The following is a 57,216-nucleotide window of genomic DNA, read 5'->3' on the forward strand; positions in this document are numbered from 1 at the left end:
AAGGAGATCCGCCCCGTCACCATCGCCACGTACCAAGTCCTGACGACGAAGCGGAAGGGCATCTACCCGCACCTGGAGCTCTTCGACTCCCGCGACTGGGGCCTGGTCCTCTACGACGAGGTGCATCTGCTGCCCGCGCCCGTCTTCAAGTTCACGGCCGACCTGCAGGCCAGGCGACGGCTCGGCCTCACCGCGACGCTCGTCCGCGAGGACGGCCGCGAGTCCGATGTGTTCTCGCTCATCGGTCCGAAGCGGTTCGACGCGCCGTGGAAGGAGATCGAGGCGCAGGGCTATATCGCGCCGGCCGACTGCGTCGAGGTGCGGGTCAATCTGACGGACTCCGAGCGGCTCGCGTACGCCACCGCCGAGGCCGAGGAGAAGTACCGGTTCTGCGCCACCACCGCCACCAAGCGGAAGGTGACCGAGGCGCTCGTACGCAAGCACAAGGGCGAGCAGACCCTGGTCATCGGCCAGTACATCGACCAACTCGACGAGCTGGGCGCCCACTTGGACGCCCCGGTCATCAAGGGCGAGACGACCAACGCCCAGCGCGAGAAGCTGTTCGGCGCGTTCCGTGAGGGCGAGATCTCCGTGCTCGTCGTCTCGAAGGTCGCGAACTTCTCCATCGACCTTCCCGAGGCGACCGTCGCGATCCAGGTGTCCGGCACGTTCGGCTCCCGCCAGGAGGAGGCGCAGCGGCTCGGCCGGGTGCTGCGCCCGAAGGCCGACGGGCATGAGGCGCGGTTCTACTCGGTGGTCGCCCGCGACACGATCGACCAGGACTTCGCCGCCCACCGGCAGCGGTTCCTCGCGGAGCAGGGCTACGCGTACCGGATCGCGGACGCGGACGAGATCCTGAGTTCGTAGGGCTGCGTCACCGGGAGCGCCCCGTTACTCACTGGGAGCGTCCCGTCGGCCCGCTTGCCGTCGCCCGCCCGGCGGGCCGAGGGGCGGACCCCTCGGCCCCCCGCGCGACCGGGGTGCCCCGCTGTCCCGGAACCGGAGCGGCGGGGCGGCCCGTGCGCCACGCCACCCATGCCAGGAGCGCGAGGCCGAACAGCGGATACGGCGCCGAGAGGGGCTGCTGCCACCACGGGTAGCGGAGGTCGAGGTCGCCCTCGTGGGGCAGGATCCACTGGGTGCGCGCGGTGAAGAGCACGGCCACGAACGCGGCGAGGCGCAGGCGGCGTTCGGCGACGAGGACCGCGAGCAGCGGTACGCACCACACCCAGTGGTGGGACCAGCTGATCGGGGAGACGAGGAGCGCGGTGACCGCGGTGGCGAGGAAGCCCCAGGCCTCGGAGCCCTGGCGGTGGGCGCGGTAGGCGAGCCAGAGGCCCGCGACGGCGACCAGGGCGGTGGGCACCGCCCACAGCAGGCCCGGCTCCTCCATGCGGAGCACGCGCGCGACGAGCCCTTGCAGTGACTGGTTGTCGACGATCCACGCCTTGCCGACGCGGCCCGTCTCGAACATCCGCCGGGTCCAGAAGTCGACGCTGGCGCCGGGCAGGACGAGCGCGCCGAGCAGCACCGTGCCCGTGAAGGACGCGAGCGCGGTGACGGCGGCCCGGATACGTCCGGTGATCAGCAGGTAGACGATGAAGATGCCGGGCGTGAGCTTGATGCCCGCGGCGATGCCCAGGGCGAAGCCCTTGCCCACGGCTCCCTCGGGCCGTGTCATGTCCCACAGGACGAGGCAGGCGAGGGCGAGGTTGATCTGCCCGAACAGGACGGTCTGGAAGACGGGTTCGAGCCAGATGCCGAACGCGGTCGCGGCCAGCGGCAGCCAGGGGCGGGCGCGGATCCGGGCCAGGCGCAGTGAGAGGTGCACGAGAAGCGCCAGGAGCGCCGCGTTGCCCACGACGAAGAGGATCTTCAGAAGCGTTATGGGCAGCCAGGCCGTCGGCACGAAGAGGATCGCGGCGAACGGCGGGTAGGTGGCCGGCAGATTCCACTCGGTGACCGTGAAGCCGTACAGGTCCGTGCCGTTGGCGACGGCGGCGCCCTCGGCGCGGTAGACGAGGGTGTCGGCCATGGGGATGCGCATGACCACGCACAGGGTGGCCAACGCGGCCAGGGAGAGCGTGAGTAGAGCTCCGGCGGCGATGACTCGGGGTGAGCGGAAGGTCACAGTCCGGTGAATCACGGGAAGCGACCTTACCTGTCCGTTACGGCGCCTTTACGTCCGGGCGATCAACGGCACCGTACGACTGGGTGGCGGAAGGGTTCAAGCGGATTGCTGTGGCGCGGCGTTGTGCGACTCAATGACGCCGCTTCACGCCCGCCTCCTCGGCGTACTCCCCGAGGACGACCACGCTGAGCGCGGCGCCCGCGAAGACCTTGGCGGCGCGCAGGGCGTCGCCGACACGGTGGCTGTGCCGGGTGCCGGTCGCGGCGGTGGCGCCACGGGCCGGGTGCGGCCTGACAGGGGCTGGGGTGAAGGTTGCGCTGCTCATGACTCCATTGTGGAATTCGGGCATTTCCCGCACATCGGCCCGTGGGCTGAGTCACAGCCCGTCCCGCCTCCACCTTTGGACAGACCCCATCCCCTACGGGTAGGGGGTGATGACCTCGGTGATCACCCGGGCGATCACCCCGGCGATCACCCCTCGCAGGCCTCACAGGTACGGCCCCCGTAAATGGTTGGCGGCGCCCTCCCCGCCTGATCTAAACTCCTCCGTCTTCCCCGCCTCCCTCGCGGAGTGCCCGCCCGTCTCCCACCACCGCCCTCAGCTGAGGCCCTTCGGGCCGCCCCCTGGTCTTGCCCGGACGGAAACCGGGCGGCTGTCCTTGACCTACGCACGCATCCGCCGGAGGAACCCCCGTGACCGCCGTGTCCGACGCCGACGACCCCCTCGCGCGCGAGCGCGCCCATCTGGCCGCCTCCCGGTCCGCCCTGCGGGCCATGCGGGCCGACGTCGAGGCGCTCGACCTGCGCGATGTGACCGCGAACTGGGTCAACTCCGAGGTCCTGCAACACCAGATCGACGACCGCATCAAGGCCCTCGCCGACCTCGCGCACACCCCGCTGTTCTTCGGCCGCCTCGACTATCTGCACGCGGTCGGCGCCGAAGAAGCAGAGGGGGCCGAGATCAAGAAGGGGAGCGAAGCGACTTCCTTGGAAGGGCGGCGGCGGGAGACGGGTGGGCAGTTCTACATCGGGCGGCGGCATGTGCACGACGCCGACGGCGACCCGATGGTGATCGACTGGCGTGCCCCGGTCTCCCAGCCGTTCTACCGCGCGTCCAAGACCGCACCGATGGATGTCGCGCTGCGCCGCCGGTTCGGTTACACCGGCGGCGAGTTGACGGCGTACGAGGACGAGCATCTCTCCGACCCGGCGGAGGCGGCGCGCACCAGCAAGCTGCTGCAGCAGGAGATCGAGCGGCCGCGCGTCGGGCCGATGCGGGACATCGTCGCCACGATCCAGCCCGAGCAGGACGAGATCGTACGCAGCGGCCTCGGCGGCACGGTGTGCGTACAGGGCGGCCCCGGCACCGGAAAGACAGCGGTCGGTCTGCACCGGGTCGCCTATCTCCTCTACGCGCACCGCGAGCGGCTCGCCCGCACCGGCACCCTCGTCATCGGGCCGAACAAGTCCTTCCTGCACTACATCGAGCAAGTCCTGCCCGCGCTCGGCGAGTTGGAGGTCAAGCAGGCGACGGTCGACGACCTCGTGGCCCATGTGGAGGTACGGGGCACGGACGCCGCCGAGACCGCCGTCGTCAAGGGCGACGCCCGGATGGCCGAGGTCCTCGCCCGCGCCGTCCGCTCCCATGTCACGCTGCCCACCGAGGCCCTGATGGTGGTACGCGGCTCACGGCGCTGGCGCATTCCCTCCTACGAACTGGAGGAAATCGTGCAGGAGTTGCTCGACCGCGACATCCGCTACGGCGCGGCCCGCGACGCCCTGCCGCAGCGCATCGCGCACGCCGTGCTCGTCCGCATGGAGCAGGCGGGCGAGGCGCCGGACGACCGGGTGCAGGACGCGGTGGCCCGCAACGCCGCGGTCAAGGCGGCCGTGAAGTCCATCTGGCCGCCCGTCGATCCGGCGAAACTGGTCCTCCGGCTCCTCTCCGACGCGGACTTCCTCGCCGCCCACGCGGAGGGAATCCTCACCGAGGAGGAGCAGAAGGCCGTGCTGTGGACGAAGCCCGCGCGCTCGGTGAAGTCGGCCAAGTGGTCTGCCGCGGACGCGGTGTTGATCGATGAGGCGGGCGATCTCGTCGCGCGTACGCACTCCCTCGGTCATGTCGTCCTTGACGAGGCCCAGGACCTCTCGCCCATGCAGTACCGCGCGGTGGGGCGCCGCTGCACCACCGGCTCCGCGACCGTACTCGGCGACCTGGCACAGGGCACCACGCCCTGGGCGACGCGCAGTTGGGCCGAGGCGCTCGGCCATCTCGGCAAGACGGACGCCGTGGTCGAGGAGCTGACGGCGGGCTTCCGTGTGCCGCGCGAGGTCATCGCGTACGCCTCGCGGCTGCTGCCCGATATCGCGCCCGGTCTGGCGGAGGTGGAGTCGGTGCGTGAGTCGCCGGGTTCGCTGTCGGTGCGGCGGGTCTCCGATCTCGACGCGGAGGTGGTCGCGGCGTGTGGTGAGGCCCTGGCCCATGAGGGGTCGATCGGGCTGATCGCGGCGGATGCGCGGGTGCCGGCGCTGGGCGCTGCGCTGGCGTCGGCCGGGCTGCGGTGCCTGTCTCCCGGCGAGGAGACGACGCCCGACACCCGGCTGACGCTGGTGCCCGCGTCGCTGGCCAAGGGTCTTGAGTACGACTACGTGGTCCTGGACGAACCGTCCGCGGTCGTCTCCGGCGAGCCGGACCTGCGGACGGGCCTGCGCCGGTTGTACGTGGCGCTCACGCGCGCGGTCTCGGGCTTGACGGTGATCCACCGGGCGGATCTGCCCGGCCAGTTGGGATAGTTCGCCGGACGGGCTGAAAATTCAGCCCGTCCGGCGATCGAGGACATCTTTGAGGCCGTCCGCAGGACTTTCGGGAAGGGGCGGGCTGGGGAGGAAGCCCGCCGCAGGCGCGACGGGCTGCGGGGCGCGACGGGCTTGCGGGGCGCGACGGGCCTGCGGGGCGCGACGGACCTGCGGGGCGCGACGGGCCTGCGGGGCGTGACGGACCCTCACCCGCATCGCGCCTACGCGTCCAGCGCCGCCCGCCACTCCGCGACCGCGGCCGCGGACACCGGCGCGTCCCAGCCGGAGGGCCGCGCCGCCCCGCCGATGTGGAACGCGGAGATGCCCGCCGCCCTCAGCTGAGCCACATGCCCGAGGCCGAGGCCGCCGCCCACCAGGATCTGCTGCTCATACCCCGGCTCCCCGGCCCGCGCGGCCTCCGCGAGCAGCACCGGCATCCCGCCGGAGACGCCCTCCGCCGACCCCGCGGTCAGATAGGTGTCGAGCCCCGGCAGATCCGCCAGCTGCTTGCGCAGGGAGTCCCGGTCCGCGGCCCGGTCGATGGCGCGGTGGAAGGTCCAGCGGGCGCCGTCGATGGCGGCGACGAGCCGCTCGACCGCCGCCAGGTCCGCCGCCCCCGTCTCGTCGAGAAAGCCGAGCACGAACTCGTCCGCGCCCGCGGCCCGCAGCGCCCGTGCGTCCCGTACGAGCGCCGCGACCGTCTGCTCGTCGCCGGCCGCGAAGCCGTCCGACGCCCGCAGCATCACGCGCAGGGAGATGTCGACGGCGGCGCGGATCTCGGCGAAGGCGGTGAGGCTCGGCGTGAGCCCGTCCGCGGCCATGTCGGTGACCAGCTCGAGGCGGTCCGCACCTCCGGCCTGGGCGGCGACGGCGTCCTCGGCGTCGAGGGCGATCACCTCCAGGACTGCACGCTTGCTCATGGGACCCCTTATTCCTCGATGGCGATGACGGCTATAGGCGACTACAGGTCTAGTCCAATCTCAAGACTACGCGCCGATCGCCACCACCGGGACCCGATCGGAAGCCGATCAGTGGGCGTGGCCGCTTTCCGACCCGCCGGAGTGGGACGAACCGGAGGAGTCACCCTTGCCGGGCTCGGGCGCCGCCGCCCCCTCGGTCCGCACCGTGAAGTCCGCCGTCCGCACCTTCCCGTCGTGCTTGAAGTCGAGGAAGAGGCGGTACGCGCCCTTGCTGGGTGCCGTCGCCGTGAAGGAGACCTCGGGTCCTGGGCCGCCCTCGTTGGGGTGCACGTGCAGGTAGGCGAGGTCCCCCGACCGCAGGGCGACCAGGTGGCCGTAAGCCTCCAGGTAGGGCTCGAGGTCGGTGACCGGTTTGCCGTTCTTGCTGACGCGCAGCTTCAGTTCGCCGGCCTTGCCCGGGGTGAGGCCGCCGTCCAGCGTCACCTCGTACCCGCCCTCGACCTTCGCCGTGGTCGTGGAGCCGGGCAGCTTCTCCGGGTCGTACTGGCCGGAGACCGCCAGGTCGGCGCCGAGCGTGAGCCCCTCGCCGCCCTTCGGTGTGAAGTCGGCGAACACCCGGTAGCCGCCGGCCTTCGGCAGTTCCACGGGGGTCGACCAGGTGCCGTCGGCGGCCCGCGAGGGGTGCAGATGCCGGAAGGTGTCGAGGTCGCGCGAGGCGATGATCAGGTGCAGGTCCTTGCCGTGCTCGCGGTCGTACGCGGTGACCTTGCGGCCGATGCCGTCCTCGACGGTGAAGCTCAGCTTCCCCTTCTCCCCCGCGGCCAGGCGCGGGGTCTCCAGGTCGAGGGTGTAGCCGCTCTGCGAGACCTGAAGCCCGCCCGGCAGTTCCGCACCGCCCCCGCCCTCCGGCTTCTTCTCGTTCCCGCCGCTGCCGCCGCCGTGGCCGCCGTGGCCGCCGCCCGCCTCCTGCTCCCCCTTCTGCACGACGGGGTCCGCGGTGCTGCCGACGGCGTACGCGGTGCCGAAGGTGGCGGCCACTGCGGCGGCGAAGGCGGTGATCTTGAGTCCGGTGTTCATGGCTGCTGCTCTCCTCGGTTCGTTGCCCCTTGCCCTTGGGCCGTGCCCATGACGATACCCCTGGGGGGTATGAAGTCAAGCCCAGGGAACCTCTTGCGTCTCCATACGTGTGGGGGGTATACATGAACCCATCACGCAGATACCCCCCTGGGGTACCAGCCGAAAGCCGAGGAGCAGCAGCCATGACCACCACATCGCCCGGCACCACCGCCGAAGCGGAGGTCGAACTCGCCATCGGCGGCATGACCTGCGCCTCGTGCGCCGCCCGCATCGAGAAGAAGCTCAACCGCATGGACGGCGTCGAGGCGACCGTCAACTACGCCACCGAGAAGGCCAAGGTCACCTACACCGGCGAGATCGCGGTCGAGGACCTGATCGCCACCGTCGAGGCCACCGGGTACACGGCGCAGGAGCCGAAGCCCGTACACACCGAGCCCGCCGCCCCCGGCGAGGAGCCCGCCGACGCCGAAGACGATGAACTGCGGCCGCTGCGGCAGCGGTTGACCGCCGCCATAGTCCTCGCCGTCCCGGTGATCGCGATGGCCATGGTCCCGGCCCTGCAGTTCGAGTACTGGCAGTGGCTGTCCCTGACGCTCGCGGCGCCGGTCGTCACGTATGCCGCCTGGCCCTTCCACAAGGCCGCGTGGACCAACGCGAAGCACGGCGCGGCCACGATGGACACACTGATCTCGGTCGGCACGTCGGCGGCGTTCCTGTGGTCCGTGTGGGCGCTGTTCTTCGGCACGGCGGGCACGCCCGGTATGACCCACCCCTTCGAGCTGACGATCGCCCGCACCGACGGCGCCGGGAACATCTATCTGGAGGCGGCGGCCGGAGTCACCGCGTTCATCCTGGCGGGCCGCTACTTCGAGGCCCGTTCCAAGCGCAAGGCGGGCGCGGCGCTCAAGGCGCTGCTCGAACTGGGCGCCAAGGAAGTCACCGTCCTGCGCGACGGCACCGAAGTCCTCATCCCCACCGCCGAGTTGGCGGCCGGTGACCGCTTCCTCGTGCGCCCCGGCGAGAAGATCGCCACGGACGGCAAGGTCGTCGAGGGCTCATCGGCCGTGGACGCCTCCATGCTCACCGGCGAGTCCGTGCCGGTCGAGGTCGGCGTCGGCGACTCCGTCACGGGCGCGACCCTGAACGCCGGCGGCCGCCTCGTGGTCGAGGCGACACGGGTCGGCGCGGACACCCAGCTCGCCCGGATGGCCAAGCTGGTGGAGGACGCGCAGAACGGCAAGGCCGCGGCCCAGCGGCTCGCCGACAAGATCTCCGCCGTCTTCGTGCCGGTCGTCATCGCCCTCGCCGTCGCCACGCTCGGCTTCTGGCTCGGCAACGGCTCGGGCCTGACCGCGGCCTTCACCGCGGCCGTGGCCGTCCTGATCATCGCCTGCCCCTGCGCCCTCGGCCTGGCCACCCCGACCGCGCTCATGGTCGGCACCGGGCGCGGCGCCCAGCTAGGCATCCTGATCAAGGGCCCCGAGGTCCTGGAGACCACGCGGCGTGTCGACACCATCGTCCTGGACAAGACCGGCACGGTCACGACGGGCCAGATGACCCTGCTCGCCACGCACACCGCTCCCGGCACCACCGAGACCGAAGTCCTGCGCCTGGCCGGCGCGTTGGAGCACGCGTCCGAGCACCCCATCGCCCAGGCCGTCGCGGCCGGTGCCGCCCGTCAGGCCGGTGACCTGCCCGCTCCCGAGGACTTCGCGAACATCGCGGGCCTCGGCGTCCAGGGCATCGTCGAGGGCCACGCCGTCCTCGTCGGCCGCGAGAAGCTGCTCGCGGAGTGGGAGATCCACCTGCCGGTGGAGCTAGAGCGCGCCAAGTCCGCGGCGGAGGCGGCCGGGCGTACGGCCATCGCGGTCGCCTGGGACGGCGAGGCCCGCGCGGTCCTCGAAGTCGCCGACGCGATCAAGGAGACCAGCCCCGAGGCGATCGAGCGGCTGCGGGCGCTCGGCCTCACGCCCATCCTGCTCACCGGGGACAACGCGGCGGTCGCCGCCTCCGTGGCCGCCGAGGTCGGTATCGAGCAGGTCATCTCCGAGGTCCTGCCGCAGGACAAGGTGGATGTCGTCAAGAAGCTCCAGGCCGAGGGCAAGTCGGTCGCCATGGTCGGCGACGGCGTGAACGACGCCGCCGCCCTCGCCCAGGCCGACCTGGGTCTGGCCATGGGCACGGGCACGGACGCGGCCATCGAGGCCGGCGATCTGACGCTCGTACGGGGCGACTTGAGGGCCGCGTCGGACGCGATCCGGCTTTCCCGCAAGACCCTGGGCACGATCAAGTCGAATCTGTTCTGGGCCTTCGCCTACAACGTCGGCGCACTGCCGCTGGCCGCGGCGGGACTGCTCAACCCGATGATCGCGGGCGCGGCGATGGCGTTCTCGTCGGTCTTCGTCGTCGGCAACAGCCTGCGCCTGCGGGGCTTCAAGGCCGCGGCGTAAGGGGGCCGGCGGCGAACTCGCACCACACGTACTTTCCGGGGGTTCTGAACCCCACGCCCCACTTGTCGGCGAGGGCGGACACGAGCAGCAGACCGTGTCCGCCCTCGCCGCGCGCGATCCGCGGAATGCTCGGCGTCCCTTCGCCACTGTCGTGCACCTCTACGCGGAGCACGGTGCCGTCGTACTCGAACCTCAGCAGATAGCCCCTGCCGGGCGGGGCGCCGTGCAGCAGCGCGTTCGTCGTCAACTCGCTCACGCACACCAGCACTTCGTCCACCCGGTCCCGGATACCCCAGTCCGCGAGCACGTCCCTCGCGAACGCCCGCGCCCGGGGAACCGAGCGGCGCTCACGGCGGTAGAGCTTTTCCCTGTTCATGGGGCGAGAGTCACGGAACGTGACTAGCCTGGCACAGTGAGGCGACCCCGACGGATTCTCTGTCGGGGTTTGCGCAGGATCCAGTACGAGCGGGGGCGGGGACATGGCCGCCATGAGCCCTGGCAAGCGTCCGAGGAAAAATCCGTCCGCCATGCGCATGGTAGGTGAACTGGTCGCGGTGCTACGGCGCGCGGCCGGACTCACCCAGGCCGCGCTGGCCGAGCGTCTGGTGGTGACCGAGTCCACGATCGCGGCGATCGAGCAGGGACGGCGACCCCTGTTGCCGGATCTGGCGGCGACGCTGGACGAACTCCTGGACAGCAAGGGGGTGTTGGCTGTCGCGGTCAGCAATATGCCGGAGATCGATCAGTTTCCGTTGTGGGCTGAGCAGTACATCGAGCAGGAACGAAAGGCCATCAGCCTGTCCTTGTACGCGAACCAGGTCCTGCCAGGCCTGCTGCAGACCGAGGAGTACGCGCGGGCGGTGTTCCGGGAGCGTGTGCCGTCGTACGACGTGGACGAAACCGAGGCCAAGACGGCGGCGCGGATCGAGCGGCGGGACATCCTGCACCGGAGAGTCCCGCCCACGGTCAGCTTCGTCATCTGGGAACCGGCTCTGCACCTGAACATCGGCAGCCGTCTGATGCGGGAGGAGCAGATGCGGCATCTGCGCGAGTACGCCGAACTCCCTTGTATCTCCCTGCAGATCCTGCCGGCGGATAGTCCGCATCACGCAGGGCTCAACGGGCCATTCGTCTTGCTAGAGACCGCCGATCACCAGCACTTGGCCTATACCGAGACCCAGCGCGGCAGCCAGTGGGTCGCTGATCGTGACGAGGTGTCCATCCTGGAACACAAATATGCGATGCTGCGAGCACAGGCCCTTACCCCGCACTTCTCCTTGGGCCTGCTGGACAGTCTGCTAGGAGAGCAATGAGCAGCACCGCACTTCACTGGTTCAAGTCGAGTTACAGCGGCGACGAGGGCGGCGAGTGCCTCGAAGTCGCCTACGACTGGCGGAAGTCCAGCTACAGCAGCGACGAGGGCGGCGAGTGCCTCGAAGTCGCCTACGACTGGCGGAAGTCCAGCTACAGCGGCAGCGAAGGCGGCGACTGCCTCGAGGTCGCCGCCCACCCCACCGCCATCCACATCCGCGACTCCAAGAACCCCACGGGTCCCGCCCTCAGCGTCACCCCCGCCGCCTGGGCCGCCTTCACCGGTATGGCGACCGGCGCCGCTCGCTGACGGTACGGCGGGGGCATGGGGGAACCGAGGTACCGGGCGCTGCTCATCGGTGCTGCCGACTACGGCACTCCGGGGATCAGCCCTCTGCCGTTCATTCCGCAGGATCTGGAGCGGATGAGTGCCGCTCTGATCGAGCGCGGCTTCCACGAGGCTGCCGTCGCGCAGTTCCAGCTGGTCACGCCGAACGAAGTGAACGGCGAGGTGACCCGGTTCCTCGGTGAGGCCGAGCGCGGGGACCGGCTGCTCGTCGTGCTGAGCGGCCACGGCGTGCACTCCCGGGGCAAGGACTATCTCGTACCGGAGGACATCCGCGCCGAGCTGCTCACGTTCGCCCGTGGCTGTATCGAGATCGACTGGCGCGAGGAGATCGAGGAGAGCCGCGCCGAGCAGGTCGTGTTCCTCATCGACGCCTGCCGCGAGGGCATCGACCGCGACACCAAGGGCACGGCGGCCTGGTCGAACCGCAAGGCCACCGGTGCGCGGGGCCGCAGAGTGGCGTACGTCTACGCCTGCTCGGCCGCCGAAGTCGCCCGGTTCGTACGCGAGGACGACGCCGTACGGGACGGGCACGCCGTGGGGACGGAACCCCGCGAGACCTTCAGCCTCTTCTCCCGCGCGGTCACGGATCTGCTCGGCGCAGGCGCAGGCGCAGGGAACGGCGGGCCCGTGTCCGGGATGAGGGACTTCCGGACCGCCGTGCAGGGCCGTATCGACGCCCTGCACGCGGCGTACGGAAAACCCGGCAGGGCCCAGCGCATCCGCGTACTCAGCGAGACTCCCGAGGAAGAGTTCGTGGTGCTGCCCCCGGCCGTGCCGGGCCCGGCCGACGCGAGCTCCAACGAACGCACCTGGCACGAGACCGTCATGACGCATCCCGCGTGGCGGCTCACCGCGCCGGAGTTCGCCCCGGCGGTGGAGCGGCTGCGGGAGGTCTGCGGCGACCTCGTGAGCCGGTACGCGCGAACGTGTGACGGCGCTCCCGCCGTACTGGCCGAAGATCCTTGGTACGACGAGGAGTTGGGGCCCCGGACCGCCGCCCGGGTCGGGTTCCTGCTGCGGCGGCTCGTGCCCGGCACCGTGCTCTCGCCGACGGAGGCCGCGCTGCTCGCCGTACTGCCGTACGCGGGCCAGGCGCACTGGGTGCGGCTCGCGGAGGAGTGGCAGCCGAGGGAGCCGGAACTCGACGCGTTCCTGGAGCGGTTCCCGCGCCTCGGCCGCCGGATCCGCAATCTGAGCTGGCAGTCCGAGGCGCTGCGGCAGATCCGCTGGTGGGCGTACCACCGCTGGCTGGCACGGCAGCCCAAGGCGTTCGGCACGGATGACAACGGCGCAGGCGAAGGCGACTGGACGCGGAGCGAGCTGAGCGCGCCCCAGCTGCTTCGCTACCTCAAGGAGCAGCGGTTCTCCCCGGTCTCGGCGCCGGGCACCGCCCGTGGCACGGATCTGGTGGACGCCCGGGATGTGGCTCCCAGTACGGCCGATGAGCACACCGTGCGCGAGCGGCTCGTCGCCGCGCTCCTGAAGGCGGCGCACGCCCTGGCGATCGATCCGGCCGATCTGCCGGAGGTGCTCGCCGAGCACCTCGGCATCTCCGACGCCGTACGGCTCGACGAGCTGCTCACCACGGTGCGCCAGTCCCAGTGGCTGGCCTCGGGCGCCGGACGCACGCTGCGCGCCGTGTGCCAGCACCCGGCCGTACACCTGGCGTTGGCGCAGCACACGGAGGAGGTGGACGGTCTGCTGCGGGAGCTGAACCGGCTCTCGGCGACGGCCGACAGCTCCCTCGCCCCGTTGGCCGACCTGCCCGCGTACGCGCACGCCCAGGACGTACAGCCCGCCTCGGACACTCCGTACAGCCTGCCCACCGGTATCCGGTTCCGTCTCGACGAGGACCGGGTCCGTGAGCTGCTCATGGGTGAACAGCTCTACAAGGACCGGTCGTTGGCGATCCGTGAGCTGTACCAGAACGCGCTGGACGCCTGCCGCTACCGGGAGGCGCGGGTCGAATACCTGGCACGTACGGGCGACCGCGGCGAACGCGACGGCGGCCAGGAGTCCTCCTGGCAGGGCGAGATCACCTTCACGGAGGGGCGGGACGAGGACGGCCGGGCGTATCTGGAGTGCACGGACAACGGCATCGGCATGGGCGTCACGGAGCTGACCCACTCCTTCTCGCAGGGCGGCGCGCGGTTCGTGGACCTGCCGGAGTTCGTCGAGGAGCGCGGGCAGTGGGACGCCCTGGACCCGCCGGTGACGCTCGCCCCGGTCAGCCGCTTCGGCATCGGTGTGCTCTCGTACTTCATGATCGCCGACGAGATCACGGTCTGGACCTGCCGTCTGGACCGCGACGGCCGCCCGGGGCGTCTGCTGAAGGTGACCATCGCCGGCCCCGGGACCCTGTTCCGGGTCGAGGACCTGGGGCAGGGCGAGGAGGCGGGCACGCGGGTACGGCTGCACGCGGCGGCGGACCAGAAGCTGCCGTCCTGCGGTGAGACGCTCGGCAAGCAGCTGATGGTGGCGCCCTACCTGGTGACGGTGCGCGGGACCGGGCGGGAGCGGATCTGGAGGCCGGGCGAACTGCTCATGTACGGGGGCCGTGTTCCGGCACAGCCGTCGCCCGCCAACGAGGTCTGGTGGCTCTCCGACGCCGGCAGGGTGCTGGTGGACGGCCTTTCGACGGACCGGAACTACTCCAGGGCCCGGGTGGACCTGCAGGGGCGCACGGTCAACCTGCACGGCGCCCACGCACAGCTGTCCGTCGACCGCAGGGAGATCATCGAGTACGACCGGGCCGCGGTGCACGACCGCTGCGTCGCGGCCATCGACGACCTGATGGGGCGCCCCGACCTCCTCACACCCGAGTGGCTCCTGCATCTGTACGGCGACGACGGCGAGCTCGCCGACGCGATCCTCTCCCGGGCCATCGAGGGCCGCCTTTCCTGGGACACCCAGCACGGCACGATCGAGGCGGGCCGTACCGGCCTCTTTCCCCCTGATCTGCTCCTGCTGCCCACGACGACGGGCAGCTACGGCACCGGCACGGAGTCCGCGGAGGTCGTGGCGCCGCTGCTGGTGCGCTGTCTGCCCGAGCCGCTCGTCCGGTGGCGGCTACGGGCGCTGCTCGGCCTCGGCACCGAGGCACCGCCCGTCGGGCGGCCCATCGACCTGAAGCTCTTCAGCGTCGACCCGGGCGCCGACGTCAGTTCGTGGACGGTCCAGGCGGAGGATGCCCGGGGCCGCCTCGCACGCGCCCGCACGGTCACCGAGCCGGACGAGTGGGGTCCGCCGCTGCCGGGCGACGAAACGGAGGAGTCCTACGAACTCAACGCCCTGTGGCATCTGTTCCCCTGGCGGCACGCCCACCGGCCGCTGCTCCCCGAAGAGGTCCTCGACACGGCCCACGCCATGACGCTGCCCGTGCGCCAGGTGGCCGAGCGGCTGCGGGCGCTCGGCTACCAGGTGCCCCCGCTGGGCGCTCTGGACCTGGCCGTTCCGGAGGACTTCCCCCTCCTGGCACTGCCCGCGACCTCGCATTACATCGACAACGCCTCGAAATGGCTGCCGTGCGGCGGGTATGTGCACCTGGCTCATCTGCTCGGCTGTCAGGACCCGGTGAAGAGCGCGGAGCGCCTGACCGAGCTCGGCTACCGCCTCCCCGCGGACATCGGGGAACGGGCCAAGGACTGGCCCGAGTTCAACGACGCCCGGCTGGCCCTCGCCCGCCAGCTGATGAACCACGCCGTGACGGTGCCCGCCACCCCAGCCGCGGCGGCGAACATCAGGCTCTACCAGTTGTGGCAAGCGGCAAAGCCTCTGCAGACGAAACCGGACGACCTCTCCCGGGCCCTGACCCGCTGGGGGTTCACCGTCTCGGGCGACCTTCCGGAGGACGCCAGCGGCGAGCCGGAGGTCCGGGTGCCCACCTGGCGCGACGCGTTCCGCGCGGAGCACTACGACCAGCGGCACCCCGAGATCCTGCCCGTGCCCACCTACCCCGGCCGGAGCGACTCCCGGTTCCGGGCGGGCGACCTCACTCCGATCGGCAACGCCTCGGTCACGCATGCCGTGCTGACCCCGGCGGCCCTGCGTACCGCCGCGGAGATCGCCGACCTGCCGGAACGCAGCATCCGGGCCGCCATCAAGGCCGAGCGCGTGGCGGTCCCCGACACCATCGACCCGGGCCTCGACGAGCTGCTCGCCCGCAGCTTCCCCGCCACGGCCACGACCGGCGACCGCATCACCCCCGGCACCCCGATCCGCCTCGCGGAACTCGCTTCGGCGGCGCTCACGCTGCGGCGCACGTTCCGTGAAGTGGCGGCACGGGCAACGGAGTTGGGCTTCGAGCACGAGGCGAGGGACTGGTTCACCGACGCGGCGGACGGGGGCGAGGGCGAGGGCGGGGCCGCCTAGAGTTGGCGCATGACAGAAGCACACGACGCCACTCAGCCGACCCTGCCCAGCCTGCCGTTCTGGGTCAGCGTCGAGGGCGAGGACGCCGAAGAGGGCGACACGATGGGCCTGTTCAGCCGCGACGGCGACGCGGTCCTGCGCCAGGTCCCCCTCGGCCCCCTCCGCAAGAACCTCGCCGACACCGTCGACGCACTCCAGCAGATCTTCGCCGACGCCGAGGCCCGCGGCGGCACACTCCCCCTGGCCGAGGCCCAGCTGAACTTCCAGGTCAGCGCGACCGGCGGCATCCAGCTGATCGGAAGCGGCCAGGTCCAGGGGACACGGGGGCTGACGCTGGTGTTCAAGAAGCCGTCCTGATCAAGAACGGTCAGAGCGACCACTCCGGCACAACCTGGCGTACCGTGAAAATCGGAGCAGGCACCGCAGAGGAGACAGCATGAGCGCGCAACCTGTGGGGCCGCACGCGCCGGACGTCACCTACGAGCAGCTCCGCGACCACCCCCGCATGGGCGTCCCCCTCTACGCGATCATCGACCCCAGGGACGGGACGATCACGGTCCACTCCGGGCCGGACGCGAGCAGCGGCGAGCCCCGCTACGGCAACACCCCGCGCACCTACGAATTCGGCGACACCGTCCAGCTGGGCAAGTGGACGATCGACACGTCCAAGTTCCCCCGGTACGGCTCCTGAGCCAGGCCGATCCCGCGGTTCGGCCGGACCTCAGCCGAACAGGTTCAGCTCCCTCTCCCCCACCCCCGCCAGCTCGTAGCGGGCGCCGATGACCGGGCGGCCCGAGCAGAGGCGCAGCAGGGTCGGGGCGTCGCCGATGTAGCGGGCCGGGGGGTGATCGCCGGACGGGGAGCCCAGGGTGAGGGGTTCGTCGAGGCCGTCCAGGTCCGCGTGCAGGGGGACCCCGTCGAAGTGGCGGGAGCGGGAGACCGGTCCCATGAGGGCCAGGGCGTGCGGGAGGCCGGCGCCCGCGTAGGCGCCCTCCAGGCCCCAGGCCTCGCGTACGTCACCCGCGTGGATCCACTCCCCGAGTGCCACACCGTCCAGCTCCCCGCCGAACCCGGCGATGGCGGGCCCCGCCTCCGCCATACCGCGCTCCAGCTCGTCCACGATCTGCTGGTTGCTCCAGGCCGCGCGCTCGGCGATATCCCGGTCATTGGCCTCCGGCGAGAACACGTCCTTCTCGAAGCGGCCCTCGATGACCCGTATCAGGGCCGCGCCGCAGTGCGCCAGGACATGGCGGACCGTCCAGCCGGGGCAGCACGTGTACACCTCGAAGTCACGGTCGGGACGGGAGCGAAGGAGCGGGATCAGCGCGTCCCGTTCCGTGCGGAGCAGGAGTCCGGGCAGCTCGGGGTCGTGCTTCGTCTCGGTCATGAGGCCGCACGATACGACCCCCTTGCCCGACCTCACTAGGCTCGGTCCATGACCGACCGTGACATCCGGCGTGACGACGATCTGCGCGAGCGGTGGAGGGCCGCCCTCCTCGCCGTGCGGGGGGACGACGGCCCCGACGCCCTGCCGTACGCCGAGAACCTCCTCGGCCGCTGGAGTGAGCCGCAGCGGCGCTATCACACCGCCGACCACCTCACCGCGGTCCTCGACCGGGTCGACGAGCTGGCGGAACACGCCGAGGACGCCGATCTCGTACGGCTCGCCGTCTGGTTCCACGACGCCGTCTACCTGCCCGAGCGGTCGGAGAACGAGGAGCGGTCCGCGCGGCTCGCCGAACGGGCCCTGGCCGAGGCCGGGCTGGGGCGGGAAGAGACCGCGGAAGTGGCCCGTCTCGTGCGGCTCACCGTCACGCACGACCCCGACGACGGCGACCGCAACGGCGAGGTGCTGTGCGACGCCGATCTCGCGATCCTCGCCTCGGGGCCCGACGCGTACGCCGCGTACGCCGCCGCCGTACGCGAGGAGTACGCCTTCGTACCGGACGAGGCGTTCCGCGACGGACGGGCCGGTGTGCTGCGTCAACTTCTCGCCCTGCCCCGGCTGTTCCGTACCCCGCACGGGGCACGGCAGTGGGAGGACCCGGCCCGGCACAACCTCACGACCGAGCTGACCCTCCTCACCCCGTGAACCCGTGAACCCGTGACCTGGTGACCTGGCGTCCTGGAGACCGCGGGATCAACGGCCTCCCCTCGCCATACAGTTGGACCCACACGGCACGCACAGCGGGAGGCGCAGTGGTGGTGCGGCACAAGGCGCTGCTCGTCGGTGCCGCGGCGTACGAGGCCCCGGGGGTCAGCCCGCTGCCGTTCGTACCCAAGGACCTGGAGCGGATGCGGACCGCGCTGCTCGCCCGCGGCTTCCAGCAGGCGCGGGTCGTGGAGGCGCCCTGGGTGACGCCGAACGTCATCAACGGCGAGGTCGTGTCGTTCCTCGCCGCCGCCGGCCCCGGCGACCGCCTCCTCATCGTGCTCAGCGGGCACGGCGTGCACTTCGAGGGCAGGGACTACCTCGTGCCCGAGGACGTCCGCGGCGCCGTCGAGCCGTTCGCCGCCGAGTGCGTCGAGATCGGCTGGCAGAAGGAGCTGGAAGGGACCCGCGCCGAGCAGGTGGTGTTCCTCATCGACGCCTGCCGTGAGGGCATCGAGCGGGACACCAAGGGCGTCGAGGCGTGGGGCCGGCGGAAGGTCGCCGCGGCGCTGCGCCGCAAGGTCGTGTACGTGTACGGGTGTTCACGCGCCCAGGTGGCACGGTTCGTGCGGGCCACGGACCGGGTGCGCGAGGGGCACACTCCCGGCATCGAGCCCGGCGAGTCCTTCAGCCTGTTCTCGCGGGCCGTCACCGACGCCCTCGCCGAACCCGGCAGCACCCTCGCCGACGTCCTCGCGTTCGTACAGCGCCGGATCGACGAACTGCACATCGCCTACGGCAAGCCGGGCCGCGCGCAGTCCGTCCTCACCGTCGCCGAAGAGCCGGGCGGCGCGGCCGGCGAGAGCGGCCGGCTCGCCCTGTTCCCGCCGTCCGCCGACGAGGAGTCCCGCGGCACCCGGCGCCAGACCTGGGCGGACGCCGTGACCGGGCACTACGCCTGGCAGCTCGTCGACCAGTCCGGGTTCCCCGCCGCCGACGAGGTGCGCCAGGACTGCGGCCGGCTCGCCGCCCACCTCGCCACCCTCTACACCGAGGCCGCGCGCACCGTCGACGGCGACCCCTGGCACGACGCCGAACTCGCCGAACGCACCACGGAACGCGCCGACTTCCTGCTGCGCCGCATCGGCGACCAGACGGCGCTGTCCCCGACCGAGGCCGCCCTGATCGCCGTCCTGCCGTTCGCCTCCCAGACCCACTGGACCCGGCAGACGGCCAAGGAAACGGGCACGGAGACGGTCCAACAGGCCTCCCGGCACAGCCTCTTGTCCGGTGAGCGTTTCCAGGAGGTCCTGCAGCGCTTCCCCCGCCTGGAACGGCGGCTGCGCGGCCTCACGGACACCGCGTCCGCCGACGCCATCCGCTGGTGGAGCCTGCACCAGTGGCTGCGGCAGGACCCGGCGGCGTACGTCTGCGATCTGCCCGAACCGGCGGCGGCCGCCACGGGGTTCGCGCCGGGCCTGCCGCCAGGGCCGCCGGGGCCGCCACCGGGACCTCCGCCAGGACTGCGCTGGCTGCGCGAAGAACTCGCCCCCGAGCGGCTGACCCGCTACTTCAAAGAGCAGCGGATCGCCCCGGGCGCCGTGCCCGGCAGCTCGCGCGGCACCGATCTGCAGGACGAACGCCAGGTCGCTTCCAGTACGAAGGACGAGCACGCCGTACGCGAACGCCTGGTCTCCGCCCTGCTCAAAGCAGCCCACGCCCTGGCCGTCGAACCGGCAGCGCTGCCGGAGACCGTGGTGGAGCACCTCGGCATCTCCGACAGCGTCTCCCTGCCGGCCCTGCACCTCACGCTGCGCCGGTCCCGCTGGATCCCGTCCGGCGCGGGCCGCTCACTCGACGCCCTGTGCCAGCATCCGGCGGTCGAGCTGGCCCTCAAGCGCCATGCCGAACTCGTCGACGTACTCCTGCGCGACATCAACAACCACGCCTCGCGTACGGGCAGTTCACTGGCCGTGCTGCGGACCCTGCCGCCCTACGCCAACGGGCACGACGTCCGACCCAGCGGCTCGGCGCCCGCCAACCTGTCCACCGGCATCCGCTTCCGCCTCGACGACGACCGGGTGCAGGAACTCCTCATGGGCGAACAGCTCTATGGAGACCGGGCGCTGGCCATCCGCGAGCTGTACCAGAACGCCCTGGACGCCTGCCGCTACCGCGCCGCCCGCACCGCCTACCTGCTCCGCACCGGCCGCAACCTGGCGCCCTGGGTGGGCCGGATCTCCTTCACCCAGGGCACCGACGACACGGGCCGGGCCTTCCTGGAGTGCGCGGACAACGGCATCGGCATGGGCGTCATGGAGCTGAGCCGGGCCTTCTCACGCGGCGGCTCCCGCTTCGTGGACCTGCCCGAGTACATCGAGGAGGGCGCCCTGTGGTCCGCGCTCGACCCGCCGGTGGTGCTCGACCCGGTGAGCCGGTTCGGCCTCGGCGTCCTGAGCTACTTCATGCTCGCCGACGAACTCACCGTCCACACCTGCCGGTTGGACCGCGAAGGCCGGCCGGGACACCGGCTCAAGGTGACCATCGCGGGCCCCGGCAACCTGTTCCGCGTCGAAGACCTCGGCCCCGGCGCCGAGGCCGGTACGACGGTGCGCCTGCACGCGCCCTCGGGCCTCTCGATGCCCTCCTGCGTCCGCGAACTGGCGGACTATCTGTGGGCCTCGCCGTTCACGGTCGAGGCGGCGGACGAAGCGGTGAGGCAGGTGTGGGAGGCCGGGGAGCTGGCTGTGCGGCCACCGGACCCGCCGACCCCGCCGGCATGGGTCGCACCTCCCCCGACGTCCCGGGACCCCATCGCCCGTCCGACGCCATACGTCTGGTACGCCCACGAAGAGTCCATGACCCCCGGCTACGGCTACGGGCCGAGGCGGCCGGAACTGCCCAGGACGGTGGCGGGCACGGACGGACAGCGCGTGTGGTGGACGAGCGGCAACGGCGCCGTCCTCGTCGACGGCATCGCCGTGGACCAGCGGCTCTTCGGCCGCGCCGTCGACCTGCGCGGGCCCGACCGGGCGAGCCTGTCCGTCGACCGCAAGCGCATCCAGTACACCGACGACCACGCCATCCACGAGCTGAGCCGCGCGGCCGTCCCCGATCTCATCGCCCACCCGGAACTCCTCACCCCCGGCTGGCTGGAGACGCTCCTGGTCGACGACCCCGCGCTCGGCGACGAGATCGCCGTCCAGGCCGCGGGCACCGACTTCAAATGGCGGCCGCCCGGCTGGAGCTTCAGCGCCCGGCACATCGGATTCTTCCCGCCCGACCTGCTGCTCCTCCCCTCGGTCACCGGGAGCTTCCCCAAGGCGCAGGGCCGCCACCGGGAGAGCGCACGGCTGCTGCTTCTCGACGTGCCGGAGCCGGTACTGCGCTGGCGCCTGCGCGTCCTGCACGGACTGCCACCGGCCGAACCGCTCTCCTCGGCCCGCCCCTCCGACATCGCGCTGCTCTCCGCGTCCGGCACGACGCCGACGGGCCAGTGGGCGAGCCAGCTCAGGGAGGCGGCGGAGCGGCACCCCGCCGTCGGCCCGCCCGAGGACGACGTCCCCGAGCCACCGCCACCGCCCCCCTACGGCGCGTACAACAGCTACGGCTATCCCCCGGCCTCCGAGGTGCAGGCACTCGGCTCCTACTTCGCCTGGCTGCCCGCGGACCGCCAGGTCACCATCGATCAACTCCTCGACCGGTCCTGGCACTTGCAGCGGCCGGTCGCCGAGATCGCCGACCGGCTACGGGCCCTCGGCTACCCCGTGGCCGAGCTGGGTCCGCTGGCCGATGCGACGCCCCACGACCTGTTGCTGCTGCGGATCGTCACTCCCACCAGGGCCGGTATGGGCGTGCCTCCGCCCTTCCCGCCGAATCCCGAACGCCGCACCTTCCCGCGCCCGCCCCTGCCCAACGGGGCCTGGCTCACCCCGGGATCGGTGGTGCACCAGGCCCAGCTGCTCGCCCAGGTCCACCCCCAGTCGCAGCCCGAGGCGGCGGCCGCACGCCTTGCCACGCTCGGGTTCCGGCCTCCGGAGCGTGCCCTCGACTGGCCCGAACGCACCGAGCTCGACATGAAGCTGGCCGCGGAACTGATGTGGCACCCGGACGCGACGGTGCACCACGTCGACGACGCGACGGCCATCACGCGCGGGCAGCTGCTCTGCGCTGCGGGACACCTCCAGCTGTCCCCGGCGGAGACGGCCCGACGCCTTGAGGAGGAACTCGGCTTCACCGTGTGGGACCCGGAGCCGCCGCAGGAAGTGCCCGGGCCGCTCGTCACGCTGCTCCAGTTGCCCTGGCTGTTCCTGCCCCGCACTCGTACGCTCCCGGCGGCCCGGTCGGACCCCATGCCCCCGTACGGCAGCGGCCCCATGGAAGCGGTGCAGGTCCCGTGGAGCACCGAAGAGGCCGCCGGCCTGGCCGAACTCGGCTATGTCCTTGAGGGCACGCCCGGTGCCGAGCCCCTGTCCGCGGTGGAGCCGATCTGGCTGCACCCCGCCCAGGTGATCTCCCCGTCCCTGCTCCGTATCGCCGCCGCGCACGCGGGCCGCACGGTCGAGGAGTTCCACGCGGCCCTCGGCACCTCACCCGACGGGGTCGGCCTCCAGCTCCCCCACCTCGACGACCACCCCCTCGACGAACTCCTCATCGCACGTCTCTCCACACCACTCCCCGGCGACCATCCCGACCCCCGGCCAGGCACCGGCCACCACATCCGCCTCGCGGAACTGGCCTCAGCGGCCCTCGCGCTATCCCGCCCGTTCCGCGAGGTAACAGCAGCAGCAAGCCGACTCGGCTTCCGACACGAGGCGGAGGACTGGTTCTGAGGGGGGCGGGGAGGGAGGGGTCTGCGGGGGCGGGTCTGAAGAGGGCGGGTCTGCGGGGCCGCGGCTGAGAGGGCGGGTCTGCGAGGCCGCGGCTGAGAGGGCGGGGCGCGGGGCCGCGGCTGAGAGGGCGGGGCGCGGGGCCGCGGCTGAGAGGGCGGGTCGCGGGGCCGCGGCTGAGGCTCCGGGCCTTTGAGGCCGAGCCCGAGGCGCCGGGCCTGAGAGGACGGGGCCGAGAGACCAAGGCTGAGGAGACGGGCCTGAGAGGACGGGCTGCGGACCGGGTCTGCGGTGTGGGAATTCTTTTGGGGGTGGTGGGAATTCGCCTCCCCTGGAGGGTGTTCGCACCTGATATGCCCGTCCCCGCCACACGCTCCCGTATGCCCATAGCCGTCCACACCCTGGGTCTGGCGGTCTTCGCCCTCGGCACCAGTGAGTTCATGCTCTCCGGGCTCCTGCCGGAGATCGCCGACGACATGAATGTCTCCATCCCGCGCGCGGGCCTGCTGATCTCGGCCTTCGCGATCGGCATGGTGGTGGGCGCACCGCTGCTCGCCGCGGCCACCCTGCGGCTGCCCCGGCGCACCACCCTGATCTCGCTGATCAGCGTCTTCGGCATGGGCCAGATCGCGGGCGCCCTCGCACCGACGTACGAGATCCTCTTCGCCTCGCGCGTGGTGAGCGCGTTCGCCTGTGCCGGGTTCTGGGCGGTCGGCGCGTCCGTAGCCGTCGCCATGGTGGACAAGGGGGCCAGGGCGCGGGCCATGGCGGTGATGATCGGCGGACTGTCGATCGCGAACGTCCTGGGCGTACCCGCGGGCGCGTTCCTCGGCGAGCACTTCGGCTGGCGGTCGGCGTTCTGGGCGGTGGCCGCGGCCTCCGCGGTCGCGCTCGTCGGGGTGGCCACGCTGATCCCCCGGATCCCGGTGCCCACCGAGAGGCCTCAGCTCCGCCAGGAACTGCGGATCTACCGGGACGGACAGGTCTGGGTGCAGATCGCGCTGATCACGCTGGCCGGCGGCGGGGTGTTCTGTGCGTTCAGCTATCTCGCGCCGCTGCTCACGGACGTGGCGGGCCTCGACTCGGCCTGGGTGCCTTCGGTGCTCGGCCTGTTCGGCCTCGGCGCGCTCGTGGGGACGATGGTCGGCGGCCGGATCGCGGACGCCCATCTCTTCGGAGTCATCTTCAGCGGCATCGTCGCGTCCACGGTGTTCCTGACCGTCCTCGGCCTGTTCGCCTCCGTGGCCGCCGTGGCGGTGGCCCTCGCCTTCCTGATCGGCGTCTCGGCGTTCTACACGGCGCCCGCCCTGAACGCCCGGATGTTCAACGTCGCGGGCGCCGCCCCGACCCTCGCGGGCGCCACGGCGACAGCGGCCTTCAACCTCGGCAACACCAGCGGCCCCTGGCTGGGCGGCGTGGTCATCGACGCGGACTTCGGCTACAAGTCCCCCGCGTGGGCGGGCGCGGCCATGACCCTGACGGCCCTGGCCGCGGCGTTCCTGGCGCTGCGGATGCAGAAGGGCCGTTCAGTAACCGTCACGACGAGCGCCCCGAAGGAGCGCGGGGAACTGCGCGCCCAGCCACAACACACCCGCGGGTAAGAAGACGCCGGACCCCGCAGGGGGCGCCGAACCGCCCACGGAGAACTCAGCCCGCCGCGACAGCGGCTTCGTACACCTTCCGCGTCGCGTCGGTGAACAGCACAGCCGTCGACACGTCGTCCGTCTCACCACCGCTGAGTACCGCGATCACCCGCCCCGGCCGCCCCGGCCCCCCGAAGTCCGTGAGGAACGGGCTTCCGCTCGTGCCGGTCCAGAACCCGCCGCACGTGAAGGTGAGCATGAACGGCTCCTCCTCGTCGCGCTCGGTCCGGGTCCGGCAGGAGATCTGCCGGTTGCCGGGGTTGTGCTCGGAGTCGGGGTAGCCGTACACCACGACGTCACGGTCGAAGCCCGAGTCCCACTGGGGCACGGAAGCGCCGACGACGTCCTGGACATCGCGCCCGCGGTCGTCGGGTTCGAGCGTGAGGAACGCGAAGTCGGCCCGGTCGTCGGCCTGGTGCTTCCAGCGGTCGTCGAGGTGGGCGCCCTTGACCCGCCACATTCCGTACGGTGCGTCGCCCTCGCCCGAGCCGCGGAAGCCGGGCGCGAACGCCAGGTCCTGCTCGGTGAGGTCCTCGACCCGGCCGTCCTCGTCGACGTTCATGACGCAGTGCCCCGCGGTCGCGATGACATTGCGCCCGGGGCTGTCCACCACGCTGGCCGTGCACCAGTGCGCGCCGTCGGCGACGAGCACCCCCACCGAGGGCAGCCCGTCGGTGGCGGTGGCCTCGGTCTGCGGCCCGAAGAACCGGGAGCAACCCGTCACGAGGGCGAGGGCACAGAGCGCGGAGCCCAGGGTCAGCCAGCGGGAGCGGTCTCTCATCGGCTCGGCGTATCTCCTCGTCAGGAGCTGGTCGGGGCGGACGGGACGGACGACGGCACGGACCGTACGGTCAGGGCGCGCAGCGCCCACTCCAGCGGGCCGCGCCGCAGCGGCGTCCGCCGCCACACGTACTGCCAGGCGATACAGCCGAGCACGGCCGCGGCGCTGAACCACAGCAGGACGTCCCAGCCGGTCGCGCCGTACGCGAAGAGCGCCAGGGCGAGGGCGTGCAGCACGTAGACCGACAGGGCCATCGTGCCCACGGCGGCGAACGGCCGCAGCACACGCGCGGCGAGCGGGGCACGGGCGAAGGCCACGGCGAGTCCGATGAGGGCCGCGCCGACTCCCGCGTTGCCCAGGGTTTCCAGGGGTGTCTGGCTGTACGGGCCGGCCACGGCGAGCCAGGTCCACGAGGAGCTGGGGATGGCGCCGAACTGGGAGTCGAGCACGGCCTTGACGGGGTCGGCGTGATCCAGGGCCCAGGCGTGCTCGCGGGCGACGGCCGCGTGCAGCTCGGCGCGGCCGCCCCACTTCTCGACGATCAGCCAGGAGAGGCCGTAGCCGGCGACCGCGGCGGCCGTGCCCCAGGCCGCGAGCAGCCGCCCCGCGCTCGGCCTGCGCAGATCGGCGAGCCGCCCGAGTACCAGGCCGACCAGGACGTACGGGAAGTAGGTGAGCAGCGGATAGGCGCCGGACAGGAACAGCTTGTCCAGGAACTCCCCGAGCCCCCACCAGCTGGTGAGGTCGCCGGGCTGCGGGGTGCCGCCGCGGCCGCCGGTGCGGTAGCCGTGGACGGAGCCGATGACGTACGAGAGCAGCGGTCCGAGGACGACACTCGCCGTGGCGACGGCGGCGAGAGTCCGGGTGCGCAGGCGCAGGAAGGGTTCGGCGGCCAGGAAGTACGCCGCGTAGAAGACCAGGATGACCAGGATCCCGGGGGTCAGCGCGGCCAGGACCAGGCCGAGCGCGGCGAGGATCGCGCAGCGGACCAGGGTGGGGCGCAGCTGTGGCTGCGGCTGTCTCGCCCTGGCCAGGGCGAGTGAGAAACCGGCGATCAGGGTGAACACCGCGGGGGCCCGGCCGTCGGCGGCGATCAGCAGCCAGCCGGGGCCGCCGGGCTCCGGGGGCGGTCCCACGTGCACGGCGAACATCCCGAGCACGGCGATTCCGCGCGCCGCGTCGAGTCCGGTGAGCCGGTCGTTCCCTGCCATGTAGAGCTAGAGGGAAATTCACCGGCAAAGGTTGCTATTCGGTCACGGTGTCCGGCCCGGGCGGCCAGAGGTGTGACCGTCAGCTCACGCCGGGCGCCGAACTCACGCCGGCCGGCCCTTGGGCCTCCGCAACCCCGACTCCGTGAGCAGCCTGACCACCTCGCGCGAGGACACCTCGACCGCACCGGCCCGCACCGCGTCCGCGTACCGGTGCGACGGCACGTCGTAGTGATCGCGCTCGAAGGCGCGGCGCGGACAGCCGACCCGCTCGGCGAAGGCGTGCAGCTCGTCGAAGGAGACATCGCTCACCAGGTGGGACCAGAGGCGCCCGTGCCCGGCCCAGGTCGGCGGGTCGATATAGACGGTCACCGGGGGACCGTGCCCAGGGACCCCACCGCCGCGACGACCACGCCCGCCTTGCCGCACACCCAGTGCGGGTCGGCGCCCAACTCCGGCTCCACGTCCAGGGCATGGGGGTCGCCGGAGCCGCAGGCGGGGCACAGCGGCCAGCGGCCGTACCGCTCCAGGAGCGCGTCCTGTACGTCCTGGGCGACCAGGCCCGCGACGAACTCGACACCTTCCGGCCACTGCTCGACCCACCAGCGGCGGTGCACGACCGAGTCCTCGACGAGCGAGACGACATCGGCTTCGGCGACCGCCCCGGCGACGAGGTCGGCGAGCACGAGCGCGCGCGCCGCGTGCAGTGCCTGTTCCAGGGGGCTCGTGGGGTCCGGGGCATCCATGGGTCCATTGTGCGCCCGGTCCGCGCGCGGGACGAAAGTCCCGGATCCGCCGGTGACCTATGGGCTCTTGACGACATAAGGAAGGGGAAAATATCTTTCAGAATGTGAGCAACCAAGTGAAGGAAATTTTCAGCGGCGATGCCCCGCCGGCCCCCGCGGCCCTCGCCGCGAAGGTCCGCACCCTCGCCCCTTCCATGACCCGCTCGATGCAGCGGGTCGCCGAAGCCGTGGCCGGTGACCCGGCCGGCTGCGCGGCCCTGACGGTCACCGGACTCGCCGAGCTCACCGGCACCAGCGAAGCCACCGTCGTACGCACCGCCCGTCTCCTCGGCTACCCCGGGTACCGGGATCTGCGTCTCGCGCTCGCCGGCCTCGCCGCCCAGCAGCAGTCGGGCCGCGCCCCGGCCGTCACCGCGGACATCGCGGTCGACGACCCGATCGCCGATGTCGTCGCCAAGCTCGCCTACGACGAGCAGCAGACCCTCGCCGACACCGCCGCGGGCCTCGACACCACCCAGCTCGGCGCCGCCGTGTCCGCCCTGGCCGGCGCCCGCCGGATCGATATCTACGGCGTCGGCGCCTCCGCCCTCGTCGGCCAGGACCTGGCGCAGAAGCTGCTGCGTATCGGCCTGATGGTGCACGCGATGGGCGACCCGCACCTGGCCGTCACCAACGCCGTGCAGCTGCGCGCCAAGGACGTGGCCATCGCGATCACCCACTCCGGCTCCACCGGCGACGTCATAGAGCCGCTGCGGGTGGCCTTCGAGCGCGGTGCGACCACCATCGCGATCACCGGCCGCCCGGACGGCCCGGTCTCGCAGTACGCCGACCACATACTGACCACCTCGACCGCCCGCGAGAGCGAGCTGCGCCCGGCCGCCATGTCCTCGCGCACCTCCCAACTCCTCGTCGTGGACTGCCTGTTCGTGGGAGTCGCACAGCGGACCTACGAGACCGCGGCGCCCGCACTCGCCGCGTCCTACGAGGCGCTCGCCCACCGCCACAGCCCCCGCAGCACCCGGTAGCAGCACCCGGTAGCAGTCCCCGGAAACAGCTCCCGTACAGCCCGCAGCACGCGGGAGCAGCCCTCGTACAACCCCGATACGCACCACCCGACAAGCGCGGCGCCGCCACGTCCGCACCCGCCCCGCACACGAAAGAGCCGTCACCCTCATGTCCTCCAGCGACTCCGCCACCTACGACAACTACGGCGCGCTGCGCGCCCAGCTGGCCACCCTCACCACGGAGGCGTTCCGGCCCGAGCTCGCGGAGATCGACCGGCTCTCCACCCTGGAGATCGCGCGGACGATGAACGGCGAGGACGCCACCGTCCCGACCGCCGTCGCCGCGCAGCTGCCGCAGATCGCCGCCGCCATCGACGCCACCGCGGAGCGCATGGCCCGCGGCGGCCGGCTCATCTACGCGGGCGCCGGCACCGCGGGCCGGCTGGGCGTCCTGGACGCCAGCGAGTGCCCGCCCACCTTCAACACCGACCCGAGCGAGGTCGTCGGCCTGATCGCGGGCGGCCCGTCCGCCATGGTCACCGCCGTCGAGGGCGCCGAGGACTCCAAGGACCTGGCCCGCGAGGACCTGGTGAACCTGGGCCTGACCGCCGATGACACGGTGGTCGGCATCTCCGCCTCAGGCCGCACCCCGTACGCCATCGGCGCGGTCGAACACGCCCGCTCCGGAGGCGCGTTGACGATCGGTCTGTCCTGCAACGCGGACTCGGCCCTCGCGGCCGCCGCCGAGCACGGCATCGAGGTCGTCGTCGGCCCCGAACTGCTCACCGGGTCCACCCGGCTGAAGGCGGGCACGGCCCAGAAGCTGGTCCTCAACATGCTCTCGACCATCACGATGATCCGGCTCGGCAAGACCTACGGAAATCTGATGGTGGACGTACGCGCCTCCAACGAGAAGCTGCGGGCCCGCTCCCGGCGCATCGTCGCCCTGGCCACCGACGCCCCGGACGACACCATCGAGACCGCCCTGACCGCCGCGGACGGCGAGGTGAAGACGGCGATCCTGATGATCCTCGCGGGCGTCGACGCCACCACCGCCGACGATCTCCTCACCGGCTCGCACGGCCATCTCCGCGCCGCCCTGACCGCCGCCCCCGAGCGCACCACCCCCTGACCCGCGGGCCGTCACGGCACCCCGGCCGTCACGGCACCCCCCCCACCCCCAGCACAGCAAGGCCCGCACCATGAGCACCGAGACTCCTGCTTCTCGGGGGGCGACCCCCGAACCCCCGAAGAACCGCGCCACTGCCGCCGCGATCCTGCCCCTCGTAGGCGGCGCGTCCAACATCACTTCCGTCGCCCACTGCATGACCAGGCTCCGGCTCGGCGTGCGGGACCGCTCCCTCGTCCAGGACGAGGCCCTCAAGGCGCTGCCCGCCGTGATGGGCGTCGTCGAGGACGAGACGTACCAGATCGTGCTGGGCCCCGGCACGGTCGCCCGGGTCACCCCGGAGTTTGAGCAGCTCGTGGAAGAAGGGCGCGCGGCCGCGCCGGAACCCGCCGCGGACCACGGGACCGCCCCCGAGCACGCGCTGACGGCCGATGAACTGGCGGCGCAGGGCGCGGCGATCAAGGCGGCCCGGAAGGCGAAGAACCAGACGCCGTTCAAGCTCTTCCTGCGCAAGATCGCCAATATCTTCGTGCCGCTGATCCCGGCCCTGATCGGCTGCGGCATCATCGCGGGCCTCAACGGCCTCCTTGTGAACCTCGGCTGGCTGCCCTCGGTGACCCCGGCGCTCGCCGCCATCGCCTCCGGCTTCATGGCCCTGATCGCGGTGTTCGTCGGCTTCAACACGGCCAAGGAGTTCGGCGGTACGCCGATCCTGGGCGGCGCGGTCGCGGCGATCATCGTGTACGCGGGCGTGGCGAACATCGAGGTGTTCGGGCAGAAGCTCTCCCCGGGCCAGGGCGGCGTCCTCGGCGCGCTCGGCGCCGCGGTCCTCGCCTCGTACATCGAGAAGTGGTGCCGCAAGTGGGTCCCGGAGTCCCTGGACGTCCTGGTCACCCCGACCCTGACGGTACTGATCTCCGGCCTGGTCACGATCTTCGGCCTGATGTTCGTGGCGGGCGAAGTCTCCACCGCCATCGGTGACTTCGCGAACTGGCTGCTCGCCAGCGGCGGCGCCGGCGCGGGCTTCGTACTCGGCGGGCTCTTCCTGCCCCTGGTGATGCTCGGCCTGCACCAGGCCCTGATCCCGATCCACACCACCCTGATCGAGCAGCAGGGCTACACGGTGCTGCTGCCGATCCTGGCGATGGCGGGCGCGGGCCAGGTCGGCGCGGCCATCGCGGTCTTCTTCCGCCTGCGCCGCAACGTCTCCATCCGCCGCACCATCAAGTCGGCGCTGCCCGCGGGCTTTCTGGGCGTCGGCGAGCCGCTGATCTACGGTGTCTCGCTGCCCCTCGGCCGCCCGTTCATCACGGCCTGTGTGGGCGGCGCGTTCGGCGGCGGCTTCGTCGGGCTCTTCAACATGCTGGGCGACTCGGTCGGTTCGACGGCCATCGGCCCGTCCGGCTGGGCGCTCTTCCCGCTCCTCGACGGCAACAAGGGCCTCGGCGCCACCATCGCGATCTACGCGGGCGGCCTCCTCGTGGGCTATCTGGTCGGCTTCTTCGCGACGTACTTCTTCGGTTTCAGCAAGCAGATGCTGACCGAGTTCAACGTGGACACGGAGGCGGATTCCGTACCGGTCGCCGCCGGGTCCCCGGCCCAGGACCGGGCCAAGGAACCGGCGACGGTGAGCTGAAGTCCCCTGCCCCGCACGGCACTCGCGGAACAACCAGAAACGGACACCCACCCGCCGTCCTGAACCCACCGGACGTGTCAGCGGATTGAAGGGGGCGCCTTCCGGCGCCCCCTTCTTGTCTCCAGGATGACCCCCACCGACGGCAACACCGGACCACCACCTGTCCGGCACCTGCCCGGCACAACTGGAGGAGACCGTTCATGCCCGAGTCAGAGCCCAATGAACAGCAGATCTCCGCAGCCCTGAAGGCAGACAAGCCCATCGTCATCGCCCCCTTCCCGGGCGAGACCCCCTCGCAGATCCCGCCGTCGCCGCACGACGTATGGGACCTGCCGGGCGGCACCGCCTGGGTCTACTACGGCGAGGGGAACCACGCCCTGACCCGCCCGGTGATCCTCGCCGACGGCTTCAACACGGGGCCCAGCGACATCAACCTGTCCTGGGAGTACCTCGACTGGCGCGACTACGCCTTCCTCAGCCAGCTCCGCGCCCGCGGCCGTGACGTCATCATTCTCGGCTTCCGGGAGCGCAGCGCCTCGATCCTGGAGAACGCCGAGGCGGCCCAGGCGGCCATCATGCGGGCCTGCGCCGAGCGCGTGGGCGACCACCGGCTCGCCGTCGGCGGCTTCAGCATGGGCGGCCTCGTCACGCGCTACGCCCTGGCGCGTCTGGAGACACAGCGCATGGACCACCAGACGGGCCTGTACTTCTCCTACGACAGCCCGCACCGCGGCGCCTGGATCCCGATCGCCCTGCAGGCCTTCGCGCACTACATCCGCGCCCTCGACCCCCGCTTCTCCGCCCAGATCAACAGCCCCGCGTCCCGTCAGCTGCTCTGCCAGCACATCACGGAGTGGGGCGACCAGCACGAGGTCAGCAAGGAACGCACCGAATTCCTCGCGGAGCTGGCCCGCGTCGGCGACTGGCCCCGTATCCCCCGGATCATCGGCGTCGCGAACGGCATGGGCGACGGTCAGAGCAACGGCATCGACGCGGGCACCGTCGCCGTCCAGGGCAAGGGCCTGTCCGTCACCGGCACCAAGCTCCTCGCACAGCCCGAAGGGGCCGGACAGCAACTGGCCGCCCAGCTCCGGGTGATCACCCTGCAGAAGCCGGAGATCCACACCACCGGCCTGCCCGCGATGGACAGCGCCCCCGGCGGCACCCTCGAAGGCTTCGGCATCCTCGCCGACAGCCTCAACAAGTACCTCCTGCTCGGCCTCGGCACCGAGGCCCCGGTCCGCCGCCACTGCTTCGTCCCGACGGTCAGCGCGGTCGCCATCCGTGACGTCGACACCCACGAGAACCTCTACGCGGACATCAACTCCCTGAGCCCGGAGGAGTCCGAACTCGACGAGTTCATGGTCGCGACGACGGGCAACGAGGAACACACGAAGATGACCGAGGAACTCTGCACCTGGATCATGGACCGGCTGCCGTAGCCCGGCTCGTAGCCCCGGCTCGTAGCCCCACCGCACGGCCCCGCCCCGCACCGCACACGTGAGGGCGGCCCCGCTCCCCCGGAGGCCGCCCTCATCCGCGTACGCGACTTACACCCGTACGTCCTCGCGCGGCGCCACCGGCCGGGGAGCGTCCCAGCACTGCACGCCGCGCAGGCCCGGCATCCGGTCCTTCGTGAAGACCGGGTCGAGGCCGGCCCGGCGCTGCTGGAGGTAGTCGTCGAGGAGGCGGAAGGCGATCGCGGACAGGGGCAGGATCGCGACCAGGTTCACCAGGGCCATGAAGCCCATGAACACATCGGCCAGGTTCCACACGATGCTCACGGAGCCGAGCGCGCCGAGGAAGACGGTGACGAGGACCAGGGCGCGGTAGCCGGGCAGCACCCAGCGCTTGCGCGTCATGAACTGGATGTTGGACTCGCCGTAGTAGTAGTTACCGACCATGGAACTGAAGGCCAGCATGAAGACCACGACCGTCAGGACATGACCCGCCCAGCCGCCGAGCGAGGCGGTCAGGGTGTCCTGGGTGAGGTCGGCGCCCTGCCGGCCGGCCAGCGTCGGGTTGGCCGTCAGGATGATGAAGGCCGTCATCGAGCAGACCAGCAGCGTGTCGAAGAAGACCCCGAGCGACTGCACCAGGCCCTGCTTCACGGGGTGCGAGACCTCGGCCGCCGCACCGGCGTTGGGCGCGGAGCCCAGACCGGCCTCGTTGGAGAACATGCCGCGCCTGATGCCCTGCTGGATGGCCGCGCCGATACCGCCCGCGGCCAGCTCACGGAAGCCGAAGGCACCGCCGACGATATCGGCGAGCACCCGGGGGACATCCCCGATGTTGAGCAGCACGACGGCCGCCCCGAGCAGCAGATAGATCACGGCCATGACCGGTACGAGCACGGTCGTCACGGAGCTGATCCGCTTCACTCCGCCGAACACCGCGAGCCCGAGCAGCGCCGCGAGCAGCAGCCCGACGGCCGGGGCGAACCACTCGGCCTCACCGGCGGCCATGGAGCCGGTGGCGACGGCGGTGATGGTGTTGGACTGCACCGCGTTGAAGACGAATCCGAAGGTCACGGTGATGGTGACGGCGAAGAGCACGCCGAGCCAGCGCTTCCCGAGGGCGCGCTGCATGTAGTACGCGGGCCCGCCCCGGTAGGTCCCCTTTCCGTCCCGGACCTTGTACAGCTGCGCGAGCGCGGACTCCACGAAGGCGGACGCGGCGCCGATGACGGCCATCACCCACATCCAGAACACGGCCCCCGCGCCGCCCAGGGTGATCGCGGTGGCCACACCGGCGATATTGCCGGTGCCCACGCGCGCGGCGGCGGAGATCGTGAACGCCCCGAAGGACGACACCTGCTTGCGCCCGTCACGCCCCGGCGCGGCCTTGTCCCGTACGACCCGCAGCATCTCCGGGAAGAGCCGCAGCTGCACGGCCCCGGACCGCACGGTGAAATACAGGCCCGCGCCCACGACGAGGGGGATCAGCAGATACGTCCAGAAGTGATCGTTGATCTGGACGATCACGGAGTCGAGAGTGCTCACGGGCGTAGGTCCTCAGGACAGCCGGGCGGATGGCCGGGCGGGCGAGTCGGTCGGCTCGGCTCTGAGCCCACGAAAGTCTCACCCGGGACCAAAGGCACACAACAGGGACCAAGGTCCCGGCTCCTGGGGTCGGGGAAGTGGCGCCGGTCACCCCTCCGGGCGCCGCACCGTCAGAAGTCCCGCCACGACCACGGCTCCGCCCGCGATCCGTCCGGGTCCAGGCCGTACACCTCGTCCGGGCCGCGGGGCGCACGCACCGGCTCGGCCGCGAGGCGGCTCGTCAGCGCTTCGGCGGCCGCCGTGAGACCGGCCCCGCGCAGCAGATCGAGCAGCCCGGCCGAGCCGTCGGCGTCGACCCGGGTGACCCGGGGGAGACAGGCCAGGGCCACCCGGCCCGCCGCGTCGTTCTCCCCCGCCTCGACCAGTTCCTCCACGAAGAACCGCAGCGCGTACTGGTCCGTGAGCTCCTGCGCGCAGGCCCGCTGGACGACATGCTCGACCCAGGTGTCCGCGTCCGCGTCCCGCAGGTGCCGCAGCAGCCGCGCGCAGGTGTCCCGGTAGGCGAGATGCGCCCCGGTGGCACTGCGCCGCGCGAGCCGCTCGACCAGATCGGCCCGGCCGAGCCCCTTCAACTCGTCGAAGAGAAAGCCGAGTTCGCGCACCTCGTCGACGGACACCTGCTCCACGGCGCGCTCGGCGAGCTCCCCGGCGGCCGCGGAGCGTCCGGCCTTCACCAGATGACCGAGGAGGTAGGAGACGAACTCGGGACTGTCAAGGCGCACCTGGCCAAGGGCGCGGTCCAACAGCCGCTCCTGCAGCGCCACTTCACCCAGCGATTCCAGACACCACAGGAAAAGGGTGAGCCCCTGAACCCCCGTGCAGGCCACGCGCGCCACCGGGTCCCGGGCGAACAGATCCCGCACACACCCCTCAAGGCCGGCGTCGAGCAACTCGTCGACCAGGTACACGACGTGCTCGGGATCGCTCAAGTCGACCTGCGGCACGGCCCGTTCGGCCAGTTCACGGGCGGGCGCGGCCAGGCCGAAGCGGCGCAGCTCCCCGAGCAGCGCCGCGACCGCGGACGCGTCCGTCACCTCGGCGGCGCCCGCACACCGGCCGCCGAGCCACAGCGCCGCCCCGGTCTCCCCGCACTCCACCAGCTGCTCCAGGACCGCGAGTACGCCGTCCTCGTCCGTCACATCGACATCCGCGGCCGCCCGCTCCGCCACCGCCGTGAGCTCCGCCGCCCGGTTCCCCGCCACCCGAAGCGCCCACAGCAGGGCGGCGGCCAGCTCCCAGGAGCCCAGGTCGGCACCGGGCAGCACCCGGCCCGCGAACCGGACGGCCATCTCGTCGCGGCCGCAGGCGAGGAGCCCGGCAAGCAGCCGGCCCGCGGTCCCGGGCCCCGGAATCCGCACCCGCGCCACCGGATCACGGTCGAGCAGCACCCCCTCCTGGCCGATCCGCCGCAGATCGGCCAGGAGCTCGGCAACCTGCTCGGCAGAGCCCAAGTCGGCCTGCGCCACGGCCCGTTGAGCAAACAGAGCCACGGCATCCGGCGCTTCGAGCCCATGCAGACTCCACAGCAGATGCCGTACGTGATGCCGATCGCCCAGCCCGACATGCCCGGCCACCCACAACAACACGTCATCGCCGCCCCGGCCCGCGCCTGCACCATCGCGCTCCCCGTCCCGGCGGCCCCTGGGGAGGGCGAGGATCAGGGCCTCCCAGGCCGCGGGGTGGCCGGCCAGGACCGCTCGGCGCAGCAGGGCCACGGAACGCTTGCGGAACCGGTGTTGCTGCGCCCGCATCGCCAGTACGTAGAGGCCGTGGGCGTCCACCGTGTGCTCTTCGAGCGCCCACCACAGCGCCGGGTGCGGGCGGCGGTACTCGAGGCCGGACCGCAGCGACTGCTCCAGGTAGTCGGCCGGCTCGTAGGCCGGCTCGCCGCCCGCCGTCGCGCGCACCGCCACCAGTGGCGTCAGGGCGCGCCGGATGTCGGTGCGCCGGCCGTCCGGGCGCTCGCCGGTGGTGAGGGAACGCAGCGCGGTCGCGGCCCAGTCCGGGTCGGCGGGCCGATGGTGCGCGGCGAGCATCCCGTCGGCGGCCTGGGCCAGGAGCCCGCCCGGCAGGGGCGCGTAGTGGCCGAGGGCCCGCGCCGTCACCGCGGCGTCGACGAGCGCGTGCTCGGCCGGCGTGAAGTGGCCGCCGGGACCGGTGCGGAAGGCCGCGAGCAGGGCGGGCCCGCCGCTCAGGTGCTGCACGGCCCGCCCGTCCCCGGCACCGGCACCGGCCGCGTCGGCGAGCCGCCGGTCGCCGGTGTCGGCGGCGAGGCGCCGCAACTCCTCCAGCTGCGGCCCCGACAGCCTCCCGGGAACGGCCACCCGGCGCGTGGCGGGCGACTCCAGGAGCGCCCTGACCTGGCTGTGGGGATCGCCCGGCGTGCCGGGGCGCACCAGGTCCTCCCAGTACGGGTCGGTCCACAGCGTTCCCACCGCGACGATCCCGGTGCGCGTCAGAAGCAGCCGCCGCAGCGCCGCCGCGGCCTCCTCGGACCTGGCGCCGTAGCAGAACCGCTGGGCTTCGTTGAGCCACAGCACGGCGGTGTCGTCCACGCGCCCCGCGCACAACAGCTCGTGCAGACCGGCGTCGTCCATGGGCCGCAGCAGCCGTCTGCCGGGGGCGAGCGCGCACAACGCCTCGTACAGCGCACGGGTCTTGCCGGTCGAGGAGTCCCCGGTGACGATCGCGAGGACGGAGCCGCGCCCCGCGAGCGCGGGCCCGAGATGGGCCCGCAGCTCGTCGTCGTGCGGCCGGCGCAGATACGGGGTGAGGAAGGGGACGTCACCGGGGGCGTCGCAGGGGGCCTCACCGGAGCCGTTTCCGGGCAGGGCAGGCAGCGCGGCCTGATGCACCTCAAGGAGCGCCGCCCCGACCTCGGCGACCGAACCGTCCGTCGAGCCGTCCGCCGGGCCGCCGTCCGCGGGGCGGTCGTCCGGGGGGCGGTCGCCGGCCCGGTCCCAGAGCTCCTTCAGCCGGCCGACACCCACGGCGTCCACTCCCACGGCCCTGGCCACGGCGTGCACGGTGCGCCAACTCGGCCTGGGATGACGGTCGTTGAAGGCATTGCTCGTCGTGGTCCGGCTGATCCCGGTGCGCGCCACGACCATGTTGACGGTGAGGCCCGCGCGCCCGAGCCGGTCCCTCAGCTCCTTGCGCAGCAGCGCGAGCGCCGCGGCCCCGGCGTCGTCCGCCGAGGCGTCAGCGGCCGAGGCGTCAGCGGCCGAGGCGTCGTCGGCCGAGGCTTCGTCGCCCGTCTTTCCCCGCACGCCGCTCCCCCGCCGCGTCCGATTCGATGTGCGGCGCTGTGCATTCTCGTACGGCCGCACCTCCCCGGACAGCCGAACCCGCACAGTCCTCCCATCGGTACGGAGGTACGGAGCCCTCGTATCGGCGCTCGAAACATCCCGTTCCCCGTCCGCGTGGAGGAGCCCCGTGTCCCCGTACGAAACCGCCGTACTCGCCCTCGTCGCCCTCGCCGTGGCGGTGATCCTGGCCCTGCTCGTCGCCGCGGTGGCGGCGTTCCTGGCCCGCGCCGACGGGGCATCGGCGGGCGCCGCGCTGAGGTCGGCGGGGGTGGCGTTCGCCGCCACGCTCACGCTCATCGCCCTGGTCACGGGAACGGTCACAGCGGTGCGCGGCTGAGGGCAACGCGAAGGGCGGCACCCCCTGGGAGTGGGGATGCCGCCCTTGTGCGCGTAACGCGGGTGCTGCGGGTACTGCGAACTACCGAGCCGGGGCTCAGAAGTCCATGTCACCGCCCGGCATGCCGCCCGGAGCGCCCGCGGCAGCGGCCTTCTCCGGCTTGTCGGCGATGACGGCCTCGGTGGTGAGGAACAGCGCGGCGATGGAGGACGCGTTCTGCAGGGCAGAGCGGGTCACCTTCGCCGGGTCGATGATGCCTTCGGCGATCATGTCGACGTACTCGCCGGTGGCGGCGTTCAGACCGTGACCGACGGTCAGGTTGCGCACCTTCTCCACGACGACGCCGCCCTCGAGACCGCCGTTGACGGCGATCTGCTTCAGCGGGGCCTCGAGCGCGAGCTTCACGGCGTTGGCGCCGGTCGCCTCGTCACCCTCGAGCTCCAGCTTCTCGAAGACCGAGGAGGCCTGCAGCAGGGCCACGCCACCGCCGGCGACGATGCCCTCCTCGACGGCCGCCTTCGCGTTGCGAACGGCGTCCTCGATGCGGTGCTTGCGCTCCTTGAGCTCGACCTCGGTCGCGGCACCGGCCTTGATGACGGCCACGCCGCCGGCCAGCTTCGCGAGGCGCTCCTGGAGCTTCTCGCGGTCGTAGTCCGAGTCGGACTGCTCGATCTCGGCGCGGATCTGGTTCACGCGGCCGTTGACCTGGTCGCTGTCGCCGGCACCGTCGACGATGGTGGTCTCGTCCTTGGTGATGACGACCTTGCGGGCGCGGCCGAGCAGGTCGATCGTGGCGTTCTCGAGCTTGAGGCCGACCTCCTCGGAGATGACCTCGCCGCCGGTGAGGATGGCGATGTCGTTCAGCATCGCCTTGCGGCGGTCACCGAAGCCCGGGGCCTTGACGGCGACGGACTTGAAGGTGCCACGGATCTTGTTGACGACCAGCGTGGACAGGGCCTCGCCCTCGACGTCCTCGGCGATGATCAGCAGCGGCTTGCCGGACTGCATGACCTTCTCCAGGAGCGGCAGCAGGTCCTTGACGTTGCCGATCTTGGAGTTGGCGATCAGGATGTACGGGTCCTCGAGCGAGGCCTCCATACGCTCCATGTCGGTGGCGAAGTACGCCGAGATGTAGCCCTTGTCGAAGCGCATACCCTCGGTGAGCTCCAGCTCCAGACCGAAGGTCTGGGACTCCTCGACGGTGATGACGCCTTCCTTGCCGACCTTGTCCATGGCCTCGGCGATGAGCTCGCCGATCTGGGCGTCGGCGGCGGAGATGGAGGCGGTGGAGGCGATCTGCTCCTTGGTCTCGACCTCCTTGGCCTGGTCGAGCAGGGCGGCGGAGACGGCCTCGACGGCCTTCTCGATACCGCGCTTCAGGGCCATCGGGTTGGCACCCGCGGCGACGTTGCGCAGGCCCTCCTTGACGAGCGCCTGGGCGAGAACGGTGGCCGTGGTCGTACCGTCACCGGCGACGTCGTCCGTCTTCTTGGCGACTTCCTTGACCAGCTCGGCGCCGATCTTCTCGTACGGGTCCTCGAGCTCGATCTCCTTGGCGATGGAAACACCATCGTTGGTGATCGTGGGGGCGCCCCACTTCTTCTCGAGGACGACGTTGCGACCCTTGGGGCCCAGGGTCACCTTGACGGCGTCGGCGAGCTGGTTCATGCCGCGCTCGAGGCCGCGCCGTGCCTCCTCGTCGAACGCGATGATCTTGGCCATGTGAAGTGGTCCTCCCGGACAGGGGTGGAATGCTCCGGACCGCGCCAGCGCCCGCGACGGACGGCCTGCAGTCCTTGTGGTTCCTTGCCCCACCCGGCCTGCGGGCCTCACTGACCCAGCCCACGTTGTGAAGAGTGACAGCCTGTCACTCTCACCTTCAGAGTGCTAACGCCAATGATTAGCACTCGCCCTGGTCGAGTGCAAGCGAGTCCCACGAAAGTGCAGCTCACAGCGTTCCGGACACACACCGGAGACACAGAAGGACCCGCACCCCGAGGGGTGCGGGTCCTCCTTCACGTCGCTGCAGTCAGTCGCGTCGGCGCGATCAGGCAGTCACGCGGACCATGTCCGCCTGCGGCCCCTTCTGGCCCTGCGAGATCTCGAACTCGACCCGCTGGCCCTCTTCCAGGGTGCGGTAGCCGTCCATCTGAATCGCGCTGTAGTGGACGAATACATCCGCACCACCGTCGACCGCGATGAAGCCGTACCCCTTCTCCGCGTTGAACCACTTGACGGTGCCCTGAGCCATGCCTAACTCCCCTATTACTGGCCCTTGCACAGATCCGCACTTCGCGGATCCGGGTCAGACCTCACCCCCCGACAGGTGGGGGTGTGCGCCGGAACGCGTCGACCGCCGCTGAATGTATCTGTCCAACTGCCGTCTGCAACAGGTCAATCGGACGAGAATTCTGGGCACGACCGATCGGTTATATACGGAGGATTCACCGTAAGACGGCCCAACTCGGGCCAGGCAAAGCGAACAAACCGTGCAAATAGCGTGAGTTCTTTGGCTACAAGTTGTCGGCAAACCGGGGAGTTCTCATATGCACCCGGCACACGCGAAGCCAAAAGCGGAACAGCTTTCCCAACTGTATCGCGCTCAACCAAGCAGAATTGCCCCCTCCGCTTCTCGGGCGGAGAGGGCAATTCCGGTAACGCTGCGTATGTATTCGCCGTCGGCGATAAACGCTCGGTAAACGGTCAGCAGCCGCCCGCGACGGCCGGAATGATCGAGACGCCGGCACCGTCCGGAGTCGCCGTCTCAAGACCCTGCTCGAAACGGACGTCGTCGTCGTTCACGTACACGTTCACGAACCGGCGCAGCTTGCCCTGGTCGTCGAGGACGCGGGCGGCGATACCGGTGTGGTTCTTCTCCAGGTCCGCGATGACCTCGCCGAGGGTGCCGCCCTCGGCGGCGACCTCGGCCTGACCGCCGGTGTAGGTGCGCAGGATGGTGGGGATGCGGACGTTGACGCTCATGGGGTTCACCTCTGGGTCCGGGGGCGGAGCACCCCGGTTACGGGAAGGGCGGGGTCGGGAAGCTAAGGGAATTCAGGCCAGACCGGCGGCGCGGAACGCGTCAAGCGAAGGCTTGATGGTGGCCGTGGCCTGCGAGGTCTCCGCGACGGCGTCGAGGGTCTTCAGGCCGTCACCGGTGTTGAGGACGACCGTGGTCAGCGACGGATCCAGCTGACCGCTCTCGACCAGCTTCTTCGTGACACCGACGGTCACACCCCCCGCGGTCTCCGCGAAGATCCCCTCGGTCCGGGCCAGCAGCTTGATCGCGTCCACGACCTGCTCGTCGTTCACGTCCTCGACCGCACCGCCCGTGCGACGGGCGATGTCCAGGACGTAGGGACCGTCGGCCGGGTTGCCGATGGCGAGCGACTTGGCGATGGTGTCCGGCTTCTGCGGGCGTACGACGTCGTGGCCGGCCTTGAAGGCCGTCGACACCGGGGAGCAGCCCTCGGCCTGGGCGCCGAAGATCTTGTACGGCTTGTCCTCGACCAGCCCGAGCTTGATCAGCTCCTGCAGCCCCTTGTCGATCTTCGTGAGCTGCGAGCCGGACGCGATCGGGATGACGAGCTGGTCGGGCAGGACCCAGCCCAGCTGCTCGCAGATCTCGTACGCGAGGGTCTTGGAGCCCTCGCCGTAGTACGGCCGGAGGTTCACATTGACGAAGCCCCAGCCCTCGCCGAGGGGGTCGCCGATGAGCTCGGAGCAGAAGCGGTTCACATCGTCGTAGTTGCCCTCGATGCCGACGAGCTCGCCGCCGTAGACCGCGGCCATGACGACCTTGCCCTGCTCCAGGTCGTGCGGGATGAACACACAGGAGCGGAAGCCGGCGCGGGCGGCGGCGGCGCCGACGGCACCCGCGAGGTTGCCGGTGGAGGAGCAGGAGAGGGTGGTGAAGCCGAAGGCGCGGGCGGCCTCCAGGGCCTGGGCGACGACGCGGTCCTTGAAGGAATGCGTCGGGTTGCCCGAGTCGTCCTTGATGAACAGGCCGCCGGTGACGCCGAGTTCACGCGCGAGGTTGTCGGCCTTGACCAGCTTGGTCCAGCCCGGGTTCAGATTGGGCTTGGACGCCACGTCCGCGGGGACGGGCAGCAGCGGTGCGTACCGCCAGATGTTGTCGGGACCGGCCTCGATCTTCTCGCGGAGCGCCTCGGGGTCGCCGACCGGGAGGTCGTAGGCGACTTCGAGCGGCCCGAAACACAGCTCGCAGGCGAAGATCGGTCCGAGCGGGAAGCGCTCACCGCATTCGCGGCAGGAGAGGCCGGAGGCGGGACCCAGATCGACGGACGTGCCGGGAGTGGTGGTGGTTTCAACCGTCTGTACAGCCATGGAGGCGAGGCCCTTTCTCCTCATCTTCCTCATGACGCATCTCGCCATGAGACGGATTTGGCACCTTCCCTAGTCAGTGGCCTCGCGTGCATGCGGAGCGAAGGCTGACTGGAGGGTTGCCGGGGCTTCAACGGGCCGTATCCCTCTGCCCCTCTGGATGAGCGGTATGACCCGGTACCTGCCGGGTGTTTGTCGCGCGGTGACCCCGACATGCGGCGGCCATGCGCGTTGTTCAAGACTGTAACCGACGGCAGTGACAGTTGAGATAGTCGTCCGAACCGCGAGATGGATCACATCCACCGCCCATGTGAGGGGATCCGGGACGTGCTCGAAGAGGTGGAGTGCTGGCTGACCAGGCGCTCCTGGTCCGTGACCGACCGCCCGCTGGACCAGCTTCTCGCCGCGAAGGCGAAGTCCGGCAGCACGGTCAGCGTGGTGCTGCCCGCGCTCGACGAGGAGGCCACGGTGGGCGAGATCGTGACGGTGATCCGCCGTGAGCTGATGGCTCCCGGGGCGGCCCTGGTCGATGAGCTCGTGGTGGTCGACTCGGGCTCCACCGACCGTACGGCCGAGGTGGCCGCCGCGGCCGGGGCGCGGGTGGTGCACCGGGACGCGATACTTCCGCGGCTGCCGGCGCTGCCCGGCAAGGGCGAGGTGCTCTGGCGGTCGCTCCTGGTGACCGCCGGCGACATCGTGTGCTTCGTCGACGCCGACCTCAGGGAGTTCTCCGCGGACTTCGTCTCCGGGATCGTGGGGCCGCTGCTCACCGACCCGGACCTGCAGTTCGTGAAGGCGATGTACGACCGTCCACTGGGTGAGACGGCCGGCCAGGGCGGCCGGGTCACCGAGCTGGTGGCGCGGCCGCTGCTCAATCTGCACTGGCCCCAACTGGCGGGCTTCGTGCAGCCGTTGGGCGGCGAGTACGCGGCCAGGCGCTCCCTGCTCGAACAGCTCCCCTTCCCGGTCGGGTACGGCGTGGAGCTCGGCCTCCTGGTCGACGCGCTGCACACCGTGGGCCTCGACGCGCTCGCCCAGGTCGACGTCGGGGTCCGCAAGCACCGCCACCAGGACGGCCGGGCCCTCGGCCGGATGGCGGCGGCCATCTACCGCACGGCACAGCTGCGGCTCGCCCGCGGCCATCTCGTCCGCCCGCGTCTGACCCAGTTCGAGCGGGGGGAACAGGGCTTCGAGCCGCGCACTCACGAGGTGGACACCGAGGAGCGGCCGCCGATGGCCAATATCGCGGAGTACACGGAACGACGCGTGGCGTAACCGATCGCGATCATGGTTATTGCCTAAATTTCCCACTTATGTGGGTTAGACATGGAAAGCCTAATTCGCGGCGCCGGGCAGTGACCCGGCTCGTCGGGGCGCTGGTCGCCGCCGCCGCTGCCGCCACCTCACTGGTCGGTGCCGCGGCCCCCGCCGCGGCCGTGGTCGTCGAGCCCTTCGCCAAGCGCTACGACGAAGCCCTGTACGGCGACTTCAAGACCATCGGCAACGCCGTCCTCGACTGCCCGAACACCCCGGCCGACGTCGCGGCCCGCTGCCGCTCCGCGCAGGCCGGGACGAGCAACGAGAACAACAACCAGTTCGACATGCAGTACCTGGACACGGCCGGGTTCAGCCAGACCGTGCTGAACTCCAGCACGGGCAAGGTGCAGATCCCGCCGGGTTCGAAGATCGCGTACGCCCGGCTCTTCTGGGGCGGCAACGACGGCACGTACAAGCTCGGCCGCAACCAGATCAAGCGCTGCGACACCGCGGGCGTGGCCACCTCTCCGGCCGGCGACCCGCTCACCACCAAGCCGGTCCTCAAGGTCAACGGCGGCGCCGAGTCCCAGGTGGGCATCGAGAACGCCGTGAAGACACCCGCCGCGGTCGGCGGCCCGCACTACTACACGGCCGAGGCCGACGTCACCTCCCAGTTCCAGTCGATGGCCTCAGGCACCGACGTGCCGGTCTCCGTCGGCAACGTGTGGGCGCCCACCGGCAAGGGCTGCGTCGGCGGCTGGTCGCTGACCGTCGTCTACAAGTACGACGCCCCCAACGCGCAGTACGCGCCCGACCGCCGCAACGTCTACATCTACGGCGGCCACGTGGTGCAGCAGTCCAAGGACCCGGACACCACCATCACGGTCGACGGCTTCTACCGCACCGGCAGCGGCAAGCTGCGCGCCAGCACCACCGCCTACGAGGGCGACGCGAATGTGGCCGGTGACCAGTTCCTGGTGAACGGCACCAATATCGCCAACAACGAGGGCTCGACGAACAACTTCTTCAACAGTCACGCCGAGGGCTGTCTCGACCCTTGCGACAACAACAACTTCAGTATCGACGCGGAGACCGTCGACATCCCCGCGGGAACCATCCCGCAGGGCGCGACCTCCGCGAAGCTGACGTTCCGCACCAAGGGCGATACGTATGTGCCGTCGGCCCTGGCCTTCTCGGTGCCGGTGCCCGACCTGGAGGTCACCAAGACGGCCTCGCCCAAGACCGTGGAGCCCGGCGGCACCCTCACGTACACGGTGAAGGCGAAGAACATCAGCCGACTGCCGTATCCCAGCGCCAAGTTCAGCGACGACCTCACCGACAACCTCGACGACGCGACGTACAACAACGACGCGAAGGCGACCATCGGCGATGTCTCCTACAGCGAACCGAAGGTGAGCTACCAGGGCGACATCCCCGCCGGGCAGACCGCGACCGTCACCTACTCGGTGACGGTCAACGACCCCGTCAGCGGTGACGGCAAGCTGAAGAACAACGTCGACGTCGAGTCCCCGCGCTCCAACTGCGAGGCGGACAGCACCGACCCGGCCTGCGGCACCACACCGGTGGTCGGGTCGCCGCCGGCGCCGCCGCAGCAGGCGTTCCTCACCATCGTCAACACCGCCACCCCGCCGGTGGTGCCGCCGTGCGCCTCGACGACCAACACCATCGTCATCAAGAACACCTCGACCCACACCCGCAAGGACGCCGTCATCGACTGGCCCGTCCGGGCCGGCTCCGCCCCCGTCGCCAGCGGCGGCACCGTCACCAAGAAGGGCTCGGTCTACGTCTGGAAGGGCGATGTTCCCGCAGGCGGCAAGGTCACCATCACCCAGAAGGTCAAGGCCTCCTGCACCCCCGGTGACGTCACCGTGATCACTGTGACCGCGCGGGTGCCGAAGACCAGCTGCCCGGCGATGGACACCCGCGCCGGCGGCGGCACCGACCCCTGCACCTCGGTCATCACCAGCTCACGGGTCCAGGGCCGGCCGGCTCCCGCCGGGCACTCCGGCCAGTCCGCTCCGCAGCTCGCGGAGACCGGCACCGACTCGCCGACGCTGCTCTACGGCGGCCTCGCCGTCGTCCTGTGCGGCCTCGGAGCGCTCGCCCTGGCAGCGGCGCGAGGACGCGACCGGGACTGATCCCACCTCCGGGCGAAGGGGCACTCACCCCTCCCCCCTTCCCCCCTCACCGTGCGGCCGGGCTCATGTGAGCCCGGCCGTACGTTTGAGCGTTTCCGGGCTTGGCTAAGTTGGCGTCATGGCTGCACCGATTCTCGTCGCGTCCAACCGAGGCCCCGTGTCGTACTCCGCACGCGAGGACGGCACCTTCGACACCAAGCGGGGCGGCGGCGGACTCGTCTCCGGGCTCTCCGCGATCGGCCCCGACGCGGGCGCCCTCTGGGTGTGCTCGGCCCTCTCCGACGACGACCGCGAGGCAGTGCGCCGCGGCGTCGCCGAGCCGGGTGTGCGGATGCTCGACATCGACGCCGCCGTGCACGCCGACGCGTACAACGGCATCGCCAACTCCGTCCTGTGGTTTGTGCACCACCTGCTGTACCAGACGCCCCTGGAGCCGGTCTTCGGCACGGAGTTCCGGCGCCAGTGGGCCGCGTACGAGAACTACAACCGGGCCTTCGCCGAGGCACTCGCGGCCGAGGCTGCGCCCGGCGCGGCGGTGCTCGTGCAGGACTACCACCTGGCCCTGGTGCCCGGGATGCTGCGCGCCCTGCGCGACGACCTGCGCATCGGGCACTTCTCGCACACGCCGTGGGCACCGGTCGACTACTTCCGGATGCTGCCCGACGACATCGCCGAGCAGCTCCTGCACGGCATGCTCGGCGCGGACCGGCTCGGCTTCCTGACCCGGCGGTGGGCGGACGCGTTCGAGGCCTGCTGCGCCGCCGTCGTCGGCGGCACCGGCGGCACCCGGATCGGGGTGCACGGCCTCGGGGCCGACGCGGACTTCCTGCGGGAGCGGGCACACAGGGACGACGTGGACGAGCGGATGGCGGCCCTGCGCGAGCAGATCGGCGGGCCGGAGCGGCGCACGGTCGTGCGGGTGGACCGCACCGAACTGTCCAAGAACATCGTGCGCGGCCTGCACGCCTACCGGCAGCTCCTGGAGGACCGCCCCGAGTGGCGCGAGCGCGTCGTGCACATCGCGTTCGCCTACCCCTCGCGGCAGGATCTCGCGGTGTACCGCGACTACACAGCCGAGGTCGCACGGGTCGCCGACGACATCAACTCCACGTTCGGCACGCCGGGTTGGACCCCGGTGATCCTGCACGTCAAGGATGACTTCGCCCGCTCGCTCGCCGCCTACCGGCTCGCGGACGTCGCCCTCGTCAACCCCATCCGCGACGGCATGAACCTGGTCGCCAAGGAAGTGCCGGTCGTCTCCGACGAGGGCTGCGCACTCGTGCTCTCACGGGAGGCCGGGGCGTACGAGGAGCTGGGCGAGGACGCGGTGGTGGTGAACCCGTACGACGTGACGGGCACGGCGGCGGCGCTGCACACCGCCCTGTGCATGCCGCAGGACGAACGCGCCGAACGCACGAAGCGCCTGGCGGCAGCGGCCACGGCGCTGCCGCCGGAGCAGTGGTTCCTGGAACAGCTGCGCGCACTCGACGACTGAGGGCACTCGTCAACCGAGAGCAGGGGCGCGGCTACTGGGCCGCGAGAGCCGCGAGCAGCGCGACCACGCCGCCCGGCCCCGGCACCACCAGGTCGCCCCGCTCCGCGAGCTCCGGTACCTCCGTGCTGCCGCTGCACACCAAAAGCCCCGGCACCCCGTCCGACCGCAGCTTCTCCACCGCCGCGAAGGCGGGCAGATCGCCCAGGTCGTCCCCGGCGTACAGCACGGACTCCGCGCCCACTTCGCGTACGTACGACGCCAGGGCGACGCCCTTGTCCATGCCGGGCGGGCGCAGCTCGACCACATAGCGGCCCGGCTCGGTGATCAGCCCATGCCGCGCGGCCAGCTCCGCGAGCGGGGTGCGCAAGGTGTCGAAGAGGGCCTGCGGGTCGTCCGCGCGGCGGGTGTGGACCGCCACCGCCCGCCCCTTCTCCTCGATCCACGTGCCGTGCCAGGCCCCCAACGCGTCCAGGAATCCGGGCAGTTCGGCCCGGGCGGCGGCCACTCCCGGGGGTGGCTCCGGAGCCTGGACCGTGCCGGAGACGGCGTCCCAGCGCTCCGCGCCGTAGTGCCCGAGCACCACCAGGTGCTGCAGGCCGTCCACGCCCGCGAAGCCGCCGTAGCGAACGGCCACGCCCGCGGGGCGGCCGGTGATCACGGCCACGGAGGCGACCCGGGGGGCGAGGGCGGCCAGTGCCGCGACCGCGTCCGGGTGCGCCCTGGCCTGCTCCGGGTCGGGCACGATCTCGGCGAGCGTGCCGTCGAAGTCGAGGGCCACGAGGGCGCGTTCGGGGCGGGCGAGGAGAGCGGTGAGGCCCTCGCGGCCCGCAGTGGTCGCCGGGGTCGGCAGGTCAGGCTTGCGCGTATGCGGGTGGCTGCCCATGGGGGTGACCCTATCCAGCGAGTCCGGGGGCGCACCCCGGGCGTACGGACTCACCCCGCGGAGCGCTCAGCGGCGGTTCCTGCGCGCGTCCCGGATCCGCCGCAGCCGGTTGACCGTCACCGGGTCGTGGGCCAGGGCTCTCGGGTCGTCGAGCAGGGCGTTCAGGAGCTGGTAATAGCGGGGTGGGGAGATCCCGAGCCGCTCCCTGATCGCACGCTCCTTCACTCCGGCGCTGGGCCAGCCGCGCCGCTCCACGGCGAGGACGGCACGGTCGCGGTCGGAGAGGCCGGAGGGTGCGTCGGGAGGCGGCTCGGAGGTCATACGGAAACCCTAGCCACGGCCACTGACAGTGCCGCTCGGCTACTCCGCCGCCTCCGCGGAAGCCGCCTTGTTCTGCAGCTCCTTGAGGATCGACGCCGGGTTGCCGTGCGGTGCGACCGCCTTGCCGATGTCCTGCTTGATGGACGCGCTCACCTGCGCCCATGAGGTCTTGCCGACGGGGTACAGCTGCGAGGTCGGCAGCTCTTCGAGGAACTCCCGCAGATGCTTGTACGCGGGGTCGTCGGCCATGGCGTCGGACGCGGTCGAGGTGACCGGCAGGATGTCGTAGCGCTCGGAGAAGTCCAGGACGTTCTTCTCGCTGTAGACGAAGTCGAGGAACTTGCCGATCTGTTCGCGGTGGCCGTTCTGCTTGAAGCCCATCATCCAGTCGGCGACGCCCATGGTGGCCTTGGCGTTGCCGTTGACGCCCGGCAGCGGCACCATGCCGTACTTCACGCCCTTCTTGGCGGCCTGCTTCATCAGCGTCGGATGGCCGTTGAGCATGCCGACCTCGCCGCGCGAGAACGCGTTGAAGGCCTCCTGCCGGTTGAGATCGCCGGGCGCGGTCGGACCGGTGAGGCCCTTGCCGACGAGGTCGTCCTTCAGCCAGGTGAAGGTGTCGATGTTCTGGTCGGAGTCGAGGGTGTACGTACCGACGTTGTCGGTGTAGCCGTCGCCGCCGCTGAGCAGCCACATCAGGGTCTCGGCCGGGGCTTCCTCACGGCCGAGGGGCAGTGCGAACGGATACTTCACGCCCTGCTCCTTGAGGAGTTCGGCGTCCTGGGCGAGCTCGCCCCAGCTCTGCGGGGTGCCGGTGATGCCGGCCTTCTCGAAGAGCTCCTTGTTGTAGAAGAGCAGCCGGGTCGAGGACGCGAACGGCATGCCGTACTGCGTCCTGCGGACCTCGCCCGCCTCGGTGAGCGAGGGCAGGAAGTCGGCCTGTACGGGGATGGAGAGCAGGTCGTCGGCGCTGTAGAGCTTGCCCTGCGCGGCGTAGCCGGCGTACGCGCCGATCTGCGCGATGTCCGGGGCCTGGCCCTTCTTGACCATGTCGGCGACCTTGGCGTCGACATCGCTCCAGGAGTAGACGTCGACGTCGACCTTGATGCCCGGGTTCTTCTTCTCGAACTCCCCGGCCAGCTTGTCCCAGTACTTCTGGCTGCTGTTGGCGGAGCTGTCGCCGTAGTCGGCCGCGACCATCTTCAGGGTCACGTCACCGGAGCCGCCGCCGGCCCCGCAGCCCGCGAGGACCGCCGTCATGCCGAGTGCGGCGCCCGCCGCCGTCAGACCAGTTATGCGCCGCTGCACAGCCGTTCCCACCCTTGTGTGTGCCATGTGCCAAGTGTTCAGAGATGTCCCAGACGTCCCCCGTAGACGATCTGAAGTGTGAACGGCGAGTTTCCCCCGCGTTCTCACACAAGGTCTACACCACTCACATATCACTTCGGCAACGAGGGGCCGCCGTTGCCCGGCCCGGGGCGCGACTGCTAAGCACTGCACGTAGGACCCGTACGACCTGCACGACCTGCACGACCTGCACCTGCCCTTGCCTCTCCCCGCTCGAGGAGCCGCCGCGCATGTCACGTACCGCAGCAGAGATAGCCACCCAGCCCCGCTGCTGGCGCCTGGCCGCCGAGGCCGCCGCCGGCTTCGACGGGCTGCCGCGACCGGGCGAGCGGGTCGCCGTCACCGGCTGCGGCACGTCGTGGTTCATGGCCATCGCCTACGCCGCGCTGCGCGAGGCCGCCGGGCAGGGCGAGACGGACGCCTTCGCCTCCTCGGAGTTCCCGGCGGGCCGTACGTACGACCGCGTGGTGGCGATCACCCGCTCCGGTACGACGACGGAGGTCCTCGACCTCCTCGGCGCGCTGCGCGGCAACGTGCCCACGGTGGCGCTCACCGCCGACCCGAAGACCCCCGTGATGGAGGCCGCCGACGCGGTGGCCGTACTCGACTTCGCGGACGAGGAGTCGGTGGTCCAGACCCGCTTCGCGACGACCGCGCTCGCGTTCCTGCGGGCGGGCCTCGGCGACCTGTCGGCCGTACTGCCCGGTCTGAAGTCCGTGCCGGAGGCCGCCGTGGACGCGGAACTCGCGGTGACGGAGCCGCTGCCGGAGGCGGTGCTCGGGGCGGAGCAGTGGACGTTCCTCGGCCGCGGCTGGACGTACGGGCTCGCGCTCGAAGCGGCCCTGAAGATGCGGGAGGCCGCGGGCGCGTGGACGGAGTCCTACCCCGCGATGGAGTACCGCCACGGCCCGATCTCGATCACCGGCCCCGGCCGGGTGGCCTGGATGTTCGGCGTACTGCCGGAGGGGCTCGCCGCGGATGTCGACCGGGTCGGCGGCCACCTCGTCGCCCGCCAGGAGGCCGACCCCCTGGCCGACTTGATCCGCGCCCAGCGTCTCGCGGTGGCTCTGGCGGAGTCCCGCGGCCAGGACCCGGACCGGCCGCGGAACCTGACGCGCAGCGTGATCCTGGCCTGACCCTGGCGTGCCCCTGGCTTGAGCGGGGCCCTGCGGGGCGGGGCGGTCTCGGGGTGCGCACCCTGCGGGGCGGGCGATCTGGGGGTGCGCGCCCTGCGGGGCGGGGCGGTGGCTCGGGTACGCGGCCTGGGCCTGGGCCTGGGCCTGGGCCTGGGCCTGGGCCTGGGCCTGGGAGGAGCGTCCCTCCTCGTAAATCCGGGTGACGTGGGGCCGAGGAGGCGCGATCATAGAGCCATGCCTGGGCCCTACGTCATCCGCGGCTCGGTCTCCCTGCCGGAGGCCGAGCTCATGTGGCGTTTCTCGCGCTCCTCGGGCCCCGGCGGGCAGCACGTCAACACCTCTGACTCGCAGGTGGAGTTGCGGTTCGACCTCGCGAAGACAGAGGTGCTGCCGGAGGTCTGGAAGGCCCGCGCCCTGGAGCGGCTCGCCCCCCGCATGGTGGGCGGCGTGATCGCGGTACGCGCGTCCGAGCACCGCTCCCAGTGGCGCAACCGCGAAATGGCGGCGACCCGCCTGGCCTCCCTCCTGGCCGAGGCCACGGCACCCCCTCCCCGCCCCCGCCGCGCGACCAAGATCCCGCGTGGCATCAACGAACGCCGCCTCCGCCAGAAGAAGGCCCGCTCGGAGACGAAGAGGGGCCGCTCGGGCCGGGACTGGACGTAGTGACAGGCCGCAGCGGTCCACACGGCCCCGCCACGAGCACATGACCACCAAGCAAGGCTCACCGCAGGGACGCTTCCCCCGGCCCCAAGGCCCCAAGGCCCACACGCAGCGGCGGCCCTTCCCGCCCAGTCAGGGCAGCTCCACCCCATGGAGCACGTACGGACCGGGCCCATCCTGTCCCAGCAGGGCGAGCGCCAACTCCCTTCGCCGCGACCGCTGTTCGTACGCGACCAGATAGGGCCGCACGAGTGGACTCGTACTGTCGATGACGGGAGCGTCCCACTCCCTCTTCCGGTACCGCGGCCGGCCTGGCATGAAGGGTGGCTCCCAGGCTTGGACGGCCAGGGTCCGCCGCCGCGTGGGCGGCACGACTGCGGTAGAGCGGTCCGGCTGCGACGGCCGGATGCATACCAATACCGCTCGCAGCCGGGCGAGGACATGCCGCGCGAAGGGAGTCACTCGGAACCTCCCACAGCGCGCACCGGCAGAACCAGTTCCGCCCAGGTCGCCTTCCCGATGCCGTGCCGGCGCGGACAGCAGCCCCACCGGTCGGCCAGGGCGATGACGAGTGCGAGGCCGCGCCCGTCTTCCTCGTCAAGTCCCGCCTGCCGAGGCTCGGGCAGGGCGTTGCTCGCGTCGGCGACCTCGACGCGCACCCGCCCCTCGTAGCGGGCGAGGCGTACACCGATCTCACGACCGGGTGGGACGCGCCCGTGCCGGATGGAGTTGGTGACCAGTTCGGAGAGCAACAGCTGGGCGGTGTCGGCCACTTCGCCGTCGACCTTCCACTCTGTAAGTTGCTCGCGCAGTAAGGCCCGAGCACGGCTCGCACTGCGGGGTGTGCGGGGAAGTTGCCAGGCGACTTCGACGACGTCCGTGGTGACCACAGGGCCCTCCCACTGAAGAGAACATCTCTAGAGAGATAGAGAAGCCCAGCAGGAACACCGACGTCAAGACATCTCTAGAGATATTTTCTGGCGCATCACGGTCCGTAGCGACGGGGGCCGCAGCTGCGGCGGCGAGGGAGGCGCCTACGATGTCTAGAGATGATCAGGAAGGACTGTCCATGAATAGCCAGGGCGCTGGCCGACAGCCCAAGTACCAACGCATCGCCGACGAGCTGAAGGCCGCGATCACAGCAGGTGAGTACGGGCCGGGAGACAGGCTGCCCGGCGAGAACGACCTGATGGCCACCTACGTCGTCGCGCGCATGACCGCCAGGCAGGCGCTCTCCGTTCTCCGGTCGGAGGGCCTGGTCGAGGCCCGGAAGGGCGCGGGAGTCTTCGTCCGCGACTTCAGGCCCATCCGACGTCACGGCACACAGCGCCTCGCCGCCGGCCGATGGGGCGAGGGGCGGTCCGTGTGGTCGGCCGACACCGAAGACCGTGAGCTGACGGTCGACTCGGTCTCGGTCACCGAGGAGAGTGCACCGGAAGGCGTCGCGCGCGTGCTCAACCTCGCGGAGGGGTCGGCCACTTGCGTACGACGCCGTAAGTACCTCCTGGACGGCCGCCCTGTCCTGCTGGCCACCTCGTATCTGGATGCCGACATCGTCGCCGGAACAGCGATCACGCAGCCGGACACCGGCCCCGGCGGCATCTACGCCCGCCTCGACGAGATCGGCCACAAGCCGGTCCGCTTCCGCGAGGAGATCCGCTCCCGCATGCCGAGCGCGGAGGAAACCACCTTGCTCGCCCTCACGCCGGGAACACCGGTCACCCTCATCTGCCGCACGGCCTTCGCCGAGGACGGCCACGCGGTCGAGGTCAACGACATGGTCCTGGACTCGTCCGCGTACATCCTCGAGTACGACTTCGACGCTTAAGCCGTGCCGGGCCGTGCCGACTCGGCACGGCCCGCATGCCAGCGCACCGCGGTGCGAAGCCTGGGGCGTTCACCCGGGCTGGGCGGGGGCGGGTGGGCGGGAAAGGGCAGCGGCCGCGCGGGACGCGGCGCGGTGAGTGACCCAACGCGGCAACCACCGCTCGCGCAGCGAGCGGCCTGCGGGGTGAGTCGAGCGCGGGCCTGCACACCGAGGGCCTCAGCCTCGACTCACGGCACGTGCAAGGACGAACTGCGGTGCGAAGCCTGGGGCGTTCACCCGGGCTGGGCGGGGGCGGGTGGGCGGGAAAGGGCGGCGACTGCGCGGGACGCGGTGCGGTGAGTGGCCGCGGGGCGCCGTGAACGCGGGACCACGCACCGAACGGGCCTCGGCCTCGGCACGCGCAAGGGCGAACTTCGTTGCCGAGCAAGGGCGTTACCCCCAGCAGGGGCCCGGCCGGTAAGAGTTGCCCCGCAGGCCCCTGCCCGGGGGCGGCTCAGCGTTTGAGGGTGAAGGTGAAGTCGTCGGAGAGCTTGCCGCTCAGCCGGACCGCCGAGACGAGCTTCCCCTCGGCGATCAGTCGCTCGACCTCGGCCCGCGAAAGGCCGCAACCGTCAGCGATGAGCCGCACCGGCCGGACAGGAATCCGCGCCGCGAAGCGGACCGACACGTTCATCACCTCGCGGTCCAGGTGATCCGATCCGCCGGTGTCGAGGCACCAGGCGCCCGCCCAGTCGAGGGCGATGCGATTGCGGCGCCGCACCACCGGGTCCTGGAGCAACTCGGCTGCCAGACCGGGGTCGTTGGCGTGCATCCGGTCAAGGAGATCAGGTCGTACGGAGCGCACGTTCATCCGCTCCAGGATCGTGACCTTCGCCGTGTCCCCGCACGCGGCGCAGAGCACGAGGAGCCAGGCGTCGAGGAGCTTGTGGTGTGCGTTGACGCGAAACTTTCCGTTCGGCCGGAAGCGCTCACCCGCGCACGCGGGGCAACGGCGGAGAACGGTCGGCAGGCAGGTGGGCATGACCACCCAGCAATTGAGCACAGGAGTACACCGGTTCCAGTGAGAAGTCCGCAGCAAAAAGGAGCGCGGCGCACATGCGCGACGCGCGACAGATCAGCTCTCGGGGGGTCTCACACGGTGTACAACGGCACGTCCTTGCCTCGACGACTCGGGTCGGCAGGACAGTAGGGCAGCACGACGGCGCCGATCAACGGGTTTTCGCCCGGGGCGACCCCGGTCGGCCCGCAGCACCTTGCAGGGGCGCCTCAGCCCAACTGCCGGTACCTGCCCCGGAAATACATCAGCGGACCGCCGTCCGCGCTCGGCAGTGACGCCGTCAGGACCCGGCCGATCACCAGCGTGTGGTCCCCCGCCGGGACCCGCTGCTCCGTCTCGCACTCCAGGGTCGACAGCGCGCCGCCGACCAGCGGCGCCCCCGAGGCCTCACCGCGTACATACGCGATGTCCTCGAAGAGGAGGCGGTCGCTGATACGGCCCTTCATCGCGAACCGGCCCGCGATATGACGCTGGCTCTCGGAGAGCACCGAGACACCCCAGCGCGGCTGCTCCGCGAGCAGATCGTCCATGCGGGAGCCGTCCCGCAGGCTCACGAGCACCAGGGGCGGATCCAGGGAGACGGACATGAAGGCCGTGGCCGTCATGCCGACATCCTCGGGGACGGGTCCGCCCTCCCCGAGGGAGTCCTCCCTCGCGGTCACCAGGACCACCCCCGCGGCCAGACGGGACATGGCGGCGCGGAACTCTTCGTTGCTCACCCCGACAGGATGAGTCTTCAGCAGCCTTGACACGAAACAGGACGCTAGTCCCGCCCCCCGGACCCCCGCATCGGGCCAGAGTCCGAGACCGGACTAGGTCTCCCGCCCGAGCCCGCCCCGCCCCAGCTCTCCCCTTTGCGTTCAGGAAACGTACGCTGAGATCAACGTTCCACGTCCCACCCCTTCACCCCCCGCTGTGACTTGAGTCACAGGACTCATATTTTGTTGACCCTGTGTACCGAGTGGGCAGCTCGCTGTGATTCAGTGGCGGAGGCAAGCGGAGGCAAACAGACACTAAGGGCGCTGCTAATCCTGGAGTTGCTGTCGAGGTCTCGGGGAGAGCGAGCATGGAGACCGAGTCGGAGCCTTACGTCCGTCTTGCGACCCTGCGGCAGCTGCACCACGTGGTCGCGGACCTGAACACGGCTCGCAGCCTGGCAGACACGCTGCAGACCGTCGCCGACGGCGTGGTCAACGGCCTCGGCTACGAGCTGGCGTGCGTGAACCTCGTACGCCCCGACGGCGATCTCGTCGTCGCCGCCTTCGCCGGCAGTGCCGCAGCCGAGGCACTGATCACCGGTCGCGTGGGTTCCCGTGAGTCCTGGGAGCGCCGTCTCGGCATGGGCCAGGCCTGGGGCGCGCTCCGTTTCATCCCGCACAGCGAGGGCTGGGTGCTCGTCGAGGACGACGTACCCCAGTGGCACACGGACGGCCCGGAGCCGCGCTTCGAGGACGAGTGGCACCCCCTGGACCGCCTCTACGCCCCGATGTACACCAGCGGCTCGGCGGGCGGAGAGCTCCTCGGCGTCATCTCCGTGGACCGCCCGCGCAACGGCCGGCACCCGGGCGCCTGGGGCCGCGAGGCGCTGCAGATGTACGCATCGCAGGCCGCCATTGCAATCAGTAACGCTCGTCTGCGAGCAAATATGCAGCGCGCCCTGGTCAGACTCGAGCGGGAACAGCAGGCGCTGCGGGCCAGCGAGGAATCCTTCCGGCAGGCCTTCGAGTACGCGCCCAGCGGTATGGCCATCGCCGAGATGGGCGGCGACCAGCACGGCCGGATCCTGCGGACCAACGACGCGCTGTGCCGCCTCCTGGGGCGACCCGCCTCCATGATGCGGCGCTATTCGTTCTCGGATCTCGTGCACCCCGAGGACATCGGGACCCTGCTCCGCACCTCCGCCGAGGGCGGCCGCGCCGAGCTGCGGCTCGGGCGCCGCGACGGCACCTATCTCTGGGTCTCGCTGCGCAACTCCGTGGTCGCGGACGCCGCCGACGGCCCCCGGTTTCTGCTCACGCACGTCGAGGACATCGAGGAGCGCAAGCGGCGCGAGCTGCAGCTGGCCCACCGCGCCTCGCACGACTCTCTCACCGGACTGCCCAACTCCGCCGAGCTGCGCGCCCGGTTGAGCGCCCGCCTGTGCCAGCGCCCGCAGAGCGTCCAGGCCAGCGCGATCGACTCCCTCGACGCGGCCTACGGCGCGGCGCCCACATACAGCACGCATGACGCGTACGACAGCAACGGCCACGGCTTCGACTACGCCGGCGGCACCGCACCGGCCACCGGCGGTATCGAGGGCTTCGACCACCATGTGCACACCGTGGCCCCCGAGGGCGACACGGACGACGGCACCAAGGGCCTCGCCGTCCTCTTCTGCGACCTGGACGGCTTCAAGTCGATCAACGACCGCTTCGGGCACCACACCGGTGACGCCGTGCTCATCGAGGTCGCGCGCCGCCTGACGAGCGGGGTGCGGGACGGGGACACGGTCGCCCGGCTCGGCGGTGACGAGTTCGTGGTGCTCGCCGACGGGCTCGGCCGGGCCGACGCCGCGGATCTCGCCGTACGCCTGCGGAACGCGATCATCCCGCCGATCCGGGTCGACGGCCGTGCGGTGCGGGTCGGCGCGAGCTTCGGGATCGGCTGGGCGCACTGCGGAATGTCGGCCGAAGAAGTGCTGCAGTCGGCCGACCAACGCATGTACATCGAGAAACGATCACGTGCCAAACAGCACAGGCGGGCTGGATAGCCCCAGGTCACAGCATTGGTGAGAGCTACGTCGCTCGGGGGGCCCAGCGAGCACGTGTAGGCTCGCCCAATTGGACACCTGTGGCCACCCGTACTCGATCTGCATGAGGAGTGACCGAGGGATGACGGCCGGCAACAACGGCGCGAGCACGCCCGAGGAAGACGACCCGTTCGGCTATCTGTACGCCGACGGTCAGGCGGCCGGCGCCACCCCGCCGAGCGGTGGCGGCGGTTACGGCTACCCCGGACGCACCTCCTCCTACAACCAGGTGCGCACCGTCGGTGAGCGCCAGTACGGACAGCACGGCGCGGGCGCACAGCAGGTCCCGCCGCAGAACGCGCACTACGCCGCCCCCGAGACCCTGCCCGGCGGGCAGGCCACGCGTCAGCAGCAGTCGCACTCCGACGGCGGGCACGGCGGCCGTGGCCGCGGGCCCAACACCAAGGGTCTGCTGATCGGCGCCCTCGCGGTGGTCGCCGCGGTCGTGGTCGGCATCAGCGTCGCCCTGCTCACCGACAGCGACGAGAAGACCAACGCCGGTGGCACCGACGCCGGTTCGTCCGCGAACAGCGGCACGGACGCCGGCTCCGGACAGCAGCCGTCCGACAAGCCGTCCGACGCGGGCAGCGACGTGGAACTGCCCAAGGAGGACGCCCGCGCCCTCACCCTCGCCGGCGGCACCTCCACCTCGTCGGAGATCCCCGGCTCCGAGTCCGGCACCTATGTGCAGGGCCTCAACCAGCCCGGCGCCTCGGCCACTTGGACCGTCAACGGCATCCCGAAGGACGGCAAGTACACCC

Annotated in this window: 46 protein-coding genes and 1 riboswitch (2 of these 47 cut by a window edge); of the genes, 24 read left to right on the forward strand and 22 right to left on the reverse strand. The window is 71.2% G+C overall.

The genetic code is table 11. The features are described 5' to 3' along the window. A protein-coding gene (locus ACFQVC_RS19365) for a DNA repair helicase XPB (RefSeq protein ID WP_381831722.1) crosses the window boundary here: on the forward strand, window positions 1-867 show its 3' portion. 774 nt of this gene lie to the left of the window's left edge; 867 of the gene's 1,641 nt are visible here — the last part of the coding sequence; its start codon lies off the left edge, out of view; the stop codon is at window positions 865-867. A gap of 28 nt (window positions 868-895) precedes the next feature. On the opposite strand, the gene ACFQVC_RS19370 is transcribed toward ACFQVC_RS19365, so the two are convergent. After that, window positions 896-2,146, reverse strand: coding sequence for a glycosyltransferase 87 family protein (locus tag ACFQVC_RS19370; protein WP_381831723.1), 1,251 nt, complete (start codon window positions 2,144-2,146; stop codon window positions 896-898). Window positions 2,147-2,261: 115 nt separating this feature from the next. Then, a complete protein-coding gene (locus ACFQVC_RS19375; RefSeq protein WP_381831724.1) occupies window positions 2,262-2,456 on the reverse strand; it encodes a hypothetical protein in 195 nt (64 codons plus the stop codon). A gap of 368 nt (window positions 2,457-2,824) precedes the next feature. Between ACFQVC_RS19375 and ACFQVC_RS19380 the strand changes: the two genes are divergently transcribed. Continuing rightward, entirely contained in the window at window positions 2,825-4,924 is a 2,100-nt protein-coding gene (locus ACFQVC_RS19380; RefSeq protein WP_381831725.1) for a HelD family protein, read from the forward strand. 224 nt (window positions 4,925-5,148) lie between these two features. Here the strand turns inward: ACFQVC_RS19380 and ACFQVC_RS19385 are convergent, their stop codons facing one another. Beyond that, window positions 5,149-5,847, reverse strand: coding sequence for a copper homeostasis protein CutC (locus tag ACFQVC_RS19385; protein ID WP_381831726.1), 699 nt, complete (start codon window positions 5,845-5,847; stop codon window positions 5,149-5,151). A 108-nt stretch (window positions 5,848-5,955) separates the two neighbouring features. Next, window positions 5,956-6,924, reverse strand: coding sequence for a hypothetical protein (locus ACFQVC_RS19390; protein ID WP_381831727.1), 969 nt, complete (start codon window positions 6,922-6,924; stop codon window positions 5,956-5,958). A 182-nt stretch (window positions 6,925-7,106) separates the two neighbouring features. Between ACFQVC_RS19390 and ACFQVC_RS19395 the strand changes: the two genes are divergently transcribed. Beyond that, a complete protein-coding gene (locus ACFQVC_RS19395; protein ID WP_381831728.1) occupies window positions 7,107-9,374 on the forward strand; it encodes a heavy metal translocating P-type ATPase in 2,268 nt (755 codons plus the stop codon). On the opposite strand, the gene ACFQVC_RS19400 is transcribed toward ACFQVC_RS19395, so the two are convergent. Further along, entirely contained in the window at window positions 9,358-9,750 is a 393-nt protein-coding gene (locus ACFQVC_RS19400) for an ATP-binding protein (protein WP_381831729.1), read from the reverse strand. The genes ACFQVC_RS19395 and ACFQVC_RS19400 overlap by 17 nt on opposite strands. A 112-nt stretch (window positions 9,751-9,862) precedes the next feature. Here ACFQVC_RS19400 and ACFQVC_RS19405 point away from each other — a divergent pair, with 112 nt between their 5' ends. The 5 genes from ACFQVC_RS19405 to ACFQVC_RS19425 all read left to right on the forward strand — a co-directional run bounded on the left by ACFQVC_RS19405 (window position 9,863) and on the right by ACFQVC_RS19425 (window position 16,096). Then, window positions 9,863-10,687: a helix-turn-helix domain-containing protein gene (locus ACFQVC_RS19405; RefSeq protein ID WP_381831785.1), complete on the forward strand. Its 825-nt coding sequence runs from the start codon at window positions 9,863-9,865 to the stop codon at window positions 10,685-10,687. Then, a complete protein-coding gene (locus ACFQVC_RS19410; protein ID WP_381831730.1) occupies window positions 10,684-10,995 on the forward strand; it encodes a DUF397 domain-containing protein in 312 nt (103 codons plus the stop codon). The genes ACFQVC_RS19405 and ACFQVC_RS19410 overlap by 4 nt, the downstream gene beginning before the upstream one ends. Before the next feature lie 15 nt (window positions 10,996-11,010). After that, complete coding sequence (locus ACFQVC_RS19415; protein WP_381831731.1) at window positions 11,011-15,405, forward strand: HD domain-containing protein; 4,395 nt, start codon at window positions 11,011-11,013, stop codon at window positions 15,403-15,405. 9 nt (window positions 15,406-15,414) lie between these two features. Beyond that, window positions 15,415-15,762: a Pepco domain-containing protein gene (locus tag ACFQVC_RS19420; protein WP_381831732.1), complete on the forward strand. Its 348-nt coding sequence runs from the start codon at window positions 15,415-15,417 to the stop codon at window positions 15,760-15,762. 79 nt (window positions 15,763-15,841) lie between these two features. Next, on the forward strand, window positions 15,842-16,096 hold the full coding sequence (locus ACFQVC_RS19425) for a hypothetical protein (protein WP_381831733.1): 255 nt from the start codon (window positions 15,842-15,844) through the stop codon (window positions 16,094-16,096). 30 nt (window positions 16,097-16,126) lie between these two features. Here the strand turns inward: ACFQVC_RS19425 and ACFQVC_RS19430 are convergent, their stop codons facing one another. Then, on the reverse strand, window positions 16,127-16,792 hold the full coding sequence (locus ACFQVC_RS19430) for a maleylpyruvate isomerase family mycothiol-dependent enzyme (protein ID WP_381831734.1): 666 nt from the start codon (window positions 16,790-16,792) through the stop codon (window positions 16,127-16,129). Window positions 16,793-16,840: 48 nt separating this feature from the next. On the opposite strand from ACFQVC_RS19430, the gene ACFQVC_RS19435 reads away from it, so the two are divergent. The 3 genes from ACFQVC_RS19435 to ACFQVC_RS19445 all read left to right on the forward strand — a co-directional run bounded on the left by ACFQVC_RS19435 (window position 16,841) and on the right by ACFQVC_RS19445 (window position 23,927). Beyond that, window positions 16,841-17,497 carry an HD domain-containing protein gene (locus tag ACFQVC_RS19435; protein WP_381831735.1) on the forward strand — a complete coding sequence of 219 codons (657 nt, stop codon included), beginning with the start codon at window positions 16,841-16,843 and terminating at the stop codon, window positions 17,495-17,497. Window positions 17,498-17,607: 110 nt separating this feature from the next. Further along, entirely contained in the window at window positions 17,608-22,329 is a 4,722-nt protein-coding gene (locus ACFQVC_RS19440) for an HD domain-containing protein (protein WP_381831736.1), read from the forward strand. A gap of 377 nt (window positions 22,330-22,706) precedes the next feature. Beyond that, window positions 22,707-23,927: a Cmx/CmrA family chloramphenicol efflux MFS transporter gene (locus ACFQVC_RS19445; RefSeq protein WP_381831737.1), complete on the forward strand. Its 1,221-nt coding sequence runs from the start codon at window positions 22,707-22,709 to the stop codon at window positions 23,925-23,927. 46 nt (window positions 23,928-23,973) lie between these two features. On the opposite strand, the gene ACFQVC_RS19450 is transcribed toward ACFQVC_RS19445, so the two are convergent. The 4 genes from ACFQVC_RS19450 to ACFQVC_RS19465 form a co-directional block, all read right to left on the reverse strand. Beyond that, complete coding sequence (locus ACFQVC_RS19450) at window positions 23,974-24,750, reverse strand: trypsin-like serine peptidase (RefSeq protein WP_381831738.1); 777 nt, start codon at window positions 24,748-24,750, stop codon at window positions 23,974-23,976. A 20-nt stretch (window positions 24,751-24,770) separates the two neighbouring features. After that, window positions 24,771-25,961: a DUF418 domain-containing protein gene (locus ACFQVC_RS19455; RefSeq protein WP_381831739.1), complete on the reverse strand. Its 1,191-nt coding sequence runs from the start codon at window positions 25,959-25,961 to the stop codon at window positions 24,771-24,773. A 102-nt stretch (window positions 25,962-26,063) separates the two neighbouring features. Continuing rightward, window positions 26,064-26,330 carry a DUF4031 domain-containing protein gene (locus ACFQVC_RS19460; RefSeq protein ID WP_381831740.1) on the reverse strand — a complete coding sequence of 89 codons (267 nt, stop codon included), beginning with the start codon at window positions 26,328-26,330 and terminating at the stop codon, window positions 26,064-26,066. Next, a complete protein-coding gene (locus ACFQVC_RS19465) occupies window positions 26,327-26,704 on the reverse strand; it encodes a hypothetical protein (protein ID WP_381831741.1) in 378 nt (125 codons plus the stop codon). Before ACFQVC_RS19465 ends, ACFQVC_RS19460 begins: the two co-directional genes overlap by 4 nt. 104 nt (window positions 26,705-26,808) lie before the next feature. Here ACFQVC_RS19465 and ACFQVC_RS19470 point away from each other — a divergent pair, with 104 nt between their 5' ends. From ACFQVC_RS19470 to ACFQVC_RS19485, 4 genes are all read left to right on the forward strand, one after another. Then, window positions 26,809-27,729, forward strand: a complete 921-nt coding sequence (locus ACFQVC_RS19470) for a MurR/RpiR family transcriptional regulator (RefSeq protein WP_381831742.1) — start codon at window positions 26,809-26,811, stop codon at window positions 27,727-27,729. A 148-nt stretch (window positions 27,730-27,877) separates the two neighbouring features. Continuing rightward, the gene (gene murQ, locus ACFQVC_RS19475) at window positions 27,878-28,840 is read left to right on the forward strand and encodes an N-acetylmuramic acid 6-phosphate etherase (RefSeq protein ID WP_381831743.1); all 963 of its coding nucleotides are present in this window, start codon (window positions 27,878-27,880) and stop codon (window positions 28,838-28,840) included. Window positions 28,841-28,910: 70 nt separating this feature from the next. Next, window positions 28,911-30,473, forward strand: a complete 1,563-nt coding sequence (locus tag ACFQVC_RS19480) for a PTS transporter subunit EIIC (RefSeq protein ID WP_381831744.1) — start codon at window positions 28,911-28,913, stop codon at window positions 30,471-30,473. 200 nt (window positions 30,474-30,673) lie between these two features. Beyond that, entirely contained in the window at window positions 30,674-31,915 is a 1,242-nt protein-coding gene (locus ACFQVC_RS19485) for an esterase/lipase family protein (RefSeq protein ID WP_381831745.1), read from the forward strand. A gap of 108 nt (window positions 31,916-32,023) precedes the next feature. Here ACFQVC_RS19485 and ACFQVC_RS19490 read toward each other — a convergent pair whose 3' ends face one another. Together ACFQVC_RS19490 and ACFQVC_RS19495 are read right to left on the reverse strand one after the other, a co-directional pair. After that, window positions 32,024-33,475, reverse strand: coding sequence for an alanine/glycine:cation symporter family protein (locus tag ACFQVC_RS19490; RefSeq protein ID WP_381831746.1), 1,452 nt, complete (start codon window positions 33,473-33,475; stop codon window positions 32,024-32,026). 170 nt (window positions 33,476-33,645) lie between these two features. Continuing rightward, window positions 33,646-36,804, reverse strand: coding sequence for a helix-turn-helix domain-containing protein (locus ACFQVC_RS19495; RefSeq protein ID WP_381831747.1), 3,159 nt, complete (start codon window positions 36,802-36,804; stop codon window positions 33,646-33,648). A gap of 166 nt (window positions 36,805-36,970) precedes the next feature. On the opposite strand from ACFQVC_RS19495, the gene ACFQVC_RS19500 reads away from it, so the two are divergent. Continuing rightward, a complete protein-coding gene (locus tag ACFQVC_RS19500; RefSeq protein WP_381831748.1) occupies window positions 36,971-37,180 on the forward strand; it encodes a hypothetical protein in 210 nt (69 codons plus the stop codon). A 96-nt stretch (window positions 37,181-37,276) separates the two neighbouring features. Here the strand turns inward: ACFQVC_RS19500 and groL are convergent, their stop codons facing one another. The 4 genes from groL to thrC form a co-directional block, all read right to left on the reverse strand. Beyond that, a complete protein-coding gene (gene groL, locus ACFQVC_RS19505) occupies window positions 37,277-38,902 on the reverse strand; it encodes a chaperonin GroEL (protein ID WP_381831749.1) in 1,626 nt (541 codons plus the stop codon). Between the two features lie 325 nt (window positions 38,903-39,227). After that, complete coding sequence (locus ACFQVC_RS19510) at window positions 39,228-39,431, reverse strand: cold-shock protein (protein WP_004986573.1); 204 nt, start codon at window positions 39,429-39,431, stop codon at window positions 39,228-39,230. 452 nt (window positions 39,432-39,883) lie between these two features. Beyond that, complete coding sequence (locus ACFQVC_RS19515; RefSeq protein WP_381482486.1) at window positions 39,884-40,162, reverse strand: MoaD/ThiS family protein; 279 nt, start codon at window positions 40,160-40,162, stop codon at window positions 39,884-39,886. Window positions 40,163-40,234: 72 nt separating this feature from the next. Continuing rightward, window positions 40,235-41,560, reverse strand: a complete 1,326-nt coding sequence (gene thrC, locus ACFQVC_RS19520) for a threonine synthase (RefSeq protein ID WP_381831750.1) — start codon at window positions 41,558-41,560, stop codon at window positions 40,235-40,237. Further along, window positions 41,545-41,691, reverse strand: a riboswitch (SAM riboswitch). (Overlaps the previous gene by 16 nt.) A 160-nt stretch (window positions 41,692-41,851) precedes the next feature. Between thrC and ACFQVC_RS19525 the strand changes: the two genes are divergently transcribed. The 3 genes from ACFQVC_RS19525 (at window position 41,852) to ACFQVC_RS19535 (ending at window position 46,435) form a co-directional block, all read left to right on the forward strand. Beyond that, window positions 41,852-42,799 (forward strand): glucosyl-3-phosphoglycerate synthase, encoded by a 948-nt coding sequence (locus ACFQVC_RS19525; RefSeq protein ID WP_381831751.1) that lies wholly within the window; start codon window positions 41,852-41,854, stop codon window positions 42,797-42,799. A gap of 80 nt (window positions 42,800-42,879) precedes the next feature. Further along, window positions 42,880-44,940 (forward strand): DUF7927 domain-containing protein, encoded by a 2,061-nt coding sequence (locus ACFQVC_RS19530; protein ID WP_381831752.1) that lies wholly within the window; start codon window positions 42,880-42,882, stop codon window positions 44,938-44,940. Window positions 44,941-45,058: 118 nt separating this feature from the next. Beyond that, window positions 45,059-46,435, forward strand: coding sequence for an alpha,alpha-trehalose-phosphate synthase (UDP-forming) (locus tag ACFQVC_RS19535; protein WP_381831753.1), 1,377 nt, complete (start codon window positions 45,059-45,061; stop codon window positions 46,433-46,435). A gap of 31 nt (window positions 46,436-46,466) precedes the next feature. On the opposite strand, the gene otsB is transcribed toward ACFQVC_RS19535, so the two are convergent. From otsB to ACFQVC_RS19550, 3 genes are all read right to left on the reverse strand, one after another. Next, window positions 46,467-47,318 (reverse strand): trehalose-phosphatase, encoded by an 852-nt coding sequence (gene otsB / locus ACFQVC_RS19540; RefSeq protein ID WP_381831754.1) that lies wholly within the window; start codon window positions 47,316-47,318, stop codon window positions 46,467-46,469. A gap of 66 nt (window positions 47,319-47,384) precedes the next feature. Continuing rightward, complete coding sequence (locus ACFQVC_RS19545) at window positions 47,385-47,639, reverse strand: DUF3263 domain-containing protein (protein WP_381831755.1); 255 nt, start codon at window positions 47,637-47,639, stop codon at window positions 47,385-47,387. Between the two features lie 39 nt (window positions 47,640-47,678). Then, window positions 47,679-48,974 (reverse strand): ABC transporter substrate-binding protein, encoded by a 1,296-nt coding sequence (locus tag ACFQVC_RS19550; RefSeq protein ID WP_381831756.1) that lies wholly within the window; start codon window positions 48,972-48,974, stop codon window positions 47,679-47,681. Window positions 48,975-49,216: 242 nt separating this feature from the next. Between ACFQVC_RS19550 and ACFQVC_RS19555 the strand changes: the two genes are divergently transcribed. Then, window positions 49,217-50,122: an SIS domain-containing protein gene (locus tag ACFQVC_RS19555; protein ID WP_381831757.1), complete on the forward strand. Its 906-nt coding sequence runs from the start codon at window positions 49,217-49,219 to the stop codon at window positions 50,120-50,122. A 234-nt stretch (window positions 50,123-50,356) separates the two neighbouring features. Further along, complete coding sequence (arfB, locus tag ACFQVC_RS19560) at window positions 50,357-50,785, forward strand: alternative ribosome rescue aminoacyl-tRNA hydrolase ArfB (protein WP_381831758.1); 429 nt, start codon at window positions 50,357-50,359, stop codon at window positions 50,783-50,785. A gap of 455 nt (window positions 50,786-51,240) precedes the next feature. Here the strand turns inward: arfB and ACFQVC_RS19565 are convergent, their stop codons facing one another. Next, the gene (locus ACFQVC_RS19565) at window positions 51,241-51,672 is read right to left on the reverse strand and encodes an ATP-binding protein (protein WP_381831759.1); all 432 of its coding nucleotides are present in this window, start codon (window positions 51,670-51,672) and stop codon (window positions 51,241-51,243) included. A 179-nt stretch (window positions 51,673-51,851) separates the two neighbouring features. On the opposite strand from ACFQVC_RS19565, the gene ACFQVC_RS19570 reads away from it, so the two are divergent. Next, window positions 51,852-52,610, forward strand: a complete 759-nt coding sequence (locus ACFQVC_RS19570; RefSeq protein WP_381831760.1) for a GntR family transcriptional regulator — start codon at window positions 51,852-51,854, stop codon at window positions 52,608-52,610. A gap of 493 nt (window positions 52,611-53,103) precedes the next feature. Here ACFQVC_RS19570 and ACFQVC_RS19575 read toward each other — a convergent pair whose 3' ends face one another. Together ACFQVC_RS19575 and ACFQVC_RS19580 are read right to left on the reverse strand one after the other, a co-directional pair. Beyond that, window positions 53,104-53,631 (reverse strand): DUF1062 domain-containing protein, encoded by a 528-nt coding sequence (locus tag ACFQVC_RS19575; RefSeq protein WP_381831786.1) that lies wholly within the window; start codon window positions 53,629-53,631, stop codon window positions 53,104-53,106. Between the two features lie 245 nt (window positions 53,632-53,876). Further along, on the reverse strand, window positions 53,877-54,386 hold the full coding sequence (locus tag ACFQVC_RS19580; protein WP_381831761.1) for a flavin reductase family protein: 510 nt from the start codon (window positions 54,384-54,386) through the stop codon (window positions 53,877-53,879). A 347-nt stretch (window positions 54,387-54,733) separates the two neighbouring features. On the opposite strand from ACFQVC_RS19580, the gene cdgB reads away from it, so the two are divergent. Continuing rightward, window positions 54,734-56,416: a diguanylate cyclase CdgB gene (gene cdgB, locus ACFQVC_RS19585; RefSeq protein ID WP_381831762.1), complete on the forward strand. Its 1,683-nt coding sequence runs from the start codon at window positions 54,734-54,736 to the stop codon at window positions 56,414-56,416. A gap of 121 nt (window positions 56,417-56,537) precedes the next feature. Continuing rightward, window positions 56,538-57,216 carry the 5' portion of a carbohydrate-binding protein gene (locus tag ACFQVC_RS19590; RefSeq protein WP_381831763.1) on the forward strand. The gene runs 257 nt beyond the window's last position, so 679 of the gene's 936 nt are visible here — the first part of the coding sequence; its start codon is at window positions 56,538-56,540; the stop codon falls past the right edge of the window.

This window comes from Streptomyces monticola, assembly GCF_042665355.1.
GTDB classification, from domain to species: Bacteria; Actinomycetota; Actinomycetes; order Streptomycetales; family Streptomycetaceae; genus Streptomyces; species Streptomyces monticola.

Bases quoted from the DNA above. Each gene is read 5' to 3' on its own strand.
- ACFQVC_RS19375 (WP_381831724.1), bottom strand. From the start codon at position 2,456: ATGAGCAGCGCAACCTTCACCCCAGCCCCTGTCAGGCCGCACCCGGCC.
- ACFQVC_RS19385 (WP_381831726.1), bottom strand. From the start codon at position 5,847: ATGAGCAAGCGTGCAGTCCTGGAGGTGATCGCCCTCGACGCCGAGGAC.
- ACFQVC_RS19390 (WP_381831727.1), bottom strand. From the start codon at position 6,924: ATGAACACCGGACTCAAGATCACCGCCTTCGCCGCCGCAGTGGCCGCC.
- ACFQVC_RS19395 (WP_381831728.1), top strand. From the start codon at position 7,107: ATGACCACCACATCGCCCGGCACCACCGCCGAAGCGGAGGTCGAACTC.
- ACFQVC_RS19400 (WP_381831729.1), bottom strand. From the start codon at position 9,750: ATGAACAGGGAAAAGCTCTACCGCCGTGAGCGCCGCTCGGTTCCCCGG.
- ACFQVC_RS19405 (WP_381831785.1), top strand. From the start codon at position 9,863: ATGAGCCCTGGCAAGCGTCCGAGGAAAAATCCGTCCGCCATGCGCATG.
- ACFQVC_RS19410 (WP_381831730.1), top strand. From the start codon at position 10,684: ATGAGCAGCACCGCACTTCACTGGTTCAAGTCGAGTTACAGCGGCGAC.
- ACFQVC_RS19415 (WP_381831731.1), top strand. From the start codon at position 11,011: ATGGGGGAACCGAGGTACCGGGCGCTGCTCATCGGTGCTGCCGACTAC.
- ACFQVC_RS19420 (WP_381831732.1), top strand. From the start codon at position 15,415: ATGACAGAAGCACACGACGCCACTCAGCCGACCCTGCCCAGCCTGCCG.
- ACFQVC_RS19425 (WP_381831733.1), top strand. From the start codon at position 15,842: ATGAGCGCGCAACCTGTGGGGCCGCACGCGCCGGACGTCACCTACGAG.
- ACFQVC_RS19430 (WP_381831734.1), bottom strand. From the start codon at position 16,792: ATGACCGAGACGAAGCACGACCCCGAGCTGCCCGGACTCCTGCTCCGC.
- ACFQVC_RS19435 (WP_381831735.1), top strand. From the start codon at position 16,841: ATGACCGACCGTGACATCCGGCGTGACGACGATCTGCGCGAGCGGTGG.
- ACFQVC_RS19445 (WP_381831737.1), top strand. From the start codon at position 22,707: ATGCCCATAGCCGTCCACACCCTGGGTCTGGCGGTCTTCGCCCTCGGC.
- ACFQVC_RS19450 (WP_381831738.1), bottom strand. From the start codon at position 24,750: ATGAGAGACCGCTCCCGCTGGCTGACCCTGGGCTCCGCGCTCTGTGCC.
- ACFQVC_RS19455 (WP_381831739.1), bottom strand. From the start codon at position 25,961: ATGGCAGGGAACGACCGGCTCACCGGACTCGACGCGGCGCGCGGAATC.
- ACFQVC_RS19465 (WP_381831741.1), bottom strand. From the start codon at position 26,704: ATGGATGCCCCGGACCCCACGAGCCCCCTGGAACAGGCACTGCACGCG.
- murQ (WP_381831743.1), top strand. From the start codon at position 27,878: ATGTCCTCCAGCGACTCCGCCACCTACGACAACTACGGCGCGCTGCGC.
- ACFQVC_RS19480 (WP_381831744.1), top strand. From the start codon at position 28,911: ATGAGCACCGAGACTCCTGCTTCTCGGGGGGCGACCCCCGAACCCCCG.
- ACFQVC_RS19485 (WP_381831745.1), top strand. From the start codon at position 30,674: ATGCCCGAGTCAGAGCCCAATGAACAGCAGATCTCCGCAGCCCTGAAG.
- groL (WP_381831749.1), bottom strand. From the start codon at position 38,902: ATGGCCAAGATCATCGCGTTCGACGAGGAGGCACGGCGCGGCCTCGAG.
- ACFQVC_RS19510 (WP_004986573.1), bottom strand. From the start codon at position 39,431: ATGGCTCAGGGCACCGTCAAGTGGTTCAACGCGGAGAAGGGGTACGGC.
- ACFQVC_RS19515 (WP_381482486.1), bottom strand. From the start codon at position 40,162: ATGAGCGTCAACGTCCGCATCCCCACCATCCTGCGCACCTACACCGGC.
- thrC (WP_381831750.1), bottom strand. From the start codon at position 41,560: ATGAGGAAGATGAGGAGAAAGGGCCTCGCCTCCATGGCTGTACAGACG.
- ACFQVC_RS19535 (WP_381831753.1), top strand. From the start codon at position 45,059: ATGGCTGCACCGATTCTCGTCGCGTCCAACCGAGGCCCCGTGTCGTAC.
- otsB (WP_381831754.1), bottom strand. From the start codon at position 47,318: ATGGGCAGCCACCCGCATACGCGCAAGCCTGACCTGCCGACCCCGGCG.
- ACFQVC_RS19545 (WP_381831755.1), bottom strand. From the start codon at position 47,639: ATGACCTCCGAGCCGCCTCCCGACGCACCCTCCGGCCTCTCCGACCGC.
- ACFQVC_RS19550 (WP_381831756.1), bottom strand. From the start codon at position 48,974: ATGGCACACACAAGGGTGGGAACGGCTGTGCAGCGGCGCATAACTGGT.
- ACFQVC_RS19555 (WP_381831757.1), top strand. From the start codon at position 49,217: ATGTCACGTACCGCAGCAGAGATAGCCACCCAGCCCCGCTGCTGGCGC.
- arfB (WP_381831758.1), top strand. From the start codon at position 50,357: ATGCCTGGGCCCTACGTCATCCGCGGCTCGGTCTCCCTGCCGGAGGCC.
- ACFQVC_RS19570 (WP_381831760.1), top strand. From the start codon at position 51,852: ATGAATAGCCAGGGCGCTGGCCGACAGCCCAAGTACCAACGCATCGCC.
- ACFQVC_RS19575 (WP_381831786.1), bottom strand. From the start codon at position 53,631: ATGCCCACCTGCCTGCCGACCGTTCTCCGCCGTTGCCCCGCGTGCGCG.
- cdgB (WP_381831762.1), top strand. From the start codon at position 54,734: ATGGAGACCGAGTCGGAGCCTTACGTCCGTCTTGCGACCCTGCGGCAG.